General features: G+C 69.4%; 42 protein-coding genes, 1 tRNA gene and 4 pseudogenes. 21 read left to right on the top strand and 26 right to left on the bottom strand.

The features are described from left to right. Together ACLZOT_RS48710 and ACLZOT_RS48705 are read right to left on the bottom strand one after the other, a co-directional pair. Nucleotides 1-885 (bottom strand): annotated as a pseudogene (locus tag ACLZOT_RS48710) (aminoglycoside phosphotransferase family protein); the annotation flags it as partial. A 56-nt stretch (nt 886-941) separates the two neighbouring features. Continuing rightward, nucleotides 942-1,289: pseudogene (locus ACLZOT_RS48705) on the bottom strand (hypothetical protein); the annotation flags it as partial. A gap of 297 nt (nt 1,290-1,586) precedes the next feature. On the opposite strand from ACLZOT_RS48705, the gene ACLZOT_RS48700 reads away from it, so the two are divergent. Beyond that, nucleotides 1,587-2,699: a toll/interleukin-1 receptor domain-containing protein gene (locus ACLZOT_RS48700; RefSeq protein ID WP_416975758.1), complete on the top strand. Its 1,113-nt coding sequence runs from the start codon at nt 1,587-1,589 to the stop codon at nt 2,697-2,699. 348 nt (nt 2,700-3,047) lie between these two features. Next, nucleotides 3,048-3,629: an HD domain-containing protein gene (locus tag ACLZOT_RS48695; RefSeq protein ID WP_416975757.1), complete on the top strand. Its 582-nt coding sequence runs from the start codon at nt 3,048-3,050 to the stop codon at nt 3,627-3,629. A 1-nt stretch (nt 3,630) separates the two neighbouring features. Here the strand turns inward: ACLZOT_RS48695 and ACLZOT_RS48690 are convergent, their stop codons facing one another. Next, nucleotides 3,631-4,452: a class I SAM-dependent methyltransferase gene (locus tag ACLZOT_RS48690; protein ID WP_416975756.1), complete on the bottom strand. Its 822-nt coding sequence runs from the start codon at nt 4,450-4,452 to the stop codon at nt 3,631-3,633. Then, entirely contained in the window at nt 4,449-5,540 is a 1,092-nt protein-coding gene (locus ACLZOT_RS48685; RefSeq protein ID WP_416975755.1) for an XRE family transcriptional regulator, read from the bottom strand. Before ACLZOT_RS48685 ends, ACLZOT_RS48690 begins: the two co-directional genes overlap by 4 nt. A 352-nt stretch (nt 5,541-5,892) precedes the next feature. Here ACLZOT_RS48685 and ACLZOT_RS48680 point away from each other — a divergent pair, with 352 nt between their 5' ends. Together ACLZOT_RS48680 and ACLZOT_RS48675 are read left to right on the top strand one after the other, a co-directional pair. Beyond that, nucleotides 5,893-7,002, top strand: coding sequence for a radical SAM protein (locus tag ACLZOT_RS48680; protein ID WP_416975754.1), 1,110 nt, complete (start codon nt 5,893-5,895; stop codon nt 7,000-7,002). Nucleotides 7,003-7,035: 33 nt separating this feature from the next. Continuing rightward, nucleotides 7,036-7,170: a hypothetical protein gene (locus ACLZOT_RS48675; protein ID WP_416975753.1), complete on the top strand. Its 135-nt coding sequence runs from the start codon at nt 7,036-7,038 to the stop codon at nt 7,168-7,170. Nucleotides 7,171-7,225: 55 nt separating this feature from the next. Here ACLZOT_RS48675 and ACLZOT_RS48670 read toward each other — a convergent pair whose 3' ends face one another. Genes ACLZOT_RS48670 through ACLZOT_RS48660 form a run of 3 tightly spaced genes read right to left on the bottom strand, consistent with a single transcriptional unit; the run spans nt 7,226 to nt 8,846 of the window. After that, on the bottom strand, nt 7,226-7,717 hold the full coding sequence (locus tag ACLZOT_RS48670) for a GNAT family N-acetyltransferase (protein ID WP_416975752.1): 492 nt from the start codon (nt 7,715-7,717) through the stop codon (nt 7,226-7,228). 41 nt (nt 7,718-7,758) lie between these two features. Next, entirely contained in the window at nt 7,759-7,956 is a 198-nt protein-coding gene (locus ACLZOT_RS48665; protein ID WP_416975751.1) for a DUF397 domain-containing protein, read from the bottom strand. A 2-nt stretch (nt 7,957-7,958) separates the two neighbouring features. Continuing rightward, on the bottom strand, nt 7,959-8,846 hold the full coding sequence (locus tag ACLZOT_RS48660) for a helix-turn-helix domain-containing protein (RefSeq protein ID WP_416975750.1): 888 nt from the start codon (nt 8,844-8,846) through the stop codon (nt 7,959-7,961). A gap of 180 nt (nt 8,847-9,026) precedes the next feature. Here ACLZOT_RS48660 and ACLZOT_RS48655 point away from each other — a divergent pair, with 180 nt between their 5' ends. The 5 genes and pseudogenes from ACLZOT_RS48655 to ACLZOT_RS48635 all read left to right on the top strand — a co-directional run bounded on the left by ACLZOT_RS48655 (nt 9,027) and on the right by ACLZOT_RS48635 (nt 12,967). Next, complete coding sequence (locus tag ACLZOT_RS48655; RefSeq protein ID WP_416975749.1) at nt 9,027-9,458, top strand: ATP-binding protein; 432 nt, start codon at nt 9,027-9,029, stop codon at nt 9,456-9,458. 433 nt (nt 9,459-9,891) lie between these two features. Next, complete coding sequence (locus ACLZOT_RS48650; RefSeq protein WP_416975748.1) at nt 9,892-10,086, top strand: hypothetical protein; 195 nt, start codon at nt 9,892-9,894, stop codon at nt 10,084-10,086. 134 nt (nt 10,087-10,220) lie between these two features. Continuing rightward, nucleotides 10,221-11,384: pseudogene (locus ACLZOT_RS48645) on the top strand (NAD(P)/FAD-dependent oxidoreductase). Between the two features lie 114 nt (nt 11,385-11,498). After that, the gene (locus ACLZOT_RS48640) at nt 11,499-12,719 is read left to right on the top strand and encodes a cytochrome P450 (protein ID WP_416975747.1); all 1,221 of its coding nucleotides are present in this window, start codon (nt 11,499-11,501) and stop codon (nt 12,717-12,719) included. Nucleotides 12,720-12,775: 56 nt separating this feature from the next. After that, the gene (locus ACLZOT_RS48635; RefSeq protein ID WP_416975746.1) at nt 12,776-12,967 is read left to right on the top strand and encodes a ferredoxin; all 192 of its coding nucleotides are present in this window, start codon (nt 12,776-12,778) and stop codon (nt 12,965-12,967) included. 38 nt (nt 12,968-13,005) lie between these two features. On the opposite strand, the gene ACLZOT_RS48630 is transcribed toward ACLZOT_RS48635, so the two are convergent. Beyond that, entirely contained in the window at nt 13,006-13,314 is a 309-nt protein-coding gene (locus tag ACLZOT_RS48630; protein ID WP_416975745.1) for a hypothetical protein, read from the bottom strand. Nucleotides 13,315-13,435: 121 nt separating this feature from the next. Then, complete coding sequence (locus tag ACLZOT_RS48625) at nt 13,436-15,778, bottom strand: immune inhibitor A domain-containing protein (protein WP_416975744.1); 2,343 nt, start codon at nt 15,776-15,778, stop codon at nt 13,436-13,438. 365 nt (nt 15,779-16,143) lie between these two features. Between ACLZOT_RS48625 and ACLZOT_RS48620 the strand changes: the two genes are divergently transcribed. Then, nucleotides 16,144-16,395 carry a hypothetical protein gene (locus ACLZOT_RS48620; RefSeq protein WP_416975743.1) on the top strand — a complete coding sequence of 84 codons (252 nt, stop codon included), beginning with the start codon at nt 16,144-16,146 and terminating at the stop codon, nt 16,393-16,395. A gap of 88 nt (nt 16,396-16,483) precedes the next feature. Here ACLZOT_RS48620 and ACLZOT_RS48615 read toward each other — a convergent pair whose 3' ends face one another. Together ACLZOT_RS48615 and ACLZOT_RS48610 are read right to left on the bottom strand one after the other, a co-directional pair. After that, nucleotides 16,484-17,146, bottom strand: a complete 663-nt coding sequence (locus ACLZOT_RS48615) for an RDD family protein (protein WP_416975742.1) — start codon at nt 17,144-17,146, stop codon at nt 16,484-16,486. A gap of 89 nt (nt 17,147-17,235) precedes the next feature. After that, entirely contained in the window at nt 17,236-18,672 is a 1,437-nt protein-coding gene (locus ACLZOT_RS48610) for an RDD family protein (RefSeq protein WP_416975741.1), read from the bottom strand. A gap of 275 nt (nt 18,673-18,947) precedes the next feature. On the opposite strand from ACLZOT_RS48610, the gene ACLZOT_RS48605 reads away from it, so the two are divergent. Beyond that, the gene (locus ACLZOT_RS48605; protein WP_416975740.1) at nt 18,948-19,424 is read left to right on the top strand and encodes an SsgA family sporulation/cell division regulator; all 477 of its coding nucleotides are present in this window, start codon (nt 18,948-18,950) and stop codon (nt 19,422-19,424) included. A gap of 92 nt (nt 19,425-19,516) precedes the next feature. Here the strand turns inward: ACLZOT_RS48605 and ACLZOT_RS48600 are convergent, their stop codons facing one another. Then, entirely contained in the window at nt 19,517-20,893 is a 1,377-nt protein-coding gene (locus ACLZOT_RS48600; protein ID WP_416975739.1) for an FAD-binding oxidoreductase, read from the bottom strand. Between the two features lie 96 nt (nt 20,894-20,989). Here ACLZOT_RS48600 and ACLZOT_RS48595 point away from each other — a divergent pair, with 96 nt between their 5' ends. Continuing rightward, complete coding sequence (locus tag ACLZOT_RS48595; RefSeq protein WP_416975738.1) at nt 20,990-22,447, top strand: tetratricopeptide repeat protein; 1,458 nt, start codon at nt 20,990-20,992, stop codon at nt 22,445-22,447. 5 nt (nt 22,448-22,452) lie between these two features. Here the strand turns inward: ACLZOT_RS48595 and hppD are convergent, their stop codons facing one another. Then, nucleotides 22,453-23,598 (bottom strand): 4-hydroxyphenylpyruvate dioxygenase, encoded by a 1,146-nt coding sequence (gene hppD / locus ACLZOT_RS48590; RefSeq protein WP_416975737.1) that lies wholly within the window; start codon nt 23,596-23,598, stop codon nt 22,453-22,455. 124 nt (nt 23,599-23,722) lie between these two features. Between hppD and ACLZOT_RS48585 the strand changes: the two genes are divergently transcribed. The 7 genes from ACLZOT_RS48585 (at nt 23,723) to ACLZOT_RS48555 (ending at nt 28,745) form a co-directional block, all read left to right on the top strand. After that, nucleotides 23,723-24,190 carry an Lrp/AsnC family transcriptional regulator gene (locus ACLZOT_RS48585; protein ID WP_416975736.1) on the top strand — a complete coding sequence of 156 codons (468 nt, stop codon included), beginning with the start codon at nt 23,723-23,725 and terminating at the stop codon, nt 24,188-24,190. 16 nt (nt 24,191-24,206) lie between these two features. Beyond that, on the top strand, nt 24,207-24,854 hold the full coding sequence (locus tag ACLZOT_RS48580; protein WP_416975735.1) for an ABC transporter permease: 648 nt from the start codon (nt 24,207-24,209) through the stop codon (nt 24,852-24,854). Beyond that, nucleotides 24,847-26,079, top strand: a complete 1,233-nt coding sequence (locus ACLZOT_RS48575; protein WP_416975734.1) for a betaine/proline/choline family ABC transporter ATP-binding protein — start codon at nt 24,847-24,849, stop codon at nt 26,077-26,079. The genes ACLZOT_RS48580 and ACLZOT_RS48575 overlap by 8 nt, the downstream gene beginning before the upstream one ends. Continuing rightward, on the top strand, nt 26,076-26,921 hold the full coding sequence (locus ACLZOT_RS48570) for an ABC transporter permease (RefSeq protein ID WP_416975733.1): 846 nt from the start codon (nt 26,076-26,078) through the stop codon (nt 26,919-26,921). Before ACLZOT_RS48575 ends, ACLZOT_RS48570 begins: the two co-directional genes overlap by 4 nt. Further along, nucleotides 26,918-27,871: a glycine betaine ABC transporter substrate-binding protein gene (locus tag ACLZOT_RS48565; RefSeq protein WP_416975732.1), complete on the top strand. Its 954-nt coding sequence runs from the start codon at nt 26,918-26,920 to the stop codon at nt 27,869-27,871. The genes ACLZOT_RS48570 and ACLZOT_RS48565 overlap by 4 nt, the downstream gene beginning before the upstream one ends. Before the next feature lie 86 nt (nt 27,872-27,957). Further along, nucleotides 27,958-28,551: an ArsR/SmtB family transcription factor gene (locus tag ACLZOT_RS48560; RefSeq protein WP_416975731.1), complete on the top strand. Its 594-nt coding sequence runs from the start codon at nt 27,958-27,960 to the stop codon at nt 28,549-28,551. Further along, complete coding sequence (locus tag ACLZOT_RS48555; protein WP_416975730.1) at nt 28,551-28,745, top strand: hypothetical protein; 195 nt, start codon at nt 28,551-28,553, stop codon at nt 28,743-28,745. The genes ACLZOT_RS48560 and ACLZOT_RS48555 overlap by 1 nt, the downstream gene beginning before the upstream one ends. Here the strand turns inward: ACLZOT_RS48555 and ACLZOT_RS48550 are convergent. The 5 genes from ACLZOT_RS48550 to ACLZOT_RS48530 form a co-directional block, all read right to left on the bottom strand. Next, a complete protein-coding gene (locus tag ACLZOT_RS48550; protein WP_416975729.1) occupies nt 28,735-29,526 on the bottom strand; it encodes a PDZ domain-containing protein in 792 nt (263 codons plus the stop codon). The genes ACLZOT_RS48555 and ACLZOT_RS48550 overlap by 11 nt on opposite strands. Before the next feature lie 111 nt (nt 29,527-29,637). Next, the gene (locus tag ACLZOT_RS48545) at nt 29,638-30,279 is read right to left on the bottom strand and encodes an IclR family transcriptional regulator (RefSeq protein WP_416975728.1); all 642 of its coding nucleotides are present in this window, start codon (nt 30,277-30,279) and stop codon (nt 29,638-29,640) included. Between the two features lie 323 nt (nt 30,280-30,602). Further along, nucleotides 30,603-32,396 (bottom strand): DEAD/DEAH box helicase, encoded by a 1,794-nt coding sequence (locus ACLZOT_RS48540; protein ID WP_416975727.1) that lies wholly within the window; start codon nt 32,394-32,396, stop codon nt 30,603-30,605. Nucleotides 32,397-32,556: 160 nt separating this feature from the next. Continuing rightward, on the bottom strand, nt 32,557-32,931 hold the full coding sequence (locus ACLZOT_RS48535) for a type II toxin-antitoxin system death-on-curing family toxin (protein ID WP_416975726.1): 375 nt from the start codon (nt 32,929-32,931) through the stop codon (nt 32,557-32,559). Continuing rightward, nucleotides 32,928-33,122, bottom strand: a complete 195-nt coding sequence (locus ACLZOT_RS48530) for a hypothetical protein (RefSeq protein ID WP_416975725.1) — start codon at nt 33,120-33,122, stop codon at nt 32,928-32,930. Before ACLZOT_RS48530 ends, ACLZOT_RS48535 begins: the two co-directional genes overlap by 4 nt. A 167-nt stretch (nt 33,123-33,289) precedes the next feature. On the opposite strand from ACLZOT_RS48530, the gene ACLZOT_RS48525 reads away from it, so the two are divergent. Beyond that, a tRNA-Cys gene (locus ACLZOT_RS48525) sits at nt 33,290-33,361 on the top strand. A 54-nt stretch (nt 33,362-33,415) separates the two neighbouring features. On the opposite strand, the gene ACLZOT_RS48520 is transcribed toward ACLZOT_RS48525, so the two are convergent. The 8 genes and pseudogenes from ACLZOT_RS48520 to ACLZOT_RS48485 all read right to left on the bottom strand — a co-directional run bounded on the left by ACLZOT_RS48520 (nt 33,416) and on the right by ACLZOT_RS48485 (nt 42,552). Next, a complete protein-coding gene (locus ACLZOT_RS48520; protein WP_416975724.1) occupies nt 33,416-34,438 on the bottom strand; it encodes an HNH endonuclease in 1,023 nt (340 codons plus the stop codon). 31 nt (nt 34,439-34,469) lie between these two features. Next, nucleotides 34,470-35,630, bottom strand: coding sequence for an SUKH-4 family immunity protein (locus ACLZOT_RS48515; protein WP_416975723.1), 1,161 nt, complete (start codon nt 35,628-35,630; stop codon nt 34,470-34,472). Between the two features lie 123 nt (nt 35,631-35,753). Continuing rightward, nucleotides 35,754-36,217, bottom strand: a pseudogene (locus ACLZOT_RS48510) (phosphotransferase). 30 nt (nt 36,218-36,247) lie between these two features. After that, complete coding sequence (locus ACLZOT_RS48505) at nt 36,248-38,560, bottom strand: xanthine dehydrogenase family protein molybdopterin-binding subunit (RefSeq protein WP_416975722.1); 2,313 nt, start codon at nt 38,558-38,560, stop codon at nt 36,248-36,250. A gap of 82 nt (nt 38,561-38,642) precedes the next feature. Then, nucleotides 38,643-40,415: a 2Fe-2S iron-sulfur cluster-binding protein gene (locus tag ACLZOT_RS48500; protein WP_416975721.1), complete on the bottom strand. Its 1,773-nt coding sequence runs from the start codon at nt 40,413-40,415 to the stop codon at nt 38,643-38,645. Continuing rightward, nucleotides 40,412-41,305: an FAD binding domain-containing protein gene (locus ACLZOT_RS48495; RefSeq protein WP_416975720.1), complete on the bottom strand. Its 894-nt coding sequence runs from the start codon at nt 41,303-41,305 to the stop codon at nt 40,412-40,414. Before ACLZOT_RS48495 ends, ACLZOT_RS48500 begins: the two co-directional genes overlap by 4 nt. Before the next feature lie 357 nt (nt 41,306-41,662). Next, complete coding sequence (locus tag ACLZOT_RS48490; RefSeq protein WP_416975719.1) at nt 41,663-41,950, bottom strand: DUF3039 domain-containing protein; 288 nt, start codon at nt 41,948-41,950, stop codon at nt 41,663-41,665. Between the two features lie 29 nt (nt 41,951-41,979). After that, on the bottom strand, nt 41,980-42,552 hold the full coding sequence (locus tag ACLZOT_RS48485; RefSeq protein ID WP_416975718.1) for a YqgE/AlgH family protein: 573 nt from the start codon (nt 42,550-42,552) through the stop codon (nt 41,980-41,982). Between the two features lie 300 nt (nt 42,553-42,852). Between ACLZOT_RS48485 and murA the strand changes: the two genes are divergently transcribed. Further along, nucleotides 42,853-44,199 carry a UDP-N-acetylglucosamine 1-carboxyvinyltransferase gene (gene murA / locus ACLZOT_RS48480; protein ID WP_416975717.1) on the top strand — a complete coding sequence of 449 codons (1,347 nt, stop codon included), beginning with the start codon at nt 42,853-42,855 and terminating at the stop codon, nt 44,197-44,199. Nucleotides 44,200-44,449: the final 250 nt, after the last annotated feature.

Here is a 44,449-nt window from a genome sequence, read left to right as displayed (position 1 = left end):
TGGCGGCGTACGGCCTTGATGTACGCGGGGTCGGTGGCCGGATCGTCGATCCACCGGACGGCCTGGTCCATGAACCACTCGACGGCCCACATACGGTGCCGGCCCAGCGCCCAGTTCTCGGCGGCGAGCCCACCGCGCGGGGCGAGGGCGTCGGGGGTGCCGCCTGCGGTGACGTACTGCTCCAGGAAGACGCGCAGGCGTACGGGGTCGGGGGCGCCGACAGTGCCGTGCCAGCTGGCGAGGTCGAGCAGGCCGGGGCCGGTGAAGGCGCGGGCGAAGTCCAGGAGCCGCCAGCCGAGTTGGCCGATGCGGAGGCTGGTGGGGTGGAACTCGGAGTGCACCCAGCCGAAGGGGGCCAGCGTCGCTCCGGCCGAGCGGGCGTCGGCGGCTCGGGCGATCTGGCCGAGCGCGTCCTCGATGTCGTCGGCGTCCTGCCAGCGGTCGGCTTTGCGCAGCCGTTCGAGGTGCTCCAGCGCCCTGGCGGGCAGCGCACGTAGGTGTTCCTGGTCGAGGACGGGCAAGGAGGCAGCCGTACTTGTGCTGTGCAGGACCACGGCCGCAGTGACGCCGTCGAGGTCATCGGCCTCGCGGGCGGGCGGTCCGAGGTCCTCCATGAGCATGCCGAGCCAGCCGTCCAGGACGGCGGAGGCGTGGAGCTGGGGGACGGGGACGCTGAGGGTGCGAGCCAGGCGGAGGGCCTGGTCCTCGTTGTCGAAGGGTTTCTTGGCGTACTTGAAGACGGCCGTGGAGCCGTCGGGGAAGGTGACGCGCTCGACGCCGGACATGGGCCATACGCGCACCCCCTCCCGTCTCCCGTACGGCGGTGGTACGGCCGGTCGCGGTGAGCAGGTTAGCGAGGAGTTCGGCGCTGGGGGTCGCGGTCATGCGGAGGCTCCGGGAGGGTCGGGGGGTGAGCCGGATGCGCCGACCCACCCCAGGACTTACGCGGCGGGGTTCACGCGGTGGGCGTAGACCTGCTCGATCCAGCCCGCCTTGAACGCGGCGAGGTCGTCGCCGAAGTCCGTCATCGAGGCACCGTAGGGCGCGACCACGCCGCCGGTCTGGTCCGGCACAGACTGGCAACCGTGCACGAGCCGTCCCCCGAGCGCGGCGTGAGCCTTGACGGGCTCGATGCGGCGGCGCTCGTTGAACCAGCCACCGTGGTAGACCTCGTCGAGCATCGCGCCCGTCTCGTCGTCCAGGTCGAAGACGACGGAGGTGGCCGCAGGGAAGAACCAGCACGGGCCGACGTTGGAGATGTGCCCGTCCAACTCGACCTTTGAACTCGCAGTGATACGGCCAGCCGTGCGCCACCGGTCCCTGGCCAACGCCGCCTCGTACTGCACGAACTGAGCCTCACTCAACCTTGGCAGCGAAGCCGAACCCGCTGACCGAAGGCCACGGACTGCCCTGCACCGGGACTTTCACCACCACTGCACCGATCGAACGTTGATCCGTAACCCCTTCACGATCACCGCACTCTGGTCACCCACCCCACTACGCCATGACATACCACAAACAGAAGATCAAAAGATTAAAATCGTCACACTTGAACGCCGCCTCACTTTTCCCGCTAACTTCACTCCATGAGTAGCCACGAACAAGCAGTCGGCTTCTGGAGCTACACGCATAAGGATGACAAACTAAACAGAGGGCGAATCGGGAAGCTTGCACAATTGATTGCTGACGAATATGAAGTGATCACGGGTGAAAATCTTCGCATTTTCGTCGACAAGAACAACTTGGAGTGGGGGGCCGAATGGCGGGCGCGAATCGAAGCCGCTCTGACCGGCACGACTTTTTGTATTCCAATTGTGACACCTGCATTTTTCAATAGCACGGAGTGCCGTCGAGAAGTTCTGACATTCTCGGGCCATGCGAAGAGTCTAGGACTAGAGGAACTACTTCTCCCTATCCTCTACGTGAAGGTTTCAGGGCTTGTTGAGGATAGCCCTGATGAGGTGATGTCCCTGATTGCAAACCGCCAGTACGTCGACTGGACGGATATTAGGCTTGAGGATGAAGATTCACCCGTACATCGAAAGGCTGTAGCAGCTCTCGCTGAGCGCCTCGTGGGAATTCTTGAGCGTTCACTTCAGGTGGCATCGGAAAATGAGCGTGTTATTGAATCTCGGGATAATGAAGACCCTGCCCTGCTTGAGATGATGGCCGAGATGGAGGCCGCATTCCCTCGCTGGACTAGCGTGGTTGAGGAGTTTTCTTCCGTCATGGAAGTTATCGCCACCAAAGCAGTGACTGCTGCACAAGAGATCGAGCAATCCGACGCCAAGGGTGGAGGCTTCGCTGGCAGGCTGCGCGTAAGTCATCAACTTGCTGAAAGCATCACCCAACCAGTGAATCGATTTTACGAGCTGGGAAATCTTTATTCTACCGAACTCGTTAATGTTGATCCTGGCATTCTGACACTAATCCGCGAGGCCCCCAGGCAGGCCCTCACCGATGAGGATCGAGAAATTCTCGGGGAATTTTTCTCCAGCGTGAAAAGTGCGGTAGCGGCGTCTCGCGCTAATATTCCGTCGCTTCAAGGGTTCTCTGAGAGTGTTGGTGTCCTGAAGGGGCTAAGTAAGTCAATGCGGCCGCTGGCTGCAAAAATGGAATCCGCCGTTCGTCAAGTAATGGATGGGCAGGCAATTCTGGATGAGTGGGAGCGCCTCATCGATGAAAATGGCCCTGCATGAGCTTCACATTTCAGGTTATTAACCTCGGTCTTGCATGACAGTCCGTCCGTTCTTCTCTCGGGCTGATCGACGGCTGCCTCACCGAGACCGGACCGATCATGAGTCCCGGATGATCGACCGACCCGCCATAGCGAGTTCAGCGGCAGTACGTGAAGCTGAGCATTCACAGCGTGTGGACCCTGCTTCAGATTCGGCCCGACCTGATCCGCTCCGGGGGCAGCAGCCCGTTCCCTGCGCGAGAGCCTTCCGATCATGTTGGATTGCCAGGAGGTCTCGCCGCTCGGCAACCGCGAGTTGGAGAGCCTCCGTTACGCGATCCGCCTCGCCGAGGCGTGAAAGGAGCCCGAAGTGGCCGACGACCTGACCGCTGTCGCGAACTTCCTCTACGAGGCTGGCACGTTGAAGCAGACGAAGCGCTCCGGCTGGTGGATGGCCGGGGTGCGGGACCCCGAATCCGTCGCGGAGCACTCCTGGCGGACCTCGGTCATCGCGACGATCATCGCGAAGCTCGAAGGCGCGGATCCGGCACGTGCGGCGCTGTTCGCCGTCTGGCACGACTCGCAGGAGACGCGTACGGGGGATGTGAACCACCTGGGCAAGAGGTACGGCGCCGGCGAGGCCGACCCTCGGACGGTCACGGCGGATCAAGTCGCCGGAATGCCCGAGGTGTTGGCGGAGGCGGTGCGCGAACTGGTCGGCGAGTACGAGGACAAGGAGTCGCCGGAGGCGGTCTGCGCCCGCGATGCCGACAAGCTGGAGTGCATGATCCAGGGCATCGAGTACCGCGCCCAGGGGTACGCCGACGCGCAGCGGTGGATCGACAACTCCCGCCGCCGGATCGTCACGGAGAGCGGACAGGCTCTGGCGGACGCGGTGCTGGCGACGGGGCCGTTGGACTGGCTGCGGGCGGCGCTGGGGGAAAGGGGGTGAGCTATAGCCGAGCCCCGCGACAGACGAAAACGCCTCCCAGGCAAGTAATACGAAACGCCCCCTCGGCGCGGATCGCCTCGTCGACTCGTTCCCGTGCGCGTTCGACGGTTTCTTGAAACGGAACACCCATCTGCCCCGCCCAGGCTTCGTACGAGGCCAAGTGGGCGACAACGGGTTCGGAGTCGGTCACCGCGATCACCCCGGGCAGAGGGATCGTACGGACACGCTCGAAGGCCGTGCCTAGGACCGGCGGAGCGTCTTCCAGGGTGAAGCGGGCGGACAGCTGCACACGGGCCGGACCCTCCTTCATGCCCAGCACATCGCCTGCGGCCCTGCGCCAGAGGTCCTCCAGTTCCCGTTTGTCTGTGCGGCTGTTGGTGGAGACGACCGCGATTCCATCGGGGTCCAGGACCCGTCTCAGCTCCCGTACCGCCTGAGTCTGGTCCTCGACGTGATAAAGCATGTGCATCGCGAGGACCGCGCCAAGTGCCCTGTCAGCGATGGGAAGTTGCCCGACATCCGCGACGACACCCCCGGAAATGGTTCCGAGGATGCCGGGCGAGACATCCATCGGGAGAACCGTCAGGTCAGGACGGTCCTCCCGCAGTCGAGCGGCGAACTTCCCGTTTCCGCAGCCGACATCCGCGACCGCGCCACGTATGCCGGTCAGTTCGCTCACCACGATGCCCGGGAGGTCATGACGTGGGGTCTGCCACTGGTAGAGGGACTGACGTGCCGCGAGGTGTTGTCCCGTGCCGTATGCCCGAGTGGCGAGAAAGCCGCGGTCGGTGAGCGAACCGTCGGGCGTGGGGCGGGTGGTCATCGTGGCTCCATGCAGTTGCCGGAAAGGGTGGGTCGAACGATCACCTCGTGGATGTGCGCGCGAAGATCGGCTGCCGTCCGTGTGCCACGGTACGGCCCGTTGTCGAGGAGCACTCCCAGGTTGCGAAGCCTGATGGCGATACTCGCCGTGCGGGACTCGGCGGCGAGAACCTCCGAGAGCTTCGCACCCGCCTCTTCAACCTCGCCGATCGTCAGACAGGCCGTGGCCAGGTCCAGATGTGCGGCCTGTAGATCACTGGGTGAGCGATCCTCCTCAGGCCCGGCCCGGTACAGCTCAACCGCGTGGTGGGAAGCGGCAACAGCTTGCCGGATCTGCTCGCTGCCACCGACTGCCAACAGGGTGGTGCCCGCGTAAGCCCACTGTTTGGCCTCCGGGAACGAGAAAACCCCGGACAGGTCATCAGGTTCCGCAGCCGTCCGTGCCTCATGAGCCTCAGCGAGGGTCCGCAGCGCGCCACGGCTGTCTCCTTCAGCCGCACGGGCTCGCGCCTCCAGGCTCAGGAGTCGCACCTTGGTGCCCGCACCGGAGCCCCGGTCCGCCTTCTGACCGGCTTGCGCAAGTTCTCTGGCACGACGATGATCCCCTGCCCAATAAGCCCTCAACGACTGGAACGACCGTGCCCAGGCTCGCAGTTTCGTGTGTCCGGTGACCGCCGCGCACTGCAACACGGCGCGAGCGTGGGTGGCAGCGGCGGAGCGGTCACCGAGGTCGAGTGACGCGTGTGCCGCAAGGCCGCCCAACCAACCTGCGATCACGTACAAGTGACGGGTCTGGTCCGGGTGTTGGCGACCCTCCAGCAACCGGAACACCTCGGCGCGAACGGTACAGATCTCCGGGATCAGCGCAGTCACAGGTCTGTTGACGAAGTCCCGGGCCAGTCGCTCGACGTCTGCCTCGAACTGTTCCAGGACAAGGGAGTTGACGTTGGTCTCGGCCGCGTACCGAACGAGCCGAGCGGAGAGTTCCGTGTCCGTACCAAGTCGCAGGCGGTCATCTGCCGGAGCCGGTAACGCTCCTGGTACAGCAGCCCTCTTCGGGTACAGGCCCAACTCTGCCTCGTCGGACACCTGGAACACCACGCACAAAGCTGCCCGGTAGTGACCGCAAGGCCAGGTGATGACTCCGCGCTCAAGGCGAGAGACCCAGTTCGCGTCGAGCCCCGGATCTCGCCCAGTGACGTCCAGGACCTGGGCGCACACGCGCTCCGCGACCTGGGGTTGAGTCCACCTACGCGCGAATCTCCGTCGGCGGAGAACCTCGTTGGCCATCTTCCCACCGTTCACCGGCCCGCATCAGGCAACAAGAGCGTAGCCAGGTTCTGCCGTCCGAGTGCCTACAACGTGCCCAGTGGAATGCCCTGGGAGCGGTTCGGCAGGCGGAGTTGACTGATCGGAGTCACTTTCGAGGAAAAGGGGCGCCATGTACGACCTCATCGCGAGTCCGTTTCTCCAGGACCACTTGATCTGCCGACCTGGCAGCGCCAAGGGCCTCAAAGTGCCCGCCAGGTTGTACGAGGAACTTCGGCAGGCCGGCCAAGCTCCCGTCCCGGAGTGGCTCCGAGAGGCCGCCTGGGAGCAGTGGGGTACGGATCTCGCGACTCGCCCCGTCGAGGAGGCGGTCTTGGTGCGTCAGCCGTCCGCGTACGGATACTGCCGGGCCTCGTACGAACTGAACCTGGGCTGCAATTACGACTGCGAGCACTGCTACCTGGGTCTGAAGAAATTCTCGGGCCTGAAGTGGCCACAGCGCATGCTGCTCCTGCGGAACATGCAGCAAGCAGGCGTGCTGTGGCTCCAACTGACCGGCGGGGAGCCGCTCATCGACCGGTTGTTCAAAGAGACGTACGAATACGCTTTCCGCCTCGGCATGATGCTGTCCATCTCGTCGAACGGCTCCCGGCTCCACGATCCGCGCATCCTTGACCTTCTCCGGAACAGGCGTCCGTATCGGCTGACCCTCAGCGTCTACGGAGCGAGCCCTGAGAAGTACGACGCGGTGACCAAGCGGCGTGGGTCCTTCAGGCTGTTCGAGCGAGGGCTCACGGCTGCCCAGGGCGCGGGCCTGCCGATCTCGTTGAACCTCATCGTCACGGAATCCAACGCCGACGAAACCGAGGCGATGAAGGTGTTCGCCCGGGATCGAGGACTGCCCCACAACGTGTTCACGAACATGGCCCCGACGATCTACGGCGGCGTCGAGACGGTGCTCACCCAGTCCGAGGAGCACCTGCGAACCCGTAAGCCCTTCAGCGGCTGCAACGCGGGACACACCTTCTTCCACGCCGACCCGCACGGCCTTGTGTCGATCTGCAAGGTCGGTCGTGACCAGCAGTTCAGCCTCGTCGAGCACGGTACGACGGGGCTCCGAAAACTGGGGGGCATCGCTGATTCCCTCCAGCTCCGGACGGGCGGATGCTCCGGCTGCCTCTTCGGACAGAACGGCACATGCGGTACATGCCGACCGCTCGCCAAGCTCTATCAGGAATCCGGAGCACCGTTGAGGAACTACTGCCGACACGGAGGTTTCTAGCCGTGCCTCGGCCCGAATCGAGAGAGGTGTCCCATGCCCGTCATCGACATCACGATCCAGCCCATCGCGCGGAACGACGTGAATCGGATCGAGTTCATCGACGACCTTGAGGTGATCGTCGAGTCCGAGAAGTGCTCGTGCAACGCGGGCGACGACGTGCCGTTCTAGGCGGCTGCCCGAAGGCGGGCCGGAGGGGGTCTCCTCCGGCCCGCCTTTCCCCTACTCAGACTGCCTTGCGCTGCATTCCCCACACAGGGTGGCCGTCTCGCTCCACGACACGCAGGACGTCGAAGCCCTGCGTCTTGTAGTAGTCCGCCAGCTGCGCCTCGGTCGTAACCCTGCGGACCCACGTCCGACCGTCACCGGCCGCCTTTTCCCGCGCCCAGTCGGCGATGCGGGCACCGAGCCGCTGGCCTCGGTAGAGAGGGTCGGTTACGGAGGAGGTGAGGACGTAGGAGGGTTCGTCGCGTTCGGCTTCGGTGAAGACGGTGGTGCCGGGTCTGTCGAGGAGGATCGTGCAGCCGACTACGGTGTCGTCCTTCTCCAGCACGTAGAACGGACATTGCTCCATGGCGGCGCGGGAGGCGACCTCTTCGGGTGTCTGCGGCCATGGGGAGTGTCCGTGAGCCTTCATCCACGCGAACCGGCGGGCCGTGAACTGGGCCACGGCCCGCTGATCGTCCGGGGTGCCTCTGCGGATGCGGAAGTGGTCCAACGTCCCTCCTGTTTCTCACGGAGGGCAGGGAGTGTAGCGAGTCAGAGGGTCGCGAGGAGGGCCGTGACCGCGGAGCGGGGGGAGAGGATGGCGGGGCCGTTGGCGGCCTTGCTGTCGCGGATGGCTATGAGGTCGTCGTACGGGGCGAGTTCGACGCAGTCGCCGTCTCCTCCTGATGCCGAAGCCTTCTGCCAGGCGGCATCGATCGTGGATGCGTCAGCGATGCTGTACTGCGACATTCCTATCCATCCTTGCGGTAATCATCGAGATGGCGCTCGATCAGTTTGAGCGACTCCGGCCCCCGGAGCGAGTCTGCCATCATCAAGTGCCTGAACAGCCTGCTGTACTCCTGCACTTGCTCCGTCTCCTCCAGGAACCTGGTGCTGAAGAAGCCCTCCAGGTAGACGACGTCGGGCTCCCAGCGTTGCGGGAACGAGAGGATGACGAACGGCCCGAACAAGGCGCCGTGCGACGGTGATTCTTCCGGCAGCACGTGGATGTTGATCGTGCCGGGGTAGTCCTTGGCCAGGCTCAGCAGCTGTTCGAGTTGGCCGGCCATCACCTCGGGCCCGCCGATGGCATGCCGGAACACCGACTCCGAGATGACACCCCAGAAGACCAGGGGACGGGGGCGGTCGAACACTTCGCGCCGCTTGTCCCGGATCTCAAGTCGCTCGCGGCGCTGCTCCTCGTCCATGCCGGGGAACTGCTGGTCGAGGATGGCCGCCGCGTATTCGCGCGTCTGCAACAGCCCAGGGATCAGCATGGTCTGGGTGTTGTACATCTCCGCCGCGTCCGACTCGTAGCCGATGAAGTCGGCGTACAACGGGCTCACGACCGAACGGATGTCGGTCTCCCAGCCTCGGACGTTCCCACGCCGACGCAGGTCGACGACGTAGCCGCGCAGGCTCCGGTCCTTGACTTCGTAGCGGTCGAGCAGAAGTTGCAAGTCGCTCTCGCTGACTCCGAGCTGGCCGGACTCGATGCGGCTCAACTTGGACTCGGGCCAGCCGAGTTCGCGGCAGATGACGGCCTGGCTGCCCTTCCTGCCGTTCTCCCTCAGACCGCGAAGGATGGACCCCAAACGGACCTGTCGCGCGGTCGGTTGCTTCATCCGGTTCGTCGCCATGGCTCACGCCCCCCTTTCCAGGTCTGACCAGCGATAGCAGACGCCGGAGCGCCCACACACCATACAACTCACCTACCACTCGAACGGGCGAACTTCCCCTACTGACTTGTGCAACCCAATCAATTGGCTACAACCTTGTAGCTATCAGTCGGCGTCACGCCGCCCGAAGGGACGTCAGCCATGTCCGAAACGTTCGCCGCCTTCCACTACCCCACCACCAAGCTCGCCGCCGCCCGCGCCCGCACGGACTGCCGCAAGTTCCTCCTCACCTGCGGCATCCCCGTGGACGACGACTTCACCGAGGAACTCACCCTCGTGGTCGATGAGTTGGTCAGCAACGCCGTCACCCACGGACGCGTACCCGGCACGACGGGGCGTCAGGTCCGGCTCACCGTCTCCCGTACCGACGACCTCTTTCGCGTCGAGGTCCGGGACACACAGAGCGACCGAATGCCGCAACCTTGCAAGGCCAGCCCCGACGACGAGAAGGGGCGAGGGCTCGCCCTCATCGAGTCGCTCGCCACCTCCTGGGGAGTCACCAGCGAGGTCATCGGCAAGACCGTGTGGGCCGAGAAGATCCTCCCCGCGCAGCGGGCCGCCGCCCTCCCCTAGAACCCTGCGGCCCGCACCCCCGGCAACGCGCCGCAGGACAGAGGCCCCCGGCACCCCCTTCTCGCCGGTCGAGCCTCCGCCGGCGCCCTGGGCGGTCCGCCCCGCCCGGGGTGTCGGTGTCAACCCCGTACCCCCCCACCCCCAAGCACACCGGAGCCGTACGCCCGTGAGGCGCCTCACCCGTCACCTGCTCGCCGCGCTGCTGTCATACCGGCGCCGCAGGCACACCCGCCCGCGTCATACCCGTAGTACCCCCTACGTCCACGACCCCTACGTCTCCCCCTCCCCCTACCGGACCCTCGGCCACTCCGCCCTACAACCCCACCCATTTGAACGCAATCCCCCCACCATCCGTGAACCAGGACAACCGCACACCCCCGGCGCCCCACCCCACCCCCCGGTGAAGCGCCCCCGAACGACAGGGGACCCCACGGTGTCGACACCCCCCGAACCCCCCGAGGACCCCCCGCACACCCGCGCGGCGAACCTCTACCGCGACTGGCTCATCCACGCCGCGTCCTGCAAGGACACGTGCCGCATGCAGGGCGTGGACTGCGAGGAAGCCCGGCACTTGAGGGAGGAGTACCGCGCGGCGAGCGACGCCGTCAGGGCGTTCCCGGAAGGCTGACCCGAACCCTCTCCCCCGTCTCCACACAACCCCCACCGGGTTACTTGACTTACGCAAGCTCCATCTGGTTGCGTAAGTAAAGCAAGTAGATGCTGCACTGAATCTCGACCCCACACGAGAAGCAGGAGACGCCCATGCACCGCGCCCTGATCGTCGGCGCCTCGGCCGCCGGACTCGCCGCCGCCGAGACACTCCGCCGCGAGGGCCACGAGGGGACGATCACCCTCGTCGGGGACGAGCCCCACGACCCGTACGACCGACCGCCTCTCTCGAAACAGGTACTGGCGGGCGAGTGGACGCCGGAGAGGGTGAGGCTACGTAGCTCTGAGGAGCTAGGCGGACTAGAGCTGAGGTTGGGGAGTCCCGCGACCTCTCTGGACACCGAGGCCCGCGTAGTACTTCTGGGGGACGGGTCAGAGGTCGAGTACGACGGACTCGTCATCGCCACCGGCGTACGGCCGAGGCGGCTCCCCGGCACCGGCCCCCAGCACGTGATGCGGACGCTGGACGACTCGCTGCGCCTGCGCGAACGCCTCGGCCCCGGCCGGCGTCTGGTGGTGGTCGGCGCTGGATTCCTCGGCGCGGAGGTCGCCGCCGTGGCCCGGAAGCTCGGCGCGGAGGTGGTCCTCCTGGAGCCCGCCCCCGTACCGCTGGCGCATGCCGTCGGGGAGGACGTCGGACGCGTGCTCACCGAGGCGCACCGGGAGCACGGGGTGGACCTGCGCTGCGGAGTGTCCGTCCAGGAGACCTGCGAGGGAGGGGTACGGCTCGCCGACGGGACGGAGATCGAGGCGGACGACGTCCTCGTGGCCATCGGGTCGCTGCCCAACACCGAGTGGCTGGAGAGCAGCGGACTCGCCCTGGACTCCGGCGTCGTCTGCGACGAGCACTGCGCCGCCGCCCCCGGCGTGTACGCCGCCGGTGACGTCGCCCGCTGACACAACCCCCTCTTCGGCACGCCGATGCGCATCGAGCACCGGACGAACGCCGCCGAGCAGGGCATGGCCGCCGCCCGGAACCTCCTGAACCCCGGCTCCCCCAAGCCCTTCGCGCCGGTGCCGTACTTCTGGTCGGACCAGTACGACATGAAGGTGCAGGCGTTCGGCTACCTGCGCGAGCACGACGAGGTCGCCGTGGTGGACGGCTCGCTCGCGGAGCGCCGGTTCATCGCCGCGTACCGCAAGGGCGACCGCCTCGTCGGCGCGCTCGGCGTGGGCATGCCGCCCAGGGCGATCCGGCAGTGGCGGCAGTCCATCGCCGTGTCGGCGGCGTGGGGGGACGCGGTGGCGTCCGTCTGACGACCCCCTCCCCGCACACGCCGAGTACCCCCTGAGACCCGTACCAGTACCCCGTACCCGTACGGCGTAATACCCCTCCCCCCTACCCCCCACACGCAAGGAGCTCCCCCCACCATGACCACCACCGACGAAGTAGTACCCGCCTACCCCTTCGACCAGCCCCAGGCCCTCCAGCCGCCCCGCGAGTGGGCCGAGGCCCGGCAGGGGTGCCCCGTCGCCCATGTCCGGATGCCCAGCGGCGACGTCGTCGGGCTGGTCACCGGGTACGACGACGCCCGTGCCCTCCTCTCAGACCCCCGCTTCAACCGCCGCCTCGACAAACCCGGCGCCGCGAAGACCTCGAACACCGAGGACGGCGGGCTGTTCAGCCGGGAGAACGAGGCGACGTCATCGATGATGGGCGAGGGCCACCGCCGCTACCGGCGCCTGCTGACCTCGGCGTTCACGGTGAAGAAGATGGAGCTGTGGCGCCCGCGCATCCAGGAGATGACGGACGAACTCCTCGACGGCGTCATCGCCAAGGGCGGCCCCGTCGACCTGCGCACGGAGTTCGCGCTCCCGCTCCCCGTCCGGGTCATCTGCGCGCTGGTCGGCGCCCCCGCGAGCGACCAGGACAGGTTCGCGCACTGGTCCGAGGTCATGATGACGACGACCAAGTACACGCAGGCCGAAGTCGACGAGGCGCTACGGGAGTTCGGCGCGTACGCCTCCGCGCTGGTCGAGGAGAAGCGCGCGAATCCGCAGGGCGACCTGATCAGCGAGCTGACGCAGATCTCGGACAGCGAGGACGGCCGGCTCAGCCACGCGGAGCTGGTACAGACGGTCGTCGGTCTGCTGCTGGCGGGCCACGAGACCACCTCGAACATGATCGCCAAGATGACGGCCCTGCTCCTCGCGGACCGCGCGCTGTACGAGGCGATCGTCGACGACCCCTCGCTCGTGCCCGGCGCCGTCGAGGAGTCGCTGCGGCTCGACCCCGTCGGCGGGCTCGGCATCCCGCGCTTCATCACGGAGGACATCGAGGTCGGCGGCGAGCCGGTGCCGGCCGGGACGACCCTGTTCGTCAACCTCAGCGCCGCCGACCGCGACGAGCGCAAGTTCGAGGACCCCGACAGCTTCGACCTCCGCCGCGCCAACGCCCAGCAGCACCTGGCGTTCAGCGCGGGCCCCCGCTTCTGCGTCGGCCAGACCCTGGCGCGCGTCGAGCTCCAGGTCGTCCTCGCCAGCTTCGTACGGCGCCTGCCGGAGCTGCGGCTGCGGGACGAGCCGGAGTCGCTCAGCATCCGTACGGGGGTTGTGGCGACCGGCCTCGACGAGCTGTGGGTCACCTGGTGAACCGCGCCGAATCAACGACCTGATCCCCCCACGCGTACGAAGAAGGAACGCCCACCATGAAGATCACCGTCGACGAAGAGCTGTGCTGCGCGAGCGGTCTGTGCACCGTCCAGGCGGCCGAGGTGTTCGACCAGGACGATGACGGAATCGTCATCCTCCTGAACGAGGCGCCGGGACCTGAGCACTACGACGCAGCTCGGGAGGCCGCCGCGGTCTGCCCGGCCGCAGCCATCCGCATCACCGAGTGACCACGCGAGAGTCGTAGCTCTCCGGTATTAACCGGTTACTACCTCGCCACACTCCCCCGCATCAGCGCCCGGATCGGATGCCACAGCTCCATCGACCCGTCGGTCCGCCATATCAGCCCGTCGGGATGGTGGAGCACGGCCGTGATCTCGTCCGGCGTGGGGGGCGCGGTGTTACCTCTCAGGTACACCGCGCGCAGACCGAGGTTGCGCAGCCGGGTCAGGGCCCGGGCCCGGTTCGCGGCGTGGACCAGGACCCGTACGACCGCGTCGGCGGCGGCCGGGCTGGGCAGGTTCACGGCCACCACGACAGTGCCCGAGGGCAGCTTCGAGAAGCCTCCTGTGGCCATGCGGTCATACCCCCGTGCGGGTCGGTGTCAATAAGAGGTCCACAGGAGGCACCTAAACACGATCGGCGGCAACCCGCCAGGGGGTTGCCGCCGATACGCTTCTGACCTGCGATGATGCCGACTACTTCGTCGAGGGGCCGACCTTCACGGTGACCGTCTTGCCGCTCAGCGGCTCGTTGACGATCTTGATGGAGGTGTTGGTGTCAGTGATTTTGACACCGGCGTACGGGTTCGACTCGTCGTAGTAGCTGGAGCGGCCGTCGTCGAAGACCGGGACGCCCGCGCGGGCCTTGATCGTCGTCGGGACGCTCGCCTTGTGGAGGGTGATCCGGTCCGTCGGGTACCAGCTGAAGGTGGAGTCGAACGCCTGGATGCGGTTGCGCATCAGGGTGCCGTCGGACCACTTCAGCGGGGCGGGGTGGGCGTCCACCGGAAGGACCAGACCGGTGCCCGGGTGGGCGCTGGTGTTGTTGTCCTTCTGCGAGGTGTCCCACTTCCAGATGAGCAGACCGTTCTGGTACGGGTAGTGCTCGACCCAGTCGGGGCGCGTGTCGCTGAACCCGAAGTTGTAGGGGCCTACCTTCAGGGTCTTGTCGTACGACACGTACTGGCGGTTCTCGGCCAGGTAGTACTGCGCGTAGCTGTCCGAGATGGACGCGCCGACCCGCGAGAAGCCGTTCGCGGTCCACGCGGCGTCCGCGCTCTCCGCGTCGTCGGCGAAGACCGTAGCCCCGTCAGCCTTCAGAGTGATCTGGTCGGCCGTGAAGCCCTTGAGGGCCACGCCGCCGTCCGACTGGTACCGGAAGCGCAGGGAGACCTGCTTGCCGGCGTACGCGTCGAGCGAGTACGTCAGCTTCTGGTAGGCGTCGACCGAGCCCGTGAGGGCCGGACGGCCGCTGCCGTCGCGCGGGATCGCGGTGCCGTCGGCGAGGGTGCCGTCGACCGGGACGTAGCTCGCGCCGCCGTCCGTGGAGACCTCGACGTACGCGTAGTCGAAGTCCTTCTCGATGTCCCACCAGGCGTCCAGGGACAGCGAGGCCGAGGACTTGCCGGTCAGGTCGACCGCGCGGGTCAGGGTGTTGCGCAGGTCGTTGCCGCTGCCGCTCCACCACTGCGTCGAGCCCTGGGCGGGCGGCACGATCTCCGTCGTGACCTGCTTCTCGGGCAGCTGGACGACGACGGCCTGCGGGTCCTTGGTGTTGTACTCGGCGACGCCCAGCTTGTGCGTCGACTTGACGCCCGCCTTGGCCACCTCGTAGTCCAGCCAGCCCAGTTGGAGCTTGTCCCAGGCGTTCATGTCGCCGGGCAGGTCGCCGATCTGGCTCTTGCCGGTGCCGAGCCAGGAACCGGACGACATCAGCGTCCAGAAGCCGGTGGAGTTCTCGCCGCCGTCGGTGTCGTAGTGGTCCGGCAGACCGAGGTCGTGGCCGTACTCGTGGGCGTAGACGCCGAGTCCGCCGTTCTCGGGCTGGATCGTGTAGTCGCCGACCCAGATGCCGGTGTCGCCGATCTGGGCGCCGCCGAGCTTGTTGCCCGCGGGACCGGTCACGCCCGAGTCGGTGGAGAAGGCGTACCAGCGGTGCGCCCAGATCGCGTCGGTGCCCTGCGCGCCGCCGCCCGCGGACTCGTCCTCGCCGGCGTGCACGATCTGGAAGTGGTCGATGTAGCCGTCGGGTTCGTTGAAGTTCCCGTCGCCGTCGAAGTCGTAGCGGTCCCACTGGTCGTACCCGGCGAGCGTCGCCTTGATGACCGCGTCGGAGACCCCGGCGGCCTTCTGGCCGGCGACCCACGCGTTGACGCCGTCCTGAACGGCGTACCAGGCGCCCTGTGGTGCGAGGTTCGAGCCGTAACGGGCCTCGTTGTAGGGGACCTTGACCCAGTCCTGGACGGTGCCGTCGACCGAGTAGCGGCCCGAGGACTGCTTCTCGTAGTACGTCTTCACCGAGGCGTTGCCGTCGCCGAAGTACAGGTCCTGGAAGTGCTCGCGGTTGTAATCGGCCTGCCAGGCCGTCGAGTTGTCGACCGCGCGGTCGGGCTGGGCGATCTGGTTGTGCAGCGGGCCGGGGGTGCCGCCGTAGCGGGGGTCGGTCTGGTCGCCGAACTCGACGAGGATCGTGAAGATCTTGTCGGTCTTCTCGCGGCCCAGCTCGACGTACTTGCCCTCGCCCTTGCGGCTCTTGAGCTGGACGACCTTCGAGCCGTCGCGGTTCTTGACCGCCGCCTCGCCGGATATCACCTGCTTCAGGGCCTCTTCGCGCTGCGCCGCCTGCGTCTTGCTGAGCGGGCCGTCGAAGTCGTGCTCGTGTGCTTCGGCCGGCTGCGGGTCGTGCCGGTCCACCGCCGGGGCCGCCGCAGGGCCGTTGTCGGCCGCCTGAGCCACGGCGAACGTCGAGAACGTGGCCGAGGCCGCCGCGAGGGCGACCGTGATGGCGGCCGTTCTGAACGTCCAGGATCTACTGGTCACTTCTTGTCCTCCCCTGCACGCGCCCGATCCGTGCAGGGGGTGACATGGGCATGACATAGGACATGCCGGATCTGCGCACGGGGATACGCGTGTTAGCCAAGTGCCGTCATTTGACTACTGCTTGAGAAGAAAAGACAGACCTTGACTCGACCATGGAATGTGCACTATTAGAAGCTGGCGTTCGCATTGCGGACACATGACTGTCACATCGCGGGCGCGTGCTCCGACCCGAACACCTGTCGTCATGACTCCGTGCGCCCCCTGTGCTCCGGGCCCGTGCGTCAGGTCACGCTTACCGTTCGTTCCTCTCGGGCATGCACGCGATTAGAGTCGAGATCTCCCCCGCATCCGAGGACACGATTGCCATGCCTCGTCCGACTGTCGCACAGCTCACGTACGGTACTTGCACCGTCATTCTTTCGACGCTGGCCATGCTGCTGCTGTCAGAGACCAGTTCGGGTCCAGGTGTCGCGGTGATCGCCGTCGCGGCCCTCGCCCTCGGCCTGCTCGTCGCCCTGACGGTACCGACCAGGGCGTCCCGCACGGCGCGCGCCGCCTCTCCGGTGGTGGCCCGTTCCGCGGCCGAACGACCGGCGAAGGAGCCGGTGGCACCCTAGATCTTCCTGAACGACACAGGAGAGGGCCCGAGTTGAGACACTCGGGCCCTCTCCTGTGCTGTACGGGAGGCCAGTTGACCCCGGGGCGCTAGACGCTCACCACGACCGTCTTCGCCACCTTGTCGTGCAGGCCCTGCTTGTAGGGCTTGTCGAAGTAGCTCCAGCCGCCCGAGATCGCCGTCCACACACACGCGCAGCAGAACGCGAACGGGATCCACAGGACGGCCGCCCGCGCGAGGGACGTCTGCATCGACGGGTTGGTGCCGTTGTCGAGGTTCGCGACCCGCATGCCGAGCCACTTCTTGCCCAGGGTCTGGCCGGTGCGGGCGGTCAGGACGGTGTCGTAGGCCATGTAGAGGACGGCGGCGACCAGCGACTGCCAGAAGGACCTGCCGAAGTCGACGTCGTCGCCGCTCATGTCGTACTCGTTGACGCGGAACGCCCAGGTGAGCAGGGCGACGACCGCGCCGACGAGGATCATGTCGACGATCCTCGCCAGGGTGCGCTTACCGCTGGGGGCCAGTGCGGGCATCCCCGCGAGGGGGTCGTTGCCGTGCGGAGCGCCGCCGTAGGGGTCGTTGCCGTAGGGACCTCCCTGGTAAGGGGTACCTGAGGGGTACCCCGGAGGGGGCTGCTGATTCCCGTAGGGGTCGCCGCCCTGTGACTGGCCGTACGAGGGCGGCTGCTGCTTCCTGAACGGGTCTTCTTCCGGTGGCTGTCCGCCGGAGCCGGGGGGCGGTTCGGTGGTCATGGCCCGAGTGCACCGCGAAGCGCCCGGCTCCGCATCCGGCGGAAGGCCGTACGAGGGACCGAGTCGGGTAGTCCTCGGGTACTACGGGGTCATCCCGCCACGAACGTATGTGCGGCCTTGTCGTGCCAGCACTGGCGCCAGGGCTTGTCGAACACGCCCCAGACGACGCCCACGACCCCGACGACCAGGAGCCCCGGCACGCTGTATACGAGCCAGCGGCGCAGGGCGGCGCCGAAGCTCGGGGGCTCGCCGCCCTCGATGTCCCGCACCTCCAGGCCGAACAGCTTCTTGCCGAGGGTGCGGCCCCACTTCGCGGTGGGCAGCGCCTCGTACAGGACCCCGAAGACCAGCAGGACGGCGAGGACGATACCGAGGTAGGCGGAGGTCGTGCCGTCCAGGAACCAGACGGTGACCGTACGGCCGGAGAGCTTCGCCTCGTCGATCTTCGCGTTCACGTGGTCGACGGCCCTGGTGCCCAGGGGGACCGCCGCCGCACCGGTGACGGCCGCCAGGAGCAGGGTGTCGACCAGGCGGGCCGCGAAGCGCTTGCCGAGGCCGGCCGGGCGGGCCGCCGCCTGACGCCGGGCGGCGGCCTGGAAGACGTCCTCGACCGGGGGGCGCCACGGGGTGACCGGCTGCTGCTGCTCGTCGGCGGCGAGCTGGTGCACCTGCTGCGCCCAGGAGTGCTGGCCGGGGGCGGGGAGGGGGGAGTCGTCGGGCTGGTTCGCGAAGGCGGGGGCGGGGACCGTGATGCCGGGGGTGCGAGGGGGGGTGGGGGTACTACCGGGGGACGCCGGGAAGGGCGTCCGCGCGCCGGGGGCACCGGACGTAGGGGGGGTACCGGGAGCCCCTGGAGCCGTGCCGCCGGGGCGGGACGTCGTCGTACCGCCCGTAGTACCCGCACCGGCCCCCTGCGCCGCCGCGGCTCGCTGCGCCGCCGCCTTCCCCGCGCCGAAGCCCGGTTTGCCCGACGCCGGAGCGGAAGCCGAGGCCGCCGACGGGGCAGGGGTCGTCCCCCCGGAGGGACCCGCGCTCCCCCGCTGCTCCCCCGTGCGCGGGACCGGCGCACGGAAGGTGACCGTCCCGTAGTCGCCGTCGGAACCGGACTCATGCTCGGCGGGTGGCTCGGCGGAAGTACTAGTACCTGAGGACTGCCCGGGAACCCTGGGGTCCCTGGGCGTACGGGGGTCCGGGGACTGCGGGGAGCCCCAGGAGACGCGGCGGTCCTGGTCGCCGCCGAAGCCGGACTGGCGGGCGGCGTCGGCGGCCCAGGCGGAGGCGGGCTCGGCGGGGGCGGGGTCCTCGTCGAAGAAGTGCGGGCCGGTCTCCTCGACGGCGGGCACCGGCCGGGCTTGCGCTGCGCCCGCCGGGGGCGTGAGCGGGCGGCCGTCGGACGGGGCCGGGCGGCTGGTACCCGGTACCCAGGCGGCACCGTTCCAGTACCGGACGTACCCGGGGATGGACGGGTCCGGGTAGTAGCCCTCGCGGGGCCTGTCGTCGCCGGGGGCCGGAGTTGGGGCGCTCATGTCCGTCGTCCCGCTATCTGCTCGGAGGTGGGCTGGGGGGCTTGCTGTTCATCTCCGTGGACGGATCATCCACGGAGACGGATGAGGACATCCACATCTATCAGACCCGCGCGCGGCCCATCACCAGTCCGTCGGTACCGGTCCCGTTGCGGACGGGCTCGCACACCGCCTTCACCCGTTCGGAAAAAACTTCTCCGAACCCGCGTAATGCTTCGGCGCCGAGCCGCTCTCTCCTCGCGTGGGCCCACTCCGGGCCGCCCAGAGAGGAGTACGACATGCACCCCACCGTGGTCGAACGGGAGCTGGAACTGAAGCTGGTCCTGTCGCCGGAGCGCAGCATCCCGGTGCCGGCGCGGCTGAGCTACCGCTCGGACGACCCCTTCGCGATCCACGTCACCTTCCACATCAACTCCATGCAGCCGGTCAACTGGACGTTCGCCCGCGAGCTTCTCGTCGAGGGCGTCTTCCGGCCCTGCGGCCACGGCGACGTCCGGGTGTGGCCCACGAAGGTCGACGGCCGCAGCGTGGTCCTGATGGCCCTCAGCTCCCCCGACGGCGACGCCCTCCTCGAAGCGCCCGCCGCCCAGATCTCCGCCTGGCTGGAGCGCACGCTGCGGGTGGTCCCGCCGGGCTCTGAGGGCGAGCGGCTCGGCCTCGACGACGGCCTCGCCGAGCTGCTCGCCGTCACCCCGGCCGACGACCTGTGGCTGCGCGACCCGTGGCCGTCGGACGAGTCGAAGGACGGCGAGTGAGCGGTACTACGAGTAGTACGACGTACGAGGTACCCCTTCGCGTCCCTCTGAAGGGGTACGACCTTGTCCGTGCCGGGCTCGGGCGGCCCGTCTCAGAACAGCTTCCCGGGGTTGAGGATCCCCTGCGGGTCGAAGACGTCCTTGATCCGGCGCTGCATCTCCAGCCCCACGGGTCCAAGCTCCCGGGCCAGCCACTCCTTCTTGAGGACGCCGACGCCGTGTTCGCCCGTGATGGTCCCGCCGAGTTCGAGGCCCAGCGCCATGATCGCGTCGAAGGACTCGCGGGCCCGGCGGGACTCGTCGGGGTCGGTGGCGTCGAAGCAGACGGTGGGGTGGGTGTTGCCGTCACCGGCGTGGGCGCAGACGCCGATGGTGAGCTTGTGCTCCTCGGCGATGCGCTCGACGCCTTCGAGCAGGTCGGCGAGGCGGGAGCGCGGCACGCACACGTCGTCGATCATCGTCGTGCCCTTGACCGCCTCCAGCGCGTTGAGGGCCAGCCGGCGTGCCTGGAGGAGGAGTTCGGACTCGGCGGCGTCCTCGGCGGGGACGACCTGCGTGGCGCCGGCGGCCTCGCAGAGCGCGCCCACGGCGGCGAGGTCGGCGGTGGGGTCGGCGGTGTCGAACGCGCACATGAGGAGCGCCTCGGTGGTCTCCGGCAGCCCCATGTGCGCGAGGTCGTTGACGGCCTTGACGGTGGTCCGGTCCATGAGTTCGAGGAGGGAGGGCAGGTGCCCGGCCTCCATGATCGCGCAGACGGCGTCACAGGCGGCCCGCCCCGAGGCGAACTCGGCGGCGAGCACGAGCTGTTGAGGCGGCTGGGGCTTCAGCGCGAGGGTGGCGCCCACGACGATCCCGAGCGACCCCTCGGAGCCGACGAACAGCCGCGTCAGGTCGTACCCGGCTACCCCCTTGGCGGTACGCCGTCCGGTGGACATCAGCCGGCCGTCCGCGAGGACCACGTCGAGACCGAGGACGTACTCCGCCGTCACCCCGTACTTGACGCAGCACAGCCCGCCGGAGGCCGTGCCGATGTTGCCGCCGATCGTGCACATCTCCCAGCTGGAGGGGTCCGGCGGGTAGTACAGGCCGTGCTCGTTGACCGCGCGGGAGAGCGTCGCGTTGATCACGCCCGGTTCGACGACGGCGATCCGGTCGACCGGGTTGATCTCCAGGATGCGGTCCATCTTGACGAGGGAGAGGACCACGCAGTCCTCGGAGGCGTTGGCCCCGCCGGAGAGTCCGGTTCTGGCCCCCTGGGGTACTACGGGTACCCCCAGCTCGGTGGCGACCCGCATGACGTGCTGGACCTGCTCGACGGTCCGGGGCAGTACTACGACCGCGGGGGTACCGGCCGGGCAGAAGCTGGCCATGTCGTTGGCGTAGGAGGCGGTGACGTCGGGGTCGGTGAGGAGCGCTTCGGCCGGGAGGCCGTCGCGGAGTCGGGCGAGAAGACCATCGGAACGGCTCATGATCACAGCCTCGCACCCGGGGCCATCGGTGTGAACCCCGCCGCACGAGCCATCGGGTGACGTGATGTGTTCGTCGTATGGACGCACAGTGAGCGCATGCACGGGACAACCCAGGGAATCAGCGCAGAAACCGGTGCGGAGAACGGTACGGAGAACGCCGTCCGGACCCCACGACGCCGCCGCCCCCGGCTCCTCACCCTCCTCGCCACCGCCCTCACCCTCACCGGCGGCGCCCTCCTCTTCCTCCCCGGCGAGTCCGCCCCCGTCCGCCGCGCCCCCGCCCCGGCGCCCGGCGCCCAGGCGCACACGGCCGTCACCACCGGCATGGCGGCGGCCCTCCCCGACCTGACGACGCTGATCGGCGAGCGCGAGGCGTTCGTACGGCGTCACCCCGGCGACGCGCCCGCGTGGGCCGTGCTCGGGGCGGCGTACGTGGAACGCGGGCGTAGGACCGCGGAGGTAACCGTCTACTACCCCAAGGCCGAGCACGCCCTGCGCACCTCCCTGCGCGCGGCCCGTACCGCCGACGCGCTCACCGGTCTCGCCGCCCTCGCGGGCGCCCGCCGGGACTTCCGGGGCGCGAAGGAGTGGGGCGAGGCGGCGGTGAAGGCGGCCCCGAAGCGCTGGACGGCGTACGGCCCGCTGATCGACGCGTACACCGGCCTCGGCGACTACAAGAAGGCCCGCGCAACCCTGGAGAAGCTCATGGAGCTGCACTCGGGACCGGCCGTCCAGGCGAAGGCGTCGGCGGTGTACCGGGATCGGGGCTGGCGCGAGGACGCGGCGGCCGTCCTGTACGACGCGTCGGCGCGGGCGAACTCCCCCGCCGAACAGGCCGCGTTGCTGACCCAGGCCGGTCAACTCTCCTGGGAGCGCGGCGACTTCCCTGATGCGCTACGGCACTTCCAGCAGGCCGTCCGCCTCGACCCCGACCAGCGCGCGGCCCAGGCCGGCGAGGGCAGGACGCTCGCCGCACTGGGCCGCACCGCGGAGGCGCTCGCCGCCTACAAGTCCGCGCTCGCCGGCCAGCCGCTGCCCGAATACGCCCTGGAGCTGGGCGAGTTGTACGAGTCACTGGGCCTGACCGAACAGGCCCACGCCGAGTACGAGGTGCTGCGCGCCCGGATCCGCCAGGACAGCGCGGCCGGAGTGAACGACGCGTTGCTGCTGGGCCGGTTCGAGGCCGGCCACGGCGATCCGGAGGAGGCGGTGACCCGGCTGCGCGCCGAGTGGCGCCGCCAGCCGGGCATCGCGGTCGCCGACGCGCTGGGCTGGGCCCTGCACCGGGCGGGGCAGGGCAAGAAGGCCCTCTGGTACGCGTCGATCGCGACGGACGGCACGAAGGGCGGCGGGGTGCGCAGCGCCTCGTACCTGTTCCACCGGGGCGTCATCGAGCGGGAGTTGGGGAAGTACGGGCCCGCGCGCAGGCACCTCCAGAACGCGTTGCGGATCAACCCGAGGTTCTCGCCGCTGTGGGCGCCCCAGGCGCGGGCCGCCCTGGAGGCGCTGGGTGAGCCGCCGGACGTGCCCGTGCCCAAGTCCCGCAAGCGGTGAGCCGGTTACAGGTTTCCGCGCTTGGCCTGTTCGCGTTCGATGGCTTCGAAGAGGGCCTTGAAGTTGCCCTTGCCGAAGCCCATCGAGCCGTGGCGTTCGATGAGTTCGAAGAACACGGTCGGGCGGTCCTGGACCGGCTTGGTGAAGATCTGGAGCAGGTAGCCGTCCTCGTCGCGGTCGGCGAGGATCTTCAGCTCCCGCAGGGTGTCGAGGGGGACGCGGGTGTCGCCGACCCACTCGCCGAGGGTGTCGTAGTAGGAGTCGGGGGTGTCGAGGAACTGGACTCCCGCCGCCCGCATGGCCGTTACCGTCGCGACGATGTCGTTGGTGTTGAGGGCGATGTGCTGGACGCCCGCGCCGCCGTAGAACTCCAGGTACTCGTCGATCTGGGACTTCTTCTTCGCGAGCGCCGGTTCGTTGATGGGGAACTTGACCTTCAGGGTGCCGTCCGCGACGACCTTCGACATGAGGGCGCTGTACTCGGTGGCGATGTCGTCGCCGACGAACTCCTTCATGTTGGTGAAGCCCATGACCCGGTTGTAGAAGCCGACCCACTCGTTCATCCGGCCGAGTTCGACGTTGCCCACGCAGTGGTCGACCGCCTGGAACATGCGCTGCGCGGGCGCCTCGACGAGGGGGGCAGCCGGCTTGAACCCGGGGAGGTACGGGCCGTCGTAGTCCTTGCGCTCGACGAGGGTGTGGCGGGTCTCGCCGTAGGTGGCGATCGCGGCGAGGACGACGGTGCCGTGCTCGTCCTTGAGTTCGTACGGCTCGGCGAGGGAGCGGGCGCCGTGCTCGACGGCGTAGGCGTGGGCGCGGCGGGCGTCCGGGACCTCGATCGCGAGGTCGATCACGCCGTCGCCGTGCGCGGCGACGTGGTCCGCCAGGAAGCGGCCCCGGTCCGTCGTGGGGCGGACGACGGAGGTGAACACGAAGCGGGCGGAGCCGCTCTCCAGGACGTAGCTCGCGGTCTCGCGGCTGCCGTTCTCCGGTCCGGAGTAGGCGGCCAGGCGCATGCCGAAGGCGGTGGAGTAGTAGTGCGCCGCCTGCTTGGCGTTGCCGACGGCGAAGACGACCGCGTCCATCCCCTTGACCGGGAAGGGGTCGGCCTGCCGGGCGGTGTCGGGAATGTGGTGTGTGGTCTGCGTCATACCTCAGGGTCGCTCCGGGCTCACAAGGTGCGCAATGGTTCACGAATCGGCTGGACAATATGCTCGGTACTAGAGCTCTAGTACCGCCCCTTCTGTACAGGATGACCATCGAGGAGACCGGGCCATGGGGATCGACCGGCTGGACGGGCGGATCATCGCGCTGCTGGCGCGCGAGCCGCGGATCGGGGTGCTGGAGATGTCCCGGCGGCTCGGGGTGGCGCGCGGGACGGTCCAGGCACGCCTGGAGCGGCTTACGTCGAATGGAGTCATCCGCGGATTCGGCCCCGAGGTCGATCCGGCGGCGCTCGGCTACCCGGTGACGGCGTTCGCGACGCTCCAGATCCGCCAGGGCCAAGGCCCTGCGATCCGGGCGCACTTGAGCGGCGTGCCGGAGGTCCTGGAGCTGCACACGACGACCGGCAGCGGGGACATGCTGTGCCGGCTGGTCGCGCGGTCCAACGCGGATCTCCAGCGGGTGATCGACCTGGTTGTCGGTTTTGATGGCATCGTCCGGGCCTCCACCGCGATCGTGATGGAGAACCCGGTGCCGCTGCGGATCATCCCGCTGGTGGAGGAGGCGTCCCGCGAATGAGCTGAGGTGAACGTGCGTGAGCTTCTGGGAGTACCTCGACAACCGGCATCAGCAACTGCTGACCGACGCGTTGCAGCACGCCAGCGCGGTCTTCCAGTGCATGCTGCTCGCCACCGTCATCGGGGTCCTGATCGGGGTGCTCACCTACCGCAGCGAGTGGGCGGGCAACCTCGCGACCAGCGCGACGGCGACCATTCTGACGATCCCCTCGCTCGCCATGATCGGCCTGCTCGTCCCCGTGGTGGGACTGGGGGTACCCCCCACGGTCGTAGCTCTCACGTTGTACGGGCTGCTCCCCGTCGTGCGTAACTCCATCGTCGGACTCCGTGGGGTGGACCCCTCGCTGGTGGACGCCGCGAAGGGCATCGGCATGTCCCGGCCGGCCCGGCTGGTGAAGGTCGAGCTGCCGCTCGCCTGGCCGCCGATCCTGACCGGGATCCGGGTCGCGACGCAGATGCTGATGGGCATCGCCGCGATCGCCGCGTACGCCTCGGGTCCGGGGCTCGGCAACGAGATCTTCCGGGGGATCGCCTCCCTCGGCAGCAAGAACGCGCTCAACCAGGTCCTCGCCGGCACGCTCGGGATCGTCGTCCTGGCGCTGCTGTTCGACGCCGCGTACGTCGTCGTCGGGCGGCTCACGATTCCGAGGGGGATCCGTGTCTGAATCCTTGGGTGCCTCGATCGAGCTGGAGAACCTCTCCAAACGCTATCCGGGCAACCCCAACCCGTCCGTCGACAACGTGAACATGGAGATCAAGGCGGGCGAGACGGTCATCTTCGTCGGCCCCTCCGGCTGCGGGAAGTCGACGACGCTGAAGATGATCAACCGGCTGATCGAGCCGTCCGGCGGGCGGATCCGGATCGGCGGCGAGGACGTCACCGACATCGACCCGGTGAAGCTGCGCCGCAAGGTCGGGTACGCGATCCAGTCGTCCGGCCTCTTCCCACACCTGACGGTCGCTCAGAACATCGCGCTGGTACCGAAAATGGTGGGCTGGCCGAAGGGCCGGATCAAGGCGCGGGTCGAGGAGATGCTCGACCTCGTCGGGCTCGACCCGGGCGAGTTCCACGGGCGCTATCCACGGCAGTTGTCCGGCGGACAGCAGCAACGCGTGGGCGTGGCACGGGCGTTGGCGGCCGATCCGCCGGTCCTGCTGATGGACGAGCCGTTCGGCGCGGTCGACCCCATCACCCGCGACCACCTTCAGGACGAACTCATCCGGCTCCAGCACGAGTTGCACAAGACGATCGTCTTCGTGACCCACGACTTCGACGAGGCGATCAAGCTCGGCGACCGGATCGCGGTGCTGCGCGAGCGGTCCCACATCGCGCAGTTCGACACGCCGGAGGCGATCCTCACCAACCCCGCCGACGACTTCGTGTCCGGGTTCGTCGGCGCCGGTGCGGCGCTCAAGCGGCTCAACCTCACGCGCGTACGGGACGTGCCGATCACCGACTATCCGACGGTCACCGTCGACGACCCGCTCCAGGTGATTTTCAACAAGCTGCGCGACAGCGGGACCAACGAGATCCTCCTCCTCGACAAGCGCGGCCGGCCCTACAAGTGGCTGCGGCGCGGGGACTTGATGCGCGCGAAGGGGTCGCTCGCGCGGGCCGGGACGCTCGTCAACGACACGGTCACGCGGGACGCGACGCTGCGGGACGCGCTGGAGGCCGTCCTCACCGACAGTTCGGGGCGGACCGCCGTCACCGGGCGGCGCGGGGAGTACACGGGTGTCGTCGACATGGAGACGCTGATGAACTCCGTGCACGAACTCCTGGAGGCCGACCGGCTCGACGCGATGGAGCACCAGCACGAGCTGGAGGAGACGCGGGCGGAGCGGACGCACGCCGAGCAGGAGGGCGGCGGCGGGGAGGTGAAGGCGTGAGCACTCCCGAGGCGGGCTCCCGCGAGGCCGGGGCTGAGCCCGGAGCCGAGACCGGCATCGACACCGACGCCGGTCCCGGGGCGCCCGCGTCCGGTGCGGCCCAACCCCGCGTCAGCTGGCCCAAGTTGACCGTCCTGCCCGGCTTCCTCGTCGCCCTCCTGCTCGGCACCTGGCTCTGGTTCCAGCAGGCCGACCTGGACCCGATCTCCGAGAACGCGCTCTCGGGCGGCCAGGTCTCCAAGGCGCTGTGGCAGCACGTCCGACTCACCGCGATCTCCACGTTCTTCGTGCTCGTCATCGCCATCCCGCTCGGCGTCCTGCTCACCCGCGGCGCGCTGCGCAGGGCCGCGCCCGTCGTCATGGCGATCGCCAACATCGGCCAAGCCACCCCGGCCATCGGCCTGTTGGCGCTCCTCGTGATCTGGCTCGGCATCGGCGAGAAGGCCGCGCTGATCGGCATCATCGCGTACGCCGTCCTGCCGGTCCTCTCCAACACGATCGCCGGGCTGCGCGCGAACGACCCGACCCTCCTGGAGGCCGCGCGCGGCATCGGCATGTCCCCCCTCGGCGTCCTCACCCGCGTCGAACTCCCCCTCGCCGTACCGCTGATCCTCGCGGGCGTGCGGACCGCGCTCGTCCTCAACGTCGGTACGGCCGCGCTCGCGACGTTCGGCGGGGGCGGCGGGCTCGGGGTGCTGATCACCGCCGGGATCACCAACCAGCGTATGCCCGTACTGGTGTTGGGCTCGATCCTCACGGTGGCGCTCGCGCTGCTCGTGGACTGGCTGGCGTCCATCGCCGAACTCCTGTTGCGGCCACGGGGATTGGAGACGGGACGATGAGACGCGGGCTGTGTGTTCTGCTGTCGGCGGCGCTGCTGTCGGCCTGCGGGCTGACGTCCGGCTCCCCCATGGTCGACGACGTCGAACCCGGCACGATCGGGCGGGGCAAGCCCCTCAAGGGCGCTGATCTGACAGTGACTTCGAAGTCCTTCACCGAGAACCTCATCCTCGGCGCGATGATGGGCATCGCCTTCCAGGCCGCCGGCGCGGACGTCCTCGACCGGACCGGGATCCAGGGGTCCATCGGGGCGCGCGAGGCCGTCAAGAAGGGCGACGCGGACGGGATGTACGAGTACACCGGGACCGCGTGGATCACCTACCTCGGCAACAGCAAGCCCATCGCCGATCCGCTGGCCCAGTGGGAGGCCGTCCGCAAGGCCGATGCCCGCAACGGGCTGACCTGGCTGCCCCCTTCGCAGGTCAACAACACGTACGCGCTCGCCATGAACCGTTCGGCCTACGAGAAGTACGGCACCAAGACGCTGTCGCAGGTCGCCGCGCTCTCCAAGTCCGACCCCAAGGCCGTGTCCCTGTGCGTCGAGAGCGAGTTCGCGAACCGGGCCGACGGGTTGCCGGGGATGCAGAAGGCGTACGGGATGAGTGTGCCGTCGTCCCGGATCACGCAGATGGACTCCGGGATCATCTACACGCAGACCGAGAAGGGGCACTGCACGTACGGCGAGGTGTACACGACCGACGGGCGCATCAAGGCGATGGACCTCGTCGTCATGGAGGACGACCGGCACTTCTTCCCCAACTACAACGCGGCGCCCGAGATCAACTCCAAGGCGTTCAAGAAGTGGCCTGCGATCGCCGAGGTGTTGGACCCGATCTCGGCCCGGCTGAACAACGCGGTGGCGCAGGAGCTGAACGCGAAGGTGGATGTCGACGGGGAGGATCCGCATCAGGTGGCGCTGGAGTGGATGAAGGGGCAGGGGTTCGTGAAGTGAGGTGAGGGGACGCCGGGTGGAGTTACAAAGGGTTCGTTGCAAAAAAGCCCTTGCATAGATTCCTTTGCAACACTACCTTTGCATCCATGGACGACCCGAGCTTTCCCCTCCATGACCTCAACGCCCGTACACTGCGCGGCCTGGCCCACCCCCTCCGTATGCGCCTGCTGTCCGCCCTACGGCGCGGCGGTCCCGCCACCGCGTCCCAACTCGCCGAGAAACTGGGCGAGTCCAGCGGAGCGACCAGCTACCACCTCCGCCAGCTCGCCGAGTACGGCTTCGTCGAGGACGCTCCTGAGTACGGCAAGGGGCGCGAGCGCTGGTGGAAGGCCGCGCATCAGGGCGTACGGCTGGACGAGTCCCTGCTCAACGACCCGAGCCCTGACGTGCAGGGAGCCCTCAGCACGTTCCGGCACGAGGTCGCGACCATCCACTCCCAGGAGCTCTCGACCTACATCGGCACCGTCCACGACTGGTCCGACGAGTGGCAACGGGCCTCGGACATCAGCGACTTCACCTTCCATCTGACGCCGGCTCTGAGCGCCGAACTCATCGAGGAGGTCCACGCCCTGCTCGAACGGTTCCGCTCCCGCAGCGTCCCCGACGGCACCCCGGACTCCGAAGAGGTCCGTATCCACAGCCACGTCTTCCCCATAGCCTCCCCCCGAAAGGCCCTCTGATGTACCACCCTGACCTCCACCTCCCCCTCCACCACCAACGCACCGCCGAACTCCAAGCCCAAGCCACCACCCACCACCCCGCCCACACCCCCACCCCCGCCTTAAGAGTCCGCCTCGGCTGGACCCTCGTAGAACTCGGCCTCCGTCTCGCCGCCCACCCCCGCCCCCTCCCCCGCCCCGCGATCAGCAGCTAGGCACGCCGCCCTTCCCCGACCCCAGCGCCTTCAGCGCCCCCACCGTCCCCTTCAGGTCCGTCACCGGGATCAGCCTCAGCCCCGCCGGCAGTTCCGACTTCGCGTCCGCGCACTCGTCCTTGGGGACGAGGAACACCGTCGCCCCGTCCCTCCGCGCGGCCTGCGTCTTCAGCGCGACCCCGCCGACGGCGCCGACCCGGCCGTCCGCCTCGATCGTCCCGGTCCCGGCGATCACCCGGCCCCCGGTGAGGTCACCCCCGCTGCCGTTCCCGTCCAGCTTGTCGATGATCCCCAATGTGAACAGCAACCCCGCGCTGGGCCCGCCCACGTCGGACAGCTTCAGGCTCACCTTGACGTCCTTGGACGACTTCCCCAGATACGTGAGCGCGGCCTCGGTCGCGGCGTCCTGGGACTGCTCCATCTGCTGCGTGTTGTGCTGCTCGATCTCCTTGACGGAATCCCCGCTGGGATAGACGGAGTCACGGGGCATGACGGCGGAATCCGTACGGAACCACCCGTCGACGACGTCGCTCAGGGACACGTCGGTGTCGGGCCCGGTGGCGACGATGGTCGTCATCCGCAACTGCCCGGACGTCTTGCGCACCGGCGCCCCGGAGACGGTGATGACCGGCTCCCCCTTGTTCTCGCCCAGCACGTCGGCGGTCATCCCCGGCTGAGCGATGGCGAACGGCAGGGGCGCGAAGAGAGCGACACCGAGCAACGCCGCGAGGGGAACGCCACAGACAGCAACGGCCTGGATACGCGTGAGACGAGAGAGCACGCCACAAATCTAACGTGGCGGGATGTACCCCTGGGGTACCCCCTACCTCGGGAGTACCTCGGGAGTACCTCTGGAGTACCCCCTACCTCAGGGCTACCTCTGAAGTACCCCCTACCTCAGCGCCTCCGCCACTTCCCGAGCCGCATCGACGACCCGAGGCCCCACCCGCTCCGGCACCGCGTCCGCCAGCATCACGACCCCCACACTCCCCTCCACCCCCGTAACCCCCAGCAACGGCGCGGCAGCCCCGCTCGCCCCCACCTCAAGCTCCCCCTGCATCAGACAGAACCCCGGCTCTCCGCCCCCCTTCCGCCGCCCGGCGAGTATCGCCATCCCCGCGGCCCCCCGGTCCAGCGGATGCCGGAACCCCGCCCGATAGGCGACGTGATAATCCGTCCACGTCGGCTCCACCACAGCGACCGCCAACGCGTCCGCCCCGTCCACCAGCGTCAGATGAGCCGTCGCCCCGATGTCCTCCGCCAGCGACCGCAGCGCGGGCAACGCCGCTTCCCGTACCAGCGGATGCACCTGCCGCCCGAGCCGCAGCACCCCGAGCCCCACCCGGGCCCGCCCCCCGAGGTCCCGCCGGACCAGCGCGTGCTGCTCCAGCGTCGCCAGCAACCGGTACACGACGGTCCGGTTGACGCCCAGCTTGTTGGACAGCTCCGTCACGGTCAGCCCATGATCCGTGTCGGCCAGCAGCTTCAGAACCCTGAGTCCCCGATCGAGCGTCTGGGAGGTCTCCGCGGTCACGACGCCCACTCCTTAAGGGTGATGACGCGCGGCCCCCGTACGGCGACCGCGTCATCGAGTCCCGTCGCTGACGCGCCGCAGAGGCCGCGATCGGCAGCCGGGCCCGGCGGTTCCCGGGCCCGTTCGCTACACGGCTGCGCTCTGCGGCGGCACTGCCACAGGGCGTGTGCGTAGCGGGACAGTAACGGGGAGGGTTCGCTGAGCGGAAGACTCCGTCCAGAATCCGGTCATTGGCCGGTATGGACTACCTGCAAATGTCCGGATACGCGGGACCCCCTTCCCCAGGGGTCCCACCGGCCCCGCACCCCACCGGGCCCGGTACGTCACTTCATGCGCGTGGCCCACTCCTGGACCTTCGCGATGCGCTGCCGCAACTGCCCCCCGGTCGCCTCGGCGCTCGGCGGCCCCCCGCACACGCGCCGCAGCTCGGTGTGGATCACGCCATGCGGCTTGCCGCTCTGGTGGACGTACGCGCTGACCATCGTGTTGAGCTGTTTGCGCAGCTCCATCATCTCCTTGTGGGACATGACGGGCCGCCGCTCGGCGGGCAGTTCGAGGAGGTCGGCCTCGGAGTCCGGCCGCTTCTTGCTGTGCGCGATCTGCTTGGCCTGGCGTTTCTGCAGCAGAAGCTGGACCTGGTCGGGTTCGAGGAGCCCGGGGATGCCCAGATAGTCCTGCTCCTCCTCGCTGCCCGGGTGCGCCTGCATGCCGAACTCGGCGCCGTTGTACATGACCCGGTCGAAGACGGCCTCCGACTCCAGCGCCTCGAACTTGAACTCCTCCTGCTCGCCGGTGTCCTCGTCCTGCTGCTTCTCCGCCTCCGCGAGGAGCTTGTCCTCCTCCGCGTACGGGTCCTCCTCGCCGCCCTTCTTGGGCTTGTCGAGGGCGTGGTCGCGCTCGACCTCCATCTCGTTGGCGAAGGTCAGCAGGTCGGGCACGGTCGGCAGGAACACGGACGCGGTCTCGCCGCGCCGCCGGGAGCGTACGAAGCGGCCGACGGCCTGCGCGAAGAACAGCGGCGTCGAGATGGTCGTCGCGTACACGCCGACCGCGAGGCGCGGGACGTCGACGCCCTCGGACACCATCCGGACGGCGACCATCCAGCGGTCGGTGCTCGCGGAGAAGTCGTCGATGCGCTTGGAGGCGCCGGTGTCGTCGGAGAGGACGACCGTCGCCTTCGTACCGGTCAGCTCGCGGATCAGCTTCGCGTACGCGCGCGCCGAGTCCTGGTCCGTGGCGATGACCAGCGCGCCCGCGTCCGGGATCGCCTTCCTGACCTCCGTCAGCCGCTGGTCCGCCGCGCGCAGCACGCTCGGCATCCACTCGCCGCGCGGATCCAGCGCCGTACGCCACGCCTGGCTGACCGCGTCCTTCGTCATCGGCTCGCCGAGGCGGGCCGCGATCTCGTCGCCCGCCTTCGTGCGCCAGCGCATGTTGCCGCTGTACGACAGGAAGATCACCGGGCGCACGACGTGGTCGGCGAGCGCCGAGCCGTAGCCGTACGTGTAGTCCGCCGAGGAGCGGCGGATGCCGTCCGTGCCCTCCTCGTACGTCACGAACGGGATCGGGTTCGTGTCCGAGCGGAACGGGGTACCCGTCAGCGCGAGCCGCCTCGTCGCCGGTTCGAACGCCTCCAGGCACGCCTCGCCCCACGACTTCGAGTCGCCCGCGTGGTGGATCTCGTCCAGGATCACCAGCGTCTTGCGCTGCTCGCTGCGGTTGCGGTGCAGCATCGGGCGGACGCCGACACCCGCGTACGTCACGGCGACCCCGTCGTACTCCTTGCTGAGCGGGCCCGCGCTGTACTCCGGGTCCAGCTTGATCCCGACGCGCGCCGCCGCGTCCGCCCACTGCTTCTTCAGGTGCTCCGTCGGCGCGACGACCGTCACCTGCTGGACGACGTGGTGGTGCAGCAGCCAGGACGCCAGCGTCAGCGCGAACGTCGTCTTGCCGGCGCCGGGTGTCGCGACGGCGAGGAAATCCCTCGGCTGTTCCTGGATGTACTTCTCCATCGCCCCCTGCTGCCAGGCCCGCAGCTTGCTCGCGGTGCCCCAGGGCGCGCGGCCCGGGAAGGCGGGAGAGAGGTGATGGGAGGGGGAAGAGGCGGTGGTAGTCACGGTCTCCGGTTCGGGGGGTGGGTCTCGGGGGCCGGGCTTCCGGTACGAAGCTGCCGGATCCCTGGCTTCTCGGCTACGTATGACAACCGGGCCACCCTACCGGCGCGGGGTGTCCTGAGCCGCCCGGACAAGCCCACCCGCACCCCGGTTGGGACCCACGTCACAGCCCCCTCAGCCGCCCCGCGATCACCGTCACATCCCCCTCCGCCCCCGCCGCCACGTCCACGACCAGCGCATACGCCGCGTCCTGGTCACACGCGTCCATCCCGACCCCGTTGACCCCGAGGAACGTCACGGCCGCGAGCCAGGCGGTGCGCTTGTTGCCGTCGACGAGGGGGTGATTCACGGCGAGCGCGTGCAGCAGCGCGGCGGCCTGCTCGTACACATCCGTGTACGCCGGGGTCCCGAACATCCTCGCGCGCGGTCTGTGTACGGCGGACGCGAGCAGCCCGGGGTCGCGGGCTTCGGGGGCCTTGCCGCCGAACGCGACACGGGCCACCTGCTCGACCTCCCCGACCGTGAGGAACCGGCTCACTCCCCCAACCTCCGCAACAACTCGGCATGCGCCTGCCCGAGCCGCCGGGCCACATCGAGAACCCGGGCCTCCTCACGAGCGAGGTGACCCCGCAGGGCCTCCCCCACGACGTCCTCCACCGACTGCCCAGTGGCATCGGCAAGGTCCTCAAGGGGGCGGTGGAGGTCGGGGTGCAGGCTGAGCCGGTTCATAGGTGCCGAGGATAAAGGCGCAGGCCAACCGCTGCGACCGACTTATCCCACGCCCCGTTCATGAACGCCGTGTGGCAGTCCCGTTGCAGCACCACCCATGCCCTTGATCCCCTCGGCCACCTCGCCCTACGGTTTTCTCACGAAGTCCGGGGGAAACCCCGAAACTTGGCCGTGTGCCCGAGTGGTTCAGGGGCTCGCCTGCAAAGCGAGTTACGTGGGTTCGATTCCCGCCACGGCCTCTGGTTCTTTCCAGGATGGATAAAGGGCGGCACTTCTTCGGAGAGTGTCGCCCTTCAGCGTCTCGGCAGTGTCTGCTGTTCTGTCCTGGCCTGGGCTCTCAGCAGCATCGCCCGTAGTTCTGGCGGGGTGGGCCAGGGGGCTCGGCGGTGGATCATGCGGTGGCAGTTGGAGCAGATCAGGGACAGGTCGGCGAGTTTGGTCGTGCCTTCGCCTGCCTCGTGAAGTGGAATGACGTGGTGGCATTCGATGTATCCCTGGCCGCGCTCGCCGTAGAAGGCACCGAAGTCGAAGTCGCATACCTCGCAGGCCAAGATGCCGCCCTTCTTGAGGACAGCCGTGATTTTTTTCGCGCGGAGTGCTTTGTTCCGTTCGCGCGTCCGGTGGCGGCGGTAAAGCACACGCCCCTCTGGGGCACTGGCCTCATCGTCGATACCGTCGTCTTCGAAGGATGCAGGCTGCAGGTCTCCGGAACGCAACCCTGCACGCAGTAGCTCCGCAGCCAGTGCCATTTCTACCGGCCGTTCAAGGAAGTCCTGCAACACCTCACGGTCCAGCCGCCCACCGTTCGTCGGGGCACCTTGGTAGTCGGGATGGAAGCTAGCGATGTTGAGTGTCTTGTAAGCGGCACCGTTTCGGTTTCGATACTCAGCCGCACGCTCTTCCGGTGGATACGCTGCCAGAAGCTGAAGGAACTCAGACAACTCCCCGATCCGCGCGTCAGAGGCAGACAGACCCTGCCAACCGTTCCGCGCGACAACATCACAGGCCAGGATCAACTCGTCGCGCGTCCACTTCGGACTGCGGGACACACCTATCTGGAACCCTTCGCGCTTGAGCCAGTCAACGGCGTGCCCTACACCGCCACTCAGCTCATCCCACGTGAGGGGCCTGCCATGCTGATACCTGTGCGCTACAGCCGCAATGGCTTTGGAGTCATACTCCTTCCCCTCATACAGGATGAGGAACTTCCTGGCGGCTCTGAAGCCGTACAGCTTGAGGAACTCCGGTCCCCCCAACTCGTCGTATTCCTCCATGGTCTTGAGAACGTCGTCCCGCGAGATAGCTCCCTTTTCCATGTCTAAAGCCTACGGGTCCGCTCGTGCCGGCCTACGCGTACAGCCCTCCCCCCGCCTCGTCCCCGAACACCTCCGGCCAGTAGTGCCAGTCCTCGTCCTCTGTGAGGAGGACCGCTGTGGGGTCGACCGCGGCGAGGGTGTGGTTCATCGCCTCGGTGAGCTGGTCGTACATGACGGTGAGGTCGTGGAGGGCGTCGAGGGTGCGTTCGCGGTGGATGAGCCAGAAGGTGAAGGCGAGGGTGGAGATGTCGGCGTTGAGGGGGCGGAGGGTCTGGTCGGGAAAGGTGTAGGAGAGGACCGCGCCGGTGGTGCCGTCGAGGACGAGGCTCGTGTCCTCCAGGAGGGAGCCCAGGCGGATCAAGTGGGGGGCGTGGGGCGGGAGTTCGTGGGTGTGGCCCTCGTCCGTGCAGTAGTCGGGGAGGGTGCGCAGGGGGGCGTCCGTGTCGAGGGTGAACCAGACGGCCTCCTCGGGGAGGCCGGCCCGCGCGAGGAAGTGACGGGTCGGGGTGTGGGTGAGGGCGGGCGGGAAGTCCATCTCCTCGAAGCGGACGATCTCGCCGGGGCCGTACTCGTCGTCCAGGAGGCGGGGCGGGAGGTCGAGCGCGAGGCCCGAGGCCGTGCCGGGTCCGGCGATCAGCGCGAGCGGGCGGATCACGGCGACCGTCTTCCAGTACGGCGCGACCTCGCCGTCGGTCTCGCCCTCGTACAGGGACAGCAGGTGCTTCGTCGCCTCCGCGACCGCCTGTGCGCCGAAGCGGCCCGCGTAGGACGCGAACTGCCCGCGCAGGGCCGCCAGTTCGTCCGCGGCCGTGGCGAAGCGGACCAGCTTCTCCAGGGAGGGGGCGAGGGGGCGGAGGTCCATGAGGTCGGGGCGGTCGTGGAGGAAGTACGTCGTGGAGACCGCGCCTGTCGCGCCGTCGAGGAGGACGGACTCGGTCTCCTCCCCGCGCGCGCCGAGCAGGCCGCCGATCACCAGCTGGCCCCGGATGCCGGCGTCCAGCATCCCCGCGGGGTCGCCGGTCGAGTCCCCCACCGTCCGCAGTCCGTCCCGGCGCAACGCCTCGAAGGTCACGAGGCCGCCCACGCCGGGGAGTCCGGGGCCGGTCAGCCAGCGCCGGGTCGGCGCATGCGTGACGTACGGGTCCAGCGCGTCTTCTGTGAAGGTGATCGTCGTCGCCGCCGTGCTGCCCATCGCTCCCCCGTACCTGAACAAAAGCCGTTCACCAGGCAGGACGCCCCACTCGCACCCCGAGCCGCCCCACTGCTCAGAACACTACGCGGCCCCACTGACAACGCCCCACCACCAGCAATGACGTCACTCGACCCCGGCACGTTGCCTCTCGGCGAGAATTTTCTCCGCGGTCTCGTCGGGCGTCATGGCGGAGGTGTCCAGCCACAGCCCGATGCGAGGCGTACGCTCCCGCAGCCACCGGTCCAACTCCTCGACGGACCAGGCCCCGTACCCGCTCTTGGCCCGCCGGGCCTCCCGTGCCGCCACGGCCTCAGCGTCCGGTCCTGCACGATCGCGGTGAACCCGGCGTCGGCGTACGCGTCGGCGGTCGCGGCGGACAGCCTGTACCGCAGGAGGAGTTGCTCGCGAGCCTCGACGGAGACACCAGGCGCACCCCCGGAACCGCCCGCCGCACCCCCAGGACCCTCAGGCAGATAGTCAGCCCGCCCCGACACCACCATCCGCCGGAACACATCCCCGCGCACGTGCGCCGCACGCGGCAGCCGACCCGCCAACCCCTGCGCGACCGTCGGCTTCCCCGAAGCCATCACGCCGGTGATCAGCACAACCCCGTGCAACTACTGCGTCACCACCGCCGCCTGAGGCCGGATCGGCAACCGGTTCACCGGCCGCCCCGTGGCCGCGCGCACGGCGGACGCGATCGCTGCCGGGGACGTCACCACCGGCACCGCGCTGACCGCCTTCGCCCCGAAGGGGGCGACGACGTCCCGTTCCTCGACGAGTTTGACGATGGTGATGTCGGGTGCGTCGAGGGAGGTCGGCAGGGAGTAGCCCGTCAGGTCGGGGTGGCGGATGAGCCCGCGCGGGGTGCGCAGGTTCTCGGTGAGGGCGATGCCGACGCCCTGGGTGACGCCCGCCTCGATCCGCGCCGCCAGCTGCGCGGGGTTCAGGACCCGGCCGACGTCCTGGGCGACGGCGAGTTCGACGACCCGTACGGACCCCAGCTCGATGTCGACGTCGACCACCGCGCGCACGGCGCAGAACGCGAGCCCCACGAAGGCGTCGCCCTGCCCCGCGCCGTCGAGCGGCTCGGTGGGGTGGGGGCGGCACTGCGCGGTGGCCCACAGCTCCTTGCCGTGGAGTTCCTCGGCGACGGTGGTGGAGAGCACGCCGTCGTAGGAGGTGATCTTCCCGTCGGTGATCTGGAGGAGTTCGTGGGACATGCCGAACTTGTGCGCCAGGGGCTGGAGGAGCTGCGTACGGACCATCTTCGCGGCGCGTTCGACGGCACCCCCGGAGACCCAGGTGTGCCGGCCGCGGCAGCCCGCGCCCGCGGGAGGCTGGTCGGTGTCGACGGGAGCCACGTGGACCTCGTCGATGCCCAGGGTCTCCTGGACGATCTGGCGCGCGAGCGTGGTGAAACCCTGCCCAGTCTCGACGGCGGCGCACAGGACCGTGGCGACGCCGCCCTGGACCTTGACGGTGGCCGTGGAGACCTCGTCGGCGCCCTCCGCGCCGAGCATGTGGACCATGCCGAGGCCGTAGCCGACGCCGCGGCGGACGGCGCCGGGCTCTCCCGCGCCCTCAAGGCCGCCGGGCAGGAGCCACTCGTCCTCGGGGGTGTCCTTGGGGAGCGCCGGGAGGGGGTGTTCCTGGACGGCCTGGAGGAGCTCGGCGACGGGCGCGGGGCAGGTGACGGTCTGGCCGGTGGGCAGGACGTCACCCGTCGCCATGGCGTTGCGCAGGCGCAGTTCCGCGGGGTCGACGCCGAGCTTCTTGGCGAGCTTGTCCATCTGCGCCTCGTAGGCGGCGCAGACCTGCATCGCGCCCTCCCCGCGCACGTGCCCGGAGGGCGGGTTGTTGGTGCGGACGGCCCACCCCTCGATGAACGCGTTCGGGACGACGTACGGCCCGCACGCGAAGGAGACGGCGGCGGCGAGCGCCTCGGACGACGTGTCCGCGTACGCGCCCGCGTCGAGCAGGATCTGCGCCTCGACCTTGACGAGCCGGCCCTCGGCGTCCGCGTGGTGGCGGTAGCGCAGGAGCGTGGGGTGGCGGTGGGCGTGCCCGAGGAACGACTCCTCGCGCGTGGCGGTGAGTTTGACCGGGCAGCCGGTCTTCAGCGCGAGCAGGCCGAGGGGCAGCTGGAAGCCCTGGTCCTCGCGGTCGGCGGTCGCGCCGGGCACGCCGGTGACGACGATCTTGACGCGCTCGGGGGGCAGCCCGTAGACGGCGGCGGCGGTGTCGCGGTCGGTGTGCGGGTCGGTGGAGGCGAGGTACAGCTCCACGCCGCCGTCGGGGCGCGGTACGGCGAGTCCGGCCTCGGCGCCGATCGGGGCGGGGTCGGCGCGGCCGATACGGTACTGGCCCTCGACGACGACCTCGCCGACCGCGTCCGGGTCGCCGTGGCGCAGCGGGATGTGCCGGATCAGGTTGCCGTCGGGGTGCAGGGGCTCGGCCTCGAACGCCTGCTCCGGGTCGGTGACCGGGTCGAGGACCTCGTACTCGACGATGACGGCGGCGGCGGCCATCCGCGCGGTGTCGGGGTGGTCGGCGGCGACGGCCGCGAGGGGCTCGCCGTGGTGGCGTACGACCTCGGAGGCGAACACCGGACGGTCGACGACCCCCCGGCCGTGCCGGGGGGTGCCGGGGACGTCCTCGTGGGTGATGACGGCGCGCACGCCGGGCATCTCGCGCGCGTGGGAGGTGTCGATGGACACCACGCGCGCGCGGGGGTGCGGCGAGCGCAGGACGGCGGCCCACAGGAGGCCCTCCGCCCAGAGGTCGGCGGCGTAGGGGAAGGTCCCCTCGGTCTTCGCGCGCGCGTCGGCGGGGTGCAGCGAGGATCCCAGGCCGTGCGGGATCGCCTCGGGCACGGGTACGGCCTCCGCCGCGATCGGCGGCGGCACGGAGACGGCGTCCTGCGTCACACCCGGCCTCCGATCCACCGCGACACGACACGCGGTACGAACACCCCGCGCGCGCCCATCTCACCGTACGGAACCGGCTCGTTCACGCCTGGCCTCCGTCCTGCCCGAACACCTGGCCCTGACCTCCCAAGGTCCCCGTATCGAAGACCGACGGGTGCGCCCCGCCGGACCCCGGGCCCGCCTGATGCGGAATACGTGCCCCGTCGCCGTCCGACTCAGCCTCGGCGGCGGCGAGGGCCTCACGTTCCTGGACGACCTCCTGGACGGCGTCCAGGACGCCCCGGTAGCCGGAGCAGCGGCACAGGTTGCCGCACAGGGCCTGGCGTGCCTCCAGCTCGGTGGGCGCCGGGTTGCCCTCCAGCAGGTCGTGCACGGTCATCGCCATGCCGGGGACGCAGAACCCGCACTGGACGGCGCCGCATCGCGCGAGCGCGCGTTGGACGTCGGAGGGGCGGCCGTCCTCGGCGAGCCCCTCGACCGTGCGGATCTCGCTGCTCGCGGTGGTCACGGCGGGCACCAGGCAGGAGGCGACGAGCCGGCCGTCCACCTGGACGTTGCAGGCCCCGCACTCGCCCTGCGAGCAGCCGTCCTTGGCGCCCGCGAGGCCGAGCCGTTCGCGCAGCACGTACAGCAGGGACTCGCCGATCCACGCGTCGGTCACGGGCCGGTCGGCGCCGTTGACGGACAACACGTACGACGCGAGCGGGTGTTCCTCGCCGGGCGGCGGGGCGACTTCCCCGGCCTCCCCGACTTCCCCGGTCCCGCCGACCCCGGCGTCCCCCTGAGCCTCTTCCAGGCCCTCGGCGGCACTCTCGACCCCCGAGACACCCCCCTCACCCTCCGAGGCGCTCTCAGCGGCCTCCACGGGCTCGGACGGGGCCTCGTACGACGGTTCGACGGCCTCTCCGGCGGACCCGGCGTCCAGCGCCTCGGCCTCGGGCCCCTCCTCGACGGACCCGGCGTCAGGAACAGCCCCGGTCTCCGCGGCCGCCTCGCCCTCCGGCGCCAGCCTCTGCCCCGCCCCCAGCGTCAGCCGGCTGATGGCAGCGGCGGCGGCCCCGGACTCGGCAGGGGCATGACCAACGACCTCACCGGGACCGGCCCCCGCGTCCGCCTCGCCCAGGTGCTCCGCCACACCCGCGTGCCCGAACTCCGCCCCGGCGACAGCCCCTTCGGCGAGCCCGCCCGTCAGGTCGATGCCGCGACCCTCGGAGTGCTCGGAGTGCTCGTGGACCTCCGGATAGCCGACACCACGCCCGTCGGTCCCGGCGAAGTCGGTGCCGCGCCCGTCCGAGTACCCGGAGAGGCCCGGGAGTTCGACCCCGCGCCCGTCGGAGCCCGCCTGGTCAGCTCCGTGCCCCTGCTGCTCCCACCCGGTGTCGGTCCAGGCCCCGGGGGCCTGGGGCGCCCCGCCCCACTGCCCGGCCAGCGCGGACGCGGTGAACTCCCCGGACTCGTCCGGGAGATCGCCCCCGGCGACGGGGATGGACCACTGTCCGGTCACGTCGTGCGCGGGCGCGGCCGGCGGCGGCTCCTCGTAGGTCCACTGGCCGGTGTGCTGCTGCGCGGGCGGGTAGAAGCGGTCGTCCCCGGAACCGGTGGCGGTGGGCGTGGGCGCGGGCCACTCCGTGCCGTCCGTGGGGGCGGCCCAGGTGTCGGGCGTTATCGGCGGCGGGACGTAGCCGTGACCGGGTGCGGCGAGGGGGCTGTCGCGCGCGAGGAGCGCGTCGACGCCGCCCTCGGGCAGCTTGACGAACGCGGTCGCGCCGTCGTCGTAGTCGCCCTGGGGCAGCGGGTCCCAGCGGCTGACGCCCTGCGGCGTGCCGTGGTCCTGACGGTGCTGCTCGTCGGTCACGACAGCGCCCTCCCCAGTGCTCGTCGGGCCAGCGCGGCGACGGTGCGCCGCAGGTGCAGTACGGCGGGCGGCAGCGGGGTGACGCTGCCGTCGACCTCGGGGACCGGGTCGGGGATGCAGGCGGCGGCGACGTACTCGCCGAAGGCGGTGAGCGCCTCGGGGACGAGCCGGCGGTTGTTGTCCCAGTCGATGAGCCGGGCGACCCACGCCTCGGCGTCCAGCGGGCGCAGCGGCATCGGGGCGATGGCGCCGACCGCGCAGCGCACGCCGCGCCGGGCGGGGTCGAGGACGAGGGCGACGGAGGCGACGGCGCGGCCGGGGCCGGTGCGGCCGGTCGCCTTGAGGAAGACCTGCGGGGCGTGCAGCAGGGGCACGCGCACGTAGCCGATGAGTTCGCCGCCGCGCAGCATCTCCATGCCGGCCAGCAGGTGGGAGACGGGGATCTCGCGACGCGCGCCGCTGCGGCCCGCGATGACGAGGGTGGCCTCCAGGGCGGCCAGGACGGGCAGCGCGTCGCCGGTCGGGGCGGCGGTGGCGATGTTGCCGCCGAGGGTGCCCGCGTTGCGGATCTGCGGGGGGCCCGCCGCGCGCGCGGAGGCGGCGAGGGCGGGGATGAGGGCGGCGAAGTCGGGGCGTCCCATGCGCGCGTGCGTGAGGCCCGCGCCGAGGAGGGCGTGGCCGTCCTGGTACTGCCAGCCGCGGATCTCGCTGATACGGCCGAGGCCGACGAGGGCGGCGGGCCTGAGCTGGCCGGAGTTGACGGCGGCCATCAGGTCGGTGCCGCCCGCCACGGGGACGGCCGTGGGCATCGCCGCGAGCGCCGCGACGGCCTCGTCCAGGGTCGTGGGCAGCGTCACGGACTGCGCCGCCTGCGGTGCGTGCGTGGTCAAAACCGGCTGCCCCTTCCCGCTGCCCACCTGGTCCCGCCTGTTGGCCGTACGGTACGTGCTGACAGGGCGGACGTGGCAACTCTGGCACATGTTCGCAACACCCGAGGACAGGGGTCCACTTGGGGCCGTTCGCCCACCTCAGACCCGTTTTCCCCGGCGGTTCCCCGTCTGCTCGAATTGCCCCTCTTCGGTGACCCTGTGCGGGTTTCCCCCTACATACCTACTCCCCCTACATACCTACAAGCGCCGCAGCGCACGAAAGCCTCCGGCACACGCACACGCGCGTGGCCGGAGGCTTCCAGCAGTACCTGAGAGCTGGTACCGGAGAGCTAGTACCTGTGAGCTAGTACCGGAGAGCTACTTCTTGCCGCCGTCGCCGCCCTTGTCGTCCCCGGAGCCCATGGACTCGTAGATCTCCTTGCACATCGGGCACACCGGGTACTTCTTGGGGTCGCGGCCGGGCACCCACACCTTGCCGCAGAGCGCGACGACGGGCGTCCCGTCGAGGGCGCTCGCCATGATCTTGTCCTTCTGGACGTAGTGCGCGAACCGCTCGTGGTCACCGTCGCCGTGCGACACCTGCGGCGTCGGCTCGACGAGGGTTCCCGTACCTGTTCCGCGCTCGGGCTCGGGGAGAGTGCTCATAGGCCCCAGGGTACTGAAGGTCACACCCGTCAGTTGAGCGAAGGGTCGTCCGGGTACGTGGCCACCATCGCGAGGTCGCTGCGCTGGCGCCGGAGCACCTCGCGCCAGAGTCTCTCGGGGGCCGGCGAGGAGACGTCGCCGGGCTCCGACTCGACGACGTACCAGGCGCCGTCCCCCAGCTCGTCCTCCAGCTGTCCAGGGCCCCAGCCGGAGTACCCGGCGAAGATCCGCAGCGAGCCGAGGGCCTCGGCGAGGAGTTCGGGGGGCGCCTCCAGGTCGACGAGGCCGATCGCGCCGTGCACCCGCCGCCAGCCGAGCGGCGCGCGCTCGCCGGAGGCGCCGCCGGGGATCACCGCGACGCCGAGCGCCGAGTCGAGGGAGACGGGGCCGCCCTGGAAGACGACGCCGGGCTCCCCGGCGAGGTCGGCCCAGCCCTCCAGGATGTCGCCCACGCCGACGAGGGTCGGACGGTTGAGGACGACACCGAGGGAGCCCTCCTCGTCGTGGTCGAGGAGGAGCACCACCGCACGGTCGAAGTTCGGGTCCGCCAGGGCGGGCGTTGCCACGAGCAGCCGTCCTGTGAGCGAGGACACCTCGGTCATGGCAGACATGATCCCGCATCCGCCCGCCCCGTGGGGAGGCAATCCCGCGCGCGGGGATCGGCCGAGAGCGTAAGACCAGGCCCGGGGTGCGAAACGCGCCGTACACGCGCGCGGGACGCCGGAAACCGACCGGTAACCACAAGTACCCGGCACCACACCGATCGTGTTGTGACACAGCTATGACAGTCCTGAGCGCCTCAGGGGCTTACGGGAGGGGGCCGAACGGCGATTACCCTTTCCCTTCTGGCCCCTTCCCCACACCACGGAACCCCTTTCCCCACTCCACGGAACGCGAGATACATGACCGTCAACGGCTCTGACGACGTACTGATAGTCCACGGCGGTACCCCGCTGGAGGGCGAGATCCGTGTCCGCGGTGCGAAGAACCTCGTACCGAAGGCCATGGTGGCGGCGCTGCTGGGCAGCGAGCCGAGTCGGCTGCGCAACGTTCCGGACATCCGCGACGTGCGGGTCGTACGCGGCCTGCTGCAACTGCACGGGGTGACGGTCCGTCCGGGAGAGGAGCCCGGCGAGCTGGTGATGGACCCGACGTACGTGGAGAGCGCGAACGTCGCCGACATCGACGCGCACGCGGGCTCCAGCCGGATCCCGATCCTGTTCTGCGGTCCGCTGCTGCACCGGCTCGGGCACGCGTTCATCCCCGGCCTCGGCGGCTGCGACATCGGCGGGCGGCCGATCGACTTCCACTTCGACGTGCTGCGGCAGTTCGGGGCGACGATCGAGAAGCGTGCGGACGGGCAGTACCTGGAGGCGCCCCAGCGGTTGCGCGGGACGAAGATCCGGCTGCCGTACCCGTCGGTCGGCGCGACCGAGCAGGTGCTGCTGACGGCCGTCCTCGCCGAGGGCGTCACCGAGCTGTCCAACGCGGCCGTCGAGCCCGAGATCGAGGACCTCATCTGCGTGCTGCAGAAGATGGGCGCGATCATCGCCATGGACACGGACCGCACGATCCGCATCACCGGCGTCGACAAGCTCGGCGGCTACACCCACGCGGCCCTCTCGGACCGCCTGGAGGCCGCCTCCTGGGCTTCCGCGGCCCTCGCGACCAACGGGAACATCTACGTCCGCGGCGCGCAGCAGCGGTCCATGATGACGTTCCTCAACACCTACCGGAAGGTCGGCGGCGCCTTCCAGATCGACGACGAGGGCATCCGCTTCTGGCACCCCGGCGGGCAGCTCAAGTCCATCGCGCTGGAGACGGACGTGCACCCCGGCTTCCAGACGGACTGGCAGCAGCCCCTGGTGGTCGCCCTCACGCAGGCCACCGGCCTGTCGATCATCCACGAGACGGTCTACGAGTCCCGCCTCGGCTTCACCTCCGCCCTCAACCAGATGGGCGCGCACATCCAGCTCTACCGCGAGTGCCTCGGCGGTTCCGACTGCCGCTTCGGCCAGCGCAACTTCCTCCACTCGGCGGTCGTCTCCGGCCCCACCAAGCTCCAGGGCGCCGACCTGGTCATCCCCGACCTCCGCGGCGGCTTCTCGTACCTCATCGCCGCCCTGGCGGCCGAGGGCACGTCCCGGGTCCACGGAATCGACCTGATCAACCGGGGCTACGAGAACTTCATGGAGAAACTGATGGAGCTGGGCGCGAAGGTCGAACTCCCGGGCAAGGCGATGGGCTGACCGCTGCCTCTGCGCGCCGGTCCAGGGCGACGCCGCTCCGGCTGGGGGTCCGGGGGTCAGCCCTCGGATAGGCACAGCATGGAGAAACTGATGGAGCTGGGCGCGAAGGTCGAACTCCCGGGCAAAGCGATGGGTCAATAAGTCCTCAGGTACGACGTTGGGGCGGGCCGCCGGGACACTCTGGCCGCCCCCCCCAGTGGTGTTTGGGGGGCGGGGGCGGTGGGGGGCGTTCATTCCCCTCGCCCCGTAC

The organism is Streptomyces sp. 4F14 (assembly GCF_048159485.1).
Lineage (GTDB): Bacteria > Actinomycetota > Actinomycetes > Streptomycetales > Streptomycetaceae > Streptomyces.
This window is presented reverse-complemented; position numbering and strand designations above follow the sequence as displayed.

What these genes read in the sequence shown, in the direction of transcription:
- ACLZOT_RS48640 (WP_416975747.1), top strand. Translation starts at nt 11,499, where the DNA reads ATGACCACCACCGACGAAGTAGTACCCGCCTACCCCTTCGACCAGCCC.
- ACLZOT_RS48615 (WP_416975742.1), bottom strand. Translation starts at nt 17,146, where the DNA reads ATGACCACCGAACCGCCCCCCGGCTCCGGCGGACAGCCACCGGAAGAA.
- ACLZOT_RS48585 (WP_416975736.1), top strand. Translation starts at nt 23,723, where the DNA reads ATGGGGATCGACCGGCTGGACGGGCGGATCATCGCGCTGCTGGCGCGC.
- ACLZOT_RS48675 (WP_416975753.1), top strand. Translation starts at nt 7,036, where the DNA reads ATGCCCGTCATCGACATCACGATCCAGCCCATCGCGCGGAACGACGTG.
- ACLZOT_RS48620 (WP_416975743.1), top strand. Translation starts at nt 16,144, where the DNA reads ATGCCTCGTCCGACTGTCGCACAGCTCACGTACGGTACTTGCACCGTC.
- ACLZOT_RS48485 (WP_416975718.1), bottom strand. Translation starts at nt 42,552, where the DNA reads ATGACCGAGGTGTCCTCGCTCACAGGACGGCTGCTCGTGGCAACGCCC.
- ACLZOT_RS48520 (WP_416975724.1), bottom strand. Translation starts at nt 34,438, where the DNA reads ATGGAAAAGGGAGCTATCTCGCGGGACGACGTTCTCAAGACCATGGAG.
- ACLZOT_RS48610 (WP_416975741.1), bottom strand. Translation starts at nt 18,672, where the DNA reads ATGAGCGCCCCAACTCCGGCCCCCGGCGACGACAGGCCCCGCGAGGGC.
- ACLZOT_RS48530 (WP_416975725.1), bottom strand. Translation starts at nt 33,122, where the DNA reads ATGAACCGGCTCAGCCTGCACCCCGACCTCCACCGCCCCCTTGAGGAC.
- ACLZOT_RS48655 (WP_416975749.1), top strand. Translation starts at nt 9,027, where the DNA reads ATGTCCGAAACGTTCGCCGCCTTCCACTACCCCACCACCAAGCTCGCC.
- ACLZOT_RS48630 (WP_416975745.1), bottom strand. Translation starts at nt 13,314, where the DNA reads ATGGCCACAGGAGGCTTCTCGAAGCTGCCCTCGGGCACTGTCGTGGTG.
- ACLZOT_RS48660 (WP_416975750.1), bottom strand. Translation starts at nt 8,846, where the DNA reads ATGGCGACGAACCGGATGAAGCAACCGACCGCGCGACAGGTCCGTTTG.
- hppD (WP_416975737.1), bottom strand. Translation starts at nt 23,598, where the DNA reads ATGACGCAGACCACACACCACATTCCCGACACCGCCCGGCAGGCCGAC.
- ACLZOT_RS48635 (WP_416975746.1), top strand. Translation starts at nt 12,776, where the DNA reads ATGAAGATCACCGTCGACGAAGAGCTGTGCTGCGCGAGCGGTCTGTGC.
- ACLZOT_RS48600 (WP_416975739.1), bottom strand. Translation starts at nt 20,893, where the DNA reads ATGAGCCGTTCCGATGGTCTTCTCGCCCGACTCCGCGACGGCCTCCCG.
- ACLZOT_RS48565 (WP_416975732.1), top strand. Translation starts at nt 26,918, where the DNA reads ATGAGACGCGGGCTGTGTGTTCTGCTGTCGGCGGCGCTGCTGTCGGCC.
- ACLZOT_RS48595 (WP_416975738.1), top strand. Translation starts at nt 20,990, where the DNA reads ATGCACGGGACAACCCAGGGAATCAGCGCAGAAACCGGTGCGGAGAAC.
- murA (WP_416975717.1), top strand. Translation starts at nt 42,853, where the DNA reads ATGACCGTCAACGGCTCTGACGACGTACTGATAGTCCACGGCGGTACC.
- ACLZOT_RS48700 (WP_416975758.1), top strand. Translation starts at nt 1,587, where the DNA reads ATGAGTAGCCACGAACAAGCAGTCGGCTTCTGGAGCTACACGCATAAG.
- ACLZOT_RS48690 (WP_416975756.1), bottom strand. Translation starts at nt 4,452, where the DNA reads ATGACCACCCGCCCCACGCCCGACGGTTCGCTCACCGACCGCGGCTTT.
- ACLZOT_RS48605 (WP_416975740.1), top strand. Translation starts at nt 18,948, where the DNA reads ATGCACCCCACCGTGGTCGAACGGGAGCTGGAACTGAAGCTGGTCCTG.
- ACLZOT_RS48680 (WP_416975754.1), top strand. Translation starts at nt 5,893, where the DNA reads ATGTACGACCTCATCGCGAGTCCGTTTCTCCAGGACCACTTGATCTGC.
- ACLZOT_RS48560 (WP_416975731.1), top strand. Translation starts at nt 27,958, where the DNA reads ATGGACGACCCGAGCTTTCCCCTCCATGACCTCAACGCCCGTACACTG.
- ACLZOT_RS48490 (WP_416975719.1), bottom strand. Translation starts at nt 41,950, where the DNA reads ATGAGCACTCTCCCCGAGCCCGAGCGCGGAACAGGTACGGGAACCCTC.
- ACLZOT_RS48515 (WP_416975723.1), bottom strand. Translation starts at nt 35,630, where the DNA reads ATGGGCAGCACGGCGGCGACGACGATCACCTTCACAGAAGACGCGCTG.
- ACLZOT_RS48555 (WP_416975730.1), top strand. Translation starts at nt 28,551, where the DNA reads ATGTACCACCCTGACCTCCACCTCCCCCTCCACCACCAACGCACCGCC.
- ACLZOT_RS48665 (WP_416975751.1), bottom strand. Translation starts at nt 7,956, where the DNA reads ATGTCGCAGTACAGCATCGCTGACGCATCCACGATCGATGCCGCCTGG.